The organism is Nocardiopsis chromatogenes YIM 90109, from assembly GCF_000341185.1.
Lineage (GTDB): Bacteria > Actinomycetota > Actinomycetes > Streptosporangiales > Streptosporangiaceae > Nocardiopsis_A > Nocardiopsis_A chromatogenes.
The window spans coordinates 1-51,065 of record NZ_ANBH01000099.1 but is presented as its reverse complement, the minus strand read 5'-3'; the positions used below and the strand labels follow the sequence as shown (position 1 = coordinate 51,065).

Below are 51,065 nucleotides of genomic sequence, written 5' to 3'. Positions count from 1 at the left end.
CCCCCCCAAGGGCCCCCGCCGGTCTCGGCGGGCGTCTCCGCTACGGACATCCGGGCCAGTTCGCCGTCCCATCCCTCCGACGGCCCTCCCCCGGGGCCCCCGTCGATCGCCGCGAGCGCCTCGGAGACGGCCAGTGAGATGTCCTGGACGGTCAGGCCGCACAGGGAGAGCACGTCCGCCCGGCTCCCGTGGTCGAGGAACCTGCGGGGGACGCCGAACGAGCGCACCGGGGTGGTGACCCCCGCGTCCTGGACCGCCTGCGCCGTGGTCGCCCCGACGCCGCCGGTGCGGCTGTTGTCCTCGACCGTGGCCACCAGGCGGTGCCGCCGCGCCATGTCCGCGAGCCCGGGGTTGACCGGCGCCACCCAGCGGGGGTCGACGACGGTGACGCCGATCCCCTGCTCGCGCAGTGCGTCGGCGACGCCGAGGGCGACCCCGGCCAGCACGCCGACCGAGACGATGAGCACGTCCAGGGGGCCGCTCCTGCGCAGCACGTCCACGCCGGAGAAGACCGCCTCGGCGGGCACGTCCTCGCCCACCGCCCCCTTGGGGAAGCGGACCAGGGTGGGGCCCTCCTCCCAGGCCACCGCCTCCTCCAGCAGCTCGCCCAGGCGCGTCGCGTCGCGGGGGGCGGCGATCCTCAGGTTCGGCACCACCTGGAGCACCGACATGTCCCACACCCCGTTGTGGCTGGGACCGTCGTCCCCGGTGACCCCCGACCGGTCCAGGACGAAGGTGACCGCGCGGCGGTGCAGCGCCACGTCCATCAGCACCTGGTCGAGCGCGCGGTTGACGAAGGTGGAGTAGATGGCCACCACCGGGTGCACGCCCCCCATCGCCATGCCCGCCGCCATGGTCACCGCGTGCTGCTCGGCGATGCCCACGTCGATGACCCGCTCGGGGAAGCGCTTCTGCATGCCCAGCAGCCCCACCGGCTCCAGCATGGCGGCGGTCACCGCCACCACGTCCTCGCGCCGCTCGGCGATCCGGGTGATCCGCTCGCCGAAGACCGCGGTGAAGGAGGTCCCGGAGGAGGCGGACAGCGGCCGGCCGGTCGCGGGGTCCATCGGCTTGATGGCGTGCCCCCGGTCCAGCTCGTTGTTCTCGGTGTGCGCGAACCCGCGCCCCTTCTCGGTGACGGCGTGCACCACCACCGGCATGCGCAGGTCCCGGGCGCGGCGCAGCGCCTCCTGCAGCGCGGGGACGTCGTGCCCGTCCACCGGGCCGATGTAGGCCAGCCCGACCTGCTCGAAGACGCTCTGCGCGGAGCCGCGCGAGCGCAGGTCGCCGAAGTGCCCGGCCACCCCTCCCGGGGTCGGCGCGTAGGAGCGCTCGTTGTCGTTGAGCACGATGACCAGCGGACGGTCCGCGCCGGACACGTTGTTCACGGCCTCCCAGGCCATGCCGCCGGTCATGGCGCCGTCGCCGACCACGGCGACCACCGACCGGTCGGTCCTGCCGGCGTAGGCGTCGGCGCGGGCCAGGCCGTCGGCGTAGGACACGGCGGTGGAGGCGTGCGAGTTCTCCACCAGGTCGTGCTCGGACTCGGCCGGGGAGGGGTACCCCGACAGCCCTCCGCTCTTGCGCAGCCGCGCGAACCCGCCGTGCCGACCGGTCAGCAGCTTGTGCACGTAGGACTGGTGGCCGGTGTCCCACAGCAGCCGGTCCCGGGGCGACTCGAAGACGGTGTGCAGCGCGATCGTCAGCTCGACGACCCCCAGGTTGGGACCCAGGTGTCCGCCGGTGGCGGAGACGCGTTCGATCAGGAACGCCCGGATCTCCGCCGCGAGTTCGGTGAGTTGGCCGGCGGTCATACCGCGCAGCCGCGCGGGACCGTCGACCTGGTCGAGCAGGGACATGTTCACTCCTTAGACCGCACGCGGGCGGTGCGGTGTGCAGGGGTGCCGCGGCCGCGGGGGGCGCGCCGCGGCGCCGTCAGCGGTCGCGGTAGGCGACCTCGCGGGCCATCGCGGCGAGCTCGTCCCGCCAGGCCGGGGGGACCCCGGGCCGGTCCAGTGCGTCCAGGGCCTCCTGGTAGAGGCCGTCGATGCGGGCCTCGATCTCCTCCCCGATGGCGATCTCGGCGAGGCGCCGGCGCAGCGCGGGCACGTCCCACTCCTGCGCCGACACCAGGGTGCGCACGTCCGGGTCCCGCCGCACCGCCATGGCCAGCAGCAGGGTCATCTTGTTCCGTTCCAGGTCCAGGCCGACCGGCTTGCCCGCGGCACCGCCGTCCCCGTAGGCGTCGATGAGGTCGTCGCGGAGCTGGAACGCCTCCCCCAGCGCCTCGCCGTACCGCTCGAAGACGGGGGCCAGGTCGGTACGGCCGGTGAGGGAGGCGCCCAGGAGCAGGGGCCGGTGGATGCTGTACCGGCCCGACTTGCACACCGCGATCCACCGGGACAGCCCGGGGTCGACCACCGACTCGGCCGCCACCGCCACGTCCAGGTGCTGGCCGATGATGATCTCGGTGAGCAGTTCGTTCCAGACGGCGCGGGCCTGCGGCGGCAGCCCGGCGGTGAGCCGGTCGGCGAGGATGTCGGCCAGGTCCCCGGCCAGGATGGCCACGCCCTCCCCGTACCGGCGGGGCTCGCCCCGCCACCCGCGCTCGGCGTGCTCGGCCTCGTGCATGGTGTGCACCGCCGACCGCCCCCGGCGCTCGTCGGCGGCGTCCAGGACGTCGTCGTGGATCAGCGCGCCGACGTGGATCAGCTCCAGGGCCGCCGCGCAGTCCACCGCCGCCCCGCTCCCGGGGTCCCCGCCGGCGGCGAGGAACCCGCTCAGGCAGAAGGCCGGCCGCAGCCGCTTGCCGCCCGCCTCGACCAGGTGGGCCACGGACGCCGCCGGGGAGGCGCCCCGCGGGTCGACCGCGGACCACCGCGCGCGCTCGGCGTCCAGCACACCGGTGAGCCGCTCCTCCACCCGTTCGAGCAGGCGCAGGCGCAGGCCGTGCACCTCTTCGTCCGCCGAAACCGTCATGATCGTCTCCTCCGCTCCTGGGCCCGGCGGGTCAGACCGCCGGGCGGGTCAGCTTGGCCGGGGGCGAGAACACCACGTCCTCGGTCGCGACGCGGTCGGTCACCACGTTCCGGTAGCCGTGGCCGGCCAGCACCTCCAGGAGTTCTTCGACGAGGACGTCCGGGGCGCTGGCGCCCGCGCTGACGCCCACCGTCTCCACCCCCTCCAGCCACTGCGGGGAGAACTCGCCCGCGTCCGGAACCAGGTGCGCCGGGGTCCCCATGCCGCGGGCGACCTCGACCATCCGGATCGAGTTGCTGGAGTTGCGCGACCCGACCACCAGGACCAGGTCGCTGACGGGCGCGACGCTCTTGATCGCGTCCTGCCGGTTCTGGCTCGCGTAGCAGATGTCGTCGGTGCCCGGTCCGCGCAGATCGGAGAAGCGCCGTTGGAGGACCTCGATGATGTCCCGGGTCTCGTCGACCGAGAGCGTGGTCTGGGTGAGGTAGGCGGCGGGGGTGTCCGCCGGGAGGTCGAGCGCCTCGGCGTCGGCGGCGGTCTCGACGATGACCGTGCGTTCCGGCGCGTGCCCGTAGGTGCCCTCCACCTCCTCGTGGTCGGCGTGCCCGATGAGGAACAGCACCCGGTCCTCGCGGGCGAAGCGCACCGCCTGCTGGTGGACCTTGGACACGAGCGGACAGGTCGCGTCGATCACGTCCAGCGACCGCGACTCCGACACCCGGCGCACCTCGGGGGAGACCCCGTGCGCGGAGAAGACGCAGACCGCGCCCTCGGGCACCTCGGACTCGGAGTCGACGAAGACGGCGCCGCGCTCCCGCAGCAGCCGGACCACGTAGTGGTTGTGCACGATCTCCTTGCGGACGTAGACGGGCGGCCCGTACCTCTCAAGGGCGAGTTCGATGATCGAGATCGCACGGCGCACCCCCGCGCAGAAGCTCCGAGGTTCCGCGAGTACGACCCTTCTTCCCTGGGGCATTCGGCTGCCTCCGATCCGCTCGGGTTCACTGCGCGCCGCGTCCGGTCCGGGCTCCGGCCGAGGGGCCGGCCCCGGCACCCGGCAGGCCGGCGGATGGGCGGGGGCGCGGTCGCGCTGACGGCAGGCAAGCTATGCCGCGCCCAGAGGGGCGCCCCAGCGGCCGCAAGAATCTAGATCAGGTCGCGGGCGGAGCGGGAGGCGCGGCCCGGAGGGGCGGTCCGCAGGCGCGGTCCGGCACCGCCCGGCGCCGCCCGGCACCGGGCGCCCCCTCGGGCGGGCGGGGACTTGACCAACCCGCCGCCGCGCCGTGGCCGGGGCGCCCGCCCCACTGCCAGGCTGGCGCGCCATGAGCGCTTCCCTCACTTCCATCGTCGAATCGCGGCCGCTGTTCGACCTCGACGCGCGGATCACCGTGGAGGCCCCGCCCGCAGAGGTGTACCGGGTCGTCAGCGACCTGCCCCGCAGCGCCGAGTGGAGCCCCGAGTGCCGCGGCGGTGTGTGGACCTCCGGCGCGCCCGGCGCGGTCGGCTCGGTCTTCCGCGGCGAGAACCACCGCCCCGACGACGTGGTCGGGTGGGCCCCGCTGGTGCGCGGGACCTGGCACACCGAGGCCCGGGTGGTCCGGGCCGACCCCGGGCGCGCCTTCCACTGGATGATGCTCTCCCACGCCGGCGAGGACCAGGAGAGCGTCTGGGGCTTCGACATCGAACCCGCAGGTGCGGGGGCGGCGCGCTCGGTGCTGGTGCACCGGTTCCGCATGGGCGCCGCCACCGCCGGCATCCACAAGATCGTCGCCGACCTCGACGAAGAGGCGCGCAAGCGGTTCATCGAGGAGTGGACCGGCAAACTCGCCTCAGACCTGGACGCGACCCTCGCGCGGATCAAGGCCGTGATCGAGGAGGACTGAGGCCCCGTCCCCGCAGACGCCGACGACCAGGACGGAAGACCCCATGCTCCTGCAACGCATCAACAACCCGGGCATCCGCCTGGGCACGCTGTTCGACCGGGCGGCGGCCCGGCACCCGGCGAGCCCGGTGATCCTCGACCACGACCTGGACATCGCCCCGGACCGGGGGCGCCGCCTGACCCTGACCGAGCTGGCCGACCTGGTGGACGACGTCGCCTCCCGGCTGTGGTCGCTGCGGGTGCGGCCGGGCGACCACGTCGTCGTGCACAAGTCCGACGGGTTCGACATCTCCCTGCTGGCCTGCGCGGTGGCGCGGGTCGGGGCGATCCCGGTGATGCTCTCCCCCAAGCTGGACGGGGCGACCGTCGCCGAGCTGCTGCGCCGGGTGGACCGCCCCTTCCTCCTCACCGACCAGGCCAAGCTGGAGGGGGCGCTGCCCGAGGAGGTCCTCGAATTGAGCGAGCGGGTGCTGCTGGCCTCCGGGGAGCACCCCGGGGCCACGGCGCTGGCCTCGCTGGCCGGGTGCAGGCGGGTCCGGCCGGTCACCATGCCGCCGCAGCACCCCACCATGGTCACGCACACCTCCGGCACGACCGGCGTCCCCAAGCTGGCGGTGCACACCGGGCACACCTTCCAGGCGCGCTACCGCCCCCAGGCCTCGGTGGTCGCCGCGGCCGTCGGGCGCAGCGAGCCGGTCGCCGTGCACGTGTCCTTCGTGCACTCGCGCATGTACACCGCGATGCCGATCTCGGTGCTGCAGGGCCACCCGCTGATCGTGCTGCGCGACGACGACCCCGCATCGGTGGCCGAGGTGTTCACCCGGGTGCGCCCCGGGTTCATCGAGGCCCACCCGAACACCTTCCTGCGCTGGGAGGAGCTGGCCGACGCCCCCGGCGCCCCGCTGGCCAACGTGAAGTACTTCAGCAGCACCTTCGACGCGATCCACCCCCGGACCGTGCAGCGCATGCTGTCCGCCTCCCGCCGCTCCCTGCCGCTGTTCGCCCAGGCCTACGGGCAGAGCGAGGTCGGCCCGATCGCGGCGCGCACCTACAGCCGCCGCAGCGGCGCCGACTTCGACGGGCGCTGCGTGGGCCGCCCCTTCCCCGGCATGACCGGGGTCCGGGTGGTCAGCCGCGACGGCCGCCCGGTGACCCGCGAGAACCCCGGCTTCATCGAGGTCACCAGCGACGGCCGGATCGTCACCTACCTGGGCGAGCACCACCGCTGGGAGAAGCAGGCCCGGGGCGGCTGGTGGCGGATGGGCGACCTGGGCTACCGGACCGCCTGGGGCTGCCTGCACCTGCTGGACCGGGAGGTCGACGAGATCCCCGGCATCGCCAGCACGCTGGAGCTGGAGGACAGGCTCTTCACCCGCCTGCCCGACCTGGTCGAGGTGGTGATCGTGCCGTCCCCGGACGGAACGCCGGTCCCCGTCGTCGCCACCCGCGGCGCCCGGCCGCTGGACGAGGGCGCCTGGCGGCGGGCCGTCGCCGACCTCCCCCCGCTCGGCACCCCGGTGCACCGGCGCCTGGACGAGCTTCCGCAGACCGCCACCACCAAGATCAAGCGGATCGAGCTGGCCGGGAGCCTGGCCGCGGAGGGCGCCGTCCCCGCCGAACGGGCCCGGTGACGGCACGCCCCGGCGGGGTCCGCCCGTACACGGGCCGGACCCCGCCCCATCGCGGAACGGAGACGAACGCAATGCCGGACCGATCGCAGGAGCGGGGGACCCCGGGCGCCCTGGCGGTGGGGATCGTCGGCGCCGGGCCGCGCGGGCTGTCCGTGCTGGAGCGGCTGTGCGCCAACGAGCGCGCCGCCCGCTCGGGCCGCCTCATCACCGTGCACCTCATCGACCCGTCCCCGCCCGGCGCGGGCGGGGTGTGGCGCCCCGACCAGTCGCGGGTGCTGCTGATGAACACGGTGGCCTCGCAGATCACCGTCCACACCGACGACAGCACGGCCGTCGACGGGCCGGTGGAACCCGGGCCGACCCTGTACGAGTGGGCGCGCGACCTGGCCCTGTTCGGCGGGAAGGACGGGGAGGAGGCGGACGGGGGGACGCTCCGGGAGGCGCGGGCCCTCGGCCCCGACGACTACCCGACCCGGGCCTTCTACGGGCGGTACCTGCAGGCCTGCTTCGACCGGATCAGCGCGCAGGCCCCGCCCGGGATCCGGATCCGGGTGCACTCCTCCCGCGCCGTGGCCATGGCCGACGTGCACGGCGTCCCCGGGGGGCCGCAGGGCCTGCGCCTGGAGGACGGCACCCGGCTGAACGGCCTGGACGCCGTCGTGCTGGCGCAGGGGCACCTGCCCGCCCGGCTCACCGCGCGCCAGGAGCGCACCGCCAGCCTCGCCCGCATCCACCGCCTCACCTATGTCACCCCCTCCAATCCGGCCGACGTGGACCTGGAGGAGATCGCCCCGGGCGCCCCCGTGCTCGTCCGGGGCCTGGGACTGACCTTCTTCGACTACATGGCACTGCTCACCGAGGGGCGCGGCGGGCGCTTCGAGGAGCGGGACGGCAGCCTGCTCTACCGGCCCTCCGGACGGGAACCGGTGATCCACGCCTTCTCCCGCCGGGGCGTTCCCTACCACTCCCGGGGGCGGAACGAGAAGGGCGCCCATGGGCGCTACCGCGCCCGGCTCCTCACCCCGGACACGGTCGCGCGGCTCCGCCGCGCCCACCCGGAGGGCCTGCGCTTCTCCACCGACCTGTGGCCGCTGATCGCCCGGGAGGTGGAATGCGTCTACTACGAGGCGCTGCTGGCCTCCCAGGGGCGCGCGGCGGACCGGGCGGCGTTCGCCGACCGCTACCTGCACGCCGACGCCGAGCAGACGGCCGCCGTACTGGACTCCTACGGGGTCCCCGCCGGTCTCCGGTGGAGCTGGGAGCGGATCGCCCGGCCGTGCGCGGGGCGGCGGTTCGCCGACCGGGCGGCCTTCCGCACATGGCTCCTGGACCACCTGCGGGAGGACGTCCGCGAGGCCGGGCTGGGCAATGTGACCGGCCCGCTCAAGGCGGCCCTGGACGTGCTGCGCGACCTGCGCAACGAGATCCGGCTGGCGGTGGACCACGGCGGTCTGACCGGCACGTCCTACCGGGACGAGCTGGAGGGGTGGTACACGCCGCTCAACGCCTACCTGTCCATCGGTCCGCCGCCGTCCCGGATCCGCGAGCTGATCGCGCTGATCGAGGCCGGCGCCGCCGTGCTCCACGGGCCGGGGACCCAGGTCCGGTTCGACACCGCGCGGCCGGGGTTCACGGCCTCCTCCGCCGAAGTGCCCGGGGAGCCGGTGCGGTCCCGGGCGCTGATCGAGGCCCGGCTCCCCGAACCCGACCTGCGCCGCACCCGGGACCCGCTGCTGCGCCACCTGCTCGACACCGACCAGGCGGCCCCCTATGTCATCCGCGGCGGCCCGGGCGCGCCCTACGAGGCCGGCGGCCTCACCGTCACCGAGCGCCCCTACCGGCTGGTCGACGGCCAGGGGAGGGCGCACCCGCGCCGGTACGCCTACGGGGTGCCCACGGAGTCGGTGCACTGGGTCACCGCGGCGGGGACCCGGCCCGGCGTCGACTCGGTCACCCTCGGCGACTCCGACGCGATCGCCCGCGCGGTGCTCGCCCTGGAACCGGTCGCGCACGTGCCCTACGGCCTGCGACCCGCCGGGGCCGGCGCCGACATCGGGGCGGACACCGGGGCCGCGGGGGTACCCGTATGAGCGCCCCGTCCGCTCCGTGCCCAGGGGCCGCCCACGGCTCCGCCGACACCGGCCTGCTCTCCCCGGTCCGCGCGGGCGCCCCGGTGGAGGCGGCCGTGTCCGACGAGGCGTGGCTGCAGGCGATGGTCGACGCCGAGGCGGCGCTGGCCCGCGCGCAGGCCCGGCTGGGCTCCGTCCCCGACCGGGCCGCCGCCGTGATCACCGAGGCGGCCGCGGACCACGGGCTGGACCCGCGTGCGGTGGCGCTCGCCTCCCGGGAGCACGCCAACCCCGTCGTCTCCGTGGTCAGGGCCTTCACCCGGACCGTCGCGGAGCGCTCGCCCGAGGCGGCCGAGTACGTCCACCGGGGGTCCACCAGCCAGGACGTCTTCGACACCGCCGCGATGCTGGTCTCCCGGCGTGCCCTGGCGGCCGTCCGGGGCGACCTCGCTGCGGCCGCCGACGCGCTGGAGGCGCAGGTCCGGCGCCACCTGAACACCCCGATGGCGGGGCGGACCCTCGCCCTTCAGGCGGTGCCCACCACCTTCGGCCTGAAGGCCGCCGGCTGGAGGGGCCTGCTCCTGGACGCCGACCGGCGGATCGACCGGGTGCTCGACGGCGGCCTGCCGGTCTCGCTGGGCGGCGCCGCCGGAACCCTGGGCGGCTACCTGGAGTACGCCGCGCCGACCGGGGCGGGGGTCGCCCCGGCGGACCCGGGCCGCTCCGCCGAGCGCCTGGTGGAGGCGTTCGCGGCGGAGACCGGCCTGGCCCCGCAGGCCCTGCCCTGGCACGCTCTCCGCTCCCCCGTCGCGGACCTGGCCTCGGCACTGGCGTTCACCGCGGGCGCGCTCGGAAAGGTCGCCGTCGACGTGCTCACCCTGTCCCGCACCGAGGTCGGCGAGGTCGCCGAGCCCGGCGCGCCGGGGCGGGGCGCCTCCTCGGCGATGCCGCACAAGCGCAACCCGGTCCTGGCGACGATGGTGCGCAGCGCCGCGCTCCAGGTGCCGGCGCTCGCCTCGGTCCTGCACCAGTGCCTTGCCGCCGAGGACGAGCGTTCCGCGGGCGGCTGGCACGCCGAGTGGCAGCCGCTGCGCGAATGCCTGCGGCTGACCGGCGGAGCCGCGCACACCATGGCGGAGCTGGCCCGGGGGCTGCGGCCCCGCCCGGAGCGCATGGAGCACAACCTCCGGCTCACCGCGAGCGCGTTGACCAGCGAACGCGTCGCCGCGGCCCTGGCACCGGCGCTCGGGCGGGCACGCGCCCGGGAGCTGCTGACGGAGTGCGCCGCCGAGTCGGTCCGCACCGGTCGGCCGCTGGCCGAGGCGGTGGCCGACCGGCTGGACCGGGAGCCCGGCGCCGACGGCGCGGGCCGTCCGGGCACGCCCTCCGCCGAAGAGCTCGCCGCGCTGTGCGACCCGGCCGACTACACCGGCGCCGCGGCCGCTCTGGCCGAGCGCGCCCTGGACGGCCGTGTCCGCTGACCGGGGGCCGGGCCCGCCTCACCCGGGGGCGGGCAGCCGGTCCCGCCGGGTCCGGCCGCCCTCGTCGCCACGGCCGCGGAGCGGCAGCTCCACGGCCAGGCGGAAGCGTCCGTCCGGCAGCGGTCCGGCGACGAGGCGGCCCCCGAGGGCGGCGGCCCGCTCGGAGAGGTTCACCAGCCCTCCGGAGGCGCGGTCGCCGGGGCGGCCCGGTTCGGGCCCGGCACCGTCGTTGACGAGCGTGGCGGTGACCCGGCCGCCCCCGCGGACGATGCGGATCTCGCAGTTCTCGGCGGTGCTGTGGCGCAGCACGTTGGCCGTGCCCTCGCGCAGGACCGTGGCCACCGCCGTGGCCACTGCGGGCGGCAGGTCCGTGCCGTCGGCGTCCATGCGCACCCGCACGCCCGCGGCGGCCAGGACGCTGGACACCGACCGGCACTCCTCGTCCAGGGACAGGTCGCGGTGGCCGTGCGCCACCGTGTGCAGGTCGGTGCGGGCCTGGTGGCTGATGTCCAGAATCTCGTCCAGCTCGGTGCGGGCGCGGCCGGGGTGGCGGGGGATGAGGCGGAGCACCAGTTCGGCCTTGAGGACCATGGCGGACAGGCCGTAGCCGAGCAGGTCGTGCAGGTCCTTGGCGAACCGCAGGCGCTCCTGGGCCACCGCGGCCTCGGCGAGTGCCCGGTGCGCCCGCCGCAGGTCGCCGATCATCTGCCGGAACCGGGTGAGCCCGTAGACGATCAGGCCGGTGATCACCACTTGGACGGACATGAACAGGGGGTCCGCGGGGGCCCCGGCCTCCACGGTGTTGAGCAGCCGGTGGGTGAGCGCCACGCTCGCCGCCACCGCGAGGAAGACCAGCCAGCCCGCCTTGGCCGACAGGACGAACAGGACGCTTCCGGCGAGGTAGCCGGGGACCCCCATCCAGGGGTGCTGGAAGTACAGGGCGGGCAGGTACACCAGGCACGCCTGCCCCCCGATCACCGCGTAGGCGGCCGCGCGGCCGCGGCGGCCGCGGTCGGGGCCGCCGGCGCCCAGGGTCAGCACCAGCTGCAGCGCGAGCAGCAAGACCAGGCAGCCGACCGCCAGGACGGTCCAGTCGGGGGCGTGCGGGCCGACCAGGGTCGCATGCAGGTTGGCGAGGAAGAGGCCGCCGATGACCGCGGTCGGCACGAACCAGGCGGCCGCGGCCGGCATCGGGGGCGGTGGCGGGGACGGGGGCGTGGGGAAGGGGGTGCTCGGGGGTGGGATCACCGCGTTCTCTTCTCCGTCTGGTCCTCGTCGTCGTAAGGCGGCGGCGGGGGCAGGGGCGCCGTTGCAGGGCGGCGGTGGGGGCGCCGCTCAGCCGAAGGCGGCGGTGGAGCGGGCGGGCTCGGGGACGGGGACCTCGAGCGCGAGGCGGAACCGGCCTTCGTCCAGGTACTCCGCGGTCAGCGTGCCGCCGAGGGAGGCGGCCCGCTCGGACAGGGTCCGCAGCCCTCCGGGGCGGCTCCCCGGCGGCTCGGCCTCCGGGTGCACGCCGTCGCAGGAGACCTCGGCGCGGACCGCGTCCCCCTCCCGGACCACGCTGATCGCGCACTCCTCGGCCCGGGCGTGCCGCAGCACGTTCGTGGTGGCCTCGCGCAGCGCGGTGGCCAGCAGCGTGCCGACGGGGCGCGGAAGGTCCCCGTGGTCGGCGTGGATCCGCACGCGGATGCCCGCGGCCGCCAGGACCGAGCGCACCGAGCGGAGCTCATCGCCCAGGGGCAGGTCCCGGTAGCCGTGCGCCACGGACCTGACGTCCGACAGGGCCTTGCGGCCGACCCGCAGGATCTCCTCCAGCTCGCCGCGCGCCCGCTCCGGGTCGCGCTCGACCAGGCGGCGGGCCAGCTCGGTCTTGAGGGCGATCGCCGACAGTTCGTCGCCGACCAGGCCGTTCAGGTCCCGGGCGAAGCGCAGGCGCTCCTGGACGACGGCGGTCTCGGCGATCCGGGCCTGGGCCCGCTCCATCTCCCCCACGAGCACCCGCAGGCAGGACAGCCCGTACACGACGAGCCCGGTGACCAGCGTGGACAGGGCGGTGTAGCCCACCGGCCAGAGCTCGGTGGAGAACGCCGCCTGGGCGAGGGCCGCGCCGGCGGCGACGGCGGCGAACAGGACGCCCCCCGCGATGCGGGGGAGCACGAGCAGGGCGCTGCCGGCGACGAAGCCGAGCATCCCCACCCAGCTCTGGCCGAACAGCAGCAGCGGCGGACCGGTGATGAACAGCTGCAGGGCGAGCACGGCGTGCGCGGCCCGCCGGTGCTCGGGGCTCCCGGCCCAGCCGCACTGCAGCATCTGCAGCGCGAAGAGGACGGCCATGCCGACGCCGGCCAGCAGGGTCGGGGCCGGGCCCAGCGACCGGCTGTACACGTTGACGAACGCGACCACGCACAGTCCGCCGAACACGGTGGCGGTGACGCCCCAGGCGATCGTCGACGCCATGCGGGCACCGCCGGGACCCGGTGCCGGGGGGCGGCGGCCGGCCTCCGGGGACCACTCGGGGGGCTGCGTCGTCTCGCTCGGCATCTCGGTCCCTTCGCAAGGTCCACTTGCGCCGTCGGCCCGTTCCTCATGGCGCCCCGTGGGCCTCCGCGCTCGGTGCATCCAATGCCGTCTCCGGCAAACTACCCCGAATCGGTCGCCGAGTGAAGGTGTCGCGGGCCGTCCGTCCCGGACCGGGAGGCCGCCGCGCACCGGGGGCGGTGCGTCACAGGCGCACCGCCCCGGTGGTGAGGCAGGCCAGCAGAGTGCGCGCCTGGACGTTGAGGTACCGGCCGTGCTTGACCAGAGAGGCGAGCTGCGCGGGGGTGGCCCAGCGGAACCCGGGCGGAGCCGCCAGGGGGGCCTCCTCCCCGTCGGCCTCCACCACCGTGTAGCAGATCCGGGCGTCCAGGAACCGCCCCCCTTCCTCGGAGAGGATGGCCCGGTAGCGGACCCGCTCCGGCGGGGCCGCGAGCACCGCCTCCAGGAAGCGCGGCCGGTCCCCGGCCGGCAGGTGCGCGTAGTTGCCCGGCGTGCACTGCACGGTGGGCCCCAGCTCCACCGTGTCCAGGAACCCCCCCTCGGCGCGGGCCTGGACGAGCACGTGGGGGACCCCTCCGATCCTGCGGACCAGGAAGGCGGCCACGCCCACCCCGCGCGGGGCCACCAGCGGCTGGCTCCACCCCGCCACCTCGCGCGTCCCCGCCCGCACCGCCACCGCGACGACGTCGAAGAAGCACTCGCGCTCGTGCCGCACCCGGTCGTCCTCGCGCACCCATCCGGGCAGCGGGGACAGCGGTACCGTGCGCGCGTGCACCCGGTGCCGGGAGCGCTCGCCGGTGAACCAGGACAGCAGCTCGGCATCGGAGTGCAGCGCCCGGGGGCCGTACTCCTCCACCGGCGCGCAGGACAGCACGGTGCGGGCGTCCATGTTCACCACGCCGTCCATGCGCAGCAGCTCGCCCAGGGTGCCCAGGGTGACCCAGCGGAAGTCCTCGTGCGGCGGGACCTCGACGTCCGGGCCGACCTCGACGATCATGTTCCGGTTGCTCTTGTGCAGGAACCACGACCCGTGCTCGGACTGGAGCACGTCGGCCAGCACCCGGGCGCCGGGGCGGGTGAAGTGCTCGATGTACCGCACGGAGCGGCCCCCGTGCGCCCGCGTGTAGTTGCTCCGGGTCGCCTGCACCGTCGGCGAGAGCTGGACCCGGCCGGGGTTGCCGGGCTCCATCTTCGCCTGCATGAGGAAGTGCAGCACCCCGTCGATCTCCTTGGCGAGGATGCCCAGGATCCCCACCTCGGGCTGGTTGATGACGGGCTGGTACCACTCGGCCACCGCACCGGCCTCGGAGACCACGTGCAGGCCCTCCACCGTGAAGAAGCGCCCGCTCCGGTGGACCAGGTTGCCGGTGCCCGGCTGGAACTCCCAGCCGTCCAGCTCGGCGAAGGGGATCCGCCGCACGTCGAACCGGCCCGCCTCGTCCCGTTCGCGGAGCCAGCGGACGACGTCCCCGGCCCCGAGCGCCCCGGAGGCCCCGGCCGCGCCGTCGGCGCCGTCCGTGCCCCCCGGAGCCGCGCCCGATCGGCGCAGCCGCGCGCCCGCGGAGGTGTCGTGCCGCCACCGCAGCTCCGGGCCGAGGAGGACCCCGGCGCCGCCCCCGCGCCCGGGCGCAGGCTCCGGCGACGGGCGCGGGGGCGCGGTCTTCGCGGGTCCCGGGTCCACGGTCACCGCGCCCCCTCTCCGGCCGCGGCCTCCAGCGGCGCCCCGGCCCCCTGCCGCAGCGGCCGCCACCAGCCGGGGTTCTCCGCGTACCAGTCCACCGTCCGGGCCAGCCCCTGCTCGAACGGCACGAGCGGGCGGTATCCCAGCTCCCGCCGGATCTTGGTGTCGTCGACCGCGTAGCGGCGGTCGTGCCCGGCCCGGTCGGCGACCCACTCGATGGCCGACTCGTCCGCCCCGCACAGCTTGAGCAGCCGACGGGTGATGTCGAGGTTGGTCGTGCCGGACCCGCCGCCCACGTTGTAGACCTCGCCCGGGCGCCCCGAGGCCAGCACCCGGTGCACCGCGCGGCAGTGGTCGTCGACGTGCAGCCACTCGCGGACGTTGCCCCCGTCCCCGTACAGGGGGACGCGCCCGCCCTCCAGCAGGGTGGTGATGAAGCGGGGGATCAGCTTCTCGGGGTGCTGGTGGGGCCCATAGTTGTTGGAGCAGCGCGTGATGCGGACGTCCAGACCGTGGGTCCGCGCGTAGGCGCGGGCGACCAGGTCCGATCCGGCCTTGGAGGCGGCGTAGGGGGAGTTGGGGTCCAGCGGCTCCTCCTCGCCCCACGCCCCCTCGTCGATGGACCCGTAGACCTCGTCGGTCGACACGTGCACGACGCGGCCGACCCCGGCCGTGAGCGCGGCCTCCATCAGCGTCTGGGTGCCGAGGACGTTCGTCCGGACGAAGGCGTGGGCCCCGCCGATGGAGCGGTCCACGTGGCTCTCCGCAGCGAAGTGCACCACCGCGTCGTGCCCGGGCAGCAGGTCGGCGAGCAGGTCCGCGTCGCACACGTCGCCGCGGACGACCTCCAGCCGCGGCCCCTCCTCGGGCAGGTTGGCCCGGTTCCCCGCGTAGGTGAACAGGTCCAGGACGGTGACGCGGGCGCCCTCGGCCCCGGGCAGGGCGCCGGAGAGCAGCATCCGGACGTAGTGCGAGCCGATGAAGCCGGCGGCGCCGGTGACCAGGATCCTCATGTCCTCTTCCTCCGAGTTCCTCCGAGGGGCGGTCGGGCGCGGCTCAGAGCGCGCCGAGGACCTCGCGGACGGCTCCGATCACCTCGTCCTGGACCCGCACCGGCAGCGAGGGGTACATCGGCAGCGAGAAGATCTCCCCGGCGAGCGCCTCGGTCACCGGGAGGTCGCCCTTCCGGTAGCCCAGGTATTCGAAGCCCGTCATGGTGTGGACCGGCCACGGGTAGCTGATGTTGAGCTGGATCCCCCGGGCGGCGAGCGCCTCGATGATCTCGTCGCGGCGGGGGTGGCGGACGACGTACACGTAGTAGACGTGGTCGTTGCCGGGCGCCGTGGCGGGGAGCCGGAGGCCGGTGCCGGCGAGCCCCTCCTCATAGCGCCGGGCGACCGCGCGGCGCCCCTCGATGTAGGTGTCGAGCCGGGTGAGCTTGTGCCGGAGGATCTCGGCGTGCACCTCGTCGAGGCGGCTGTTGTAGGCCGGGGTCTCCACCGTGTAGTAGACGTCGTCCATCCCGTAGAAGCGGAGCCGCCGCAGCCGCCGGTCGGCGTCGCCGCTCCGGGTGATCACGGCCCCTCCGTCCCCGTAGGCGCCCAGCACCTTGGTCGGGTAGAAGGAGAAGGCGGCCGCGTCGCCGGTGGTACCGGCCAGGGTGCCGTTCCGCCGGGCGCCGTGCGCCTGCGCGCAGTCCTCCAGGACGGCCAGGCCGTGCTCCGCGGCCAGTCGGCGCAGCGGCCCCATGTCCACGCACTGCCCGTACAGGTGCACCGGCAGCAGCGCCTTGGTGCGCGGGCCGATCACCGCGGCGACCTGGTCGGTGTCCATCAGGAAGTCCTCGTCGCGGACGTCCACGAAGACGGGGACCGCGCCGACGGCGTTGATCGCCACCACCGTGGGGGCGGCCGTGTTCGACACGGTCACCACCTCGTCCCCGGGGCCCACGCCGAGCGCGCGCAGCCCCAGGACGATGGCGTTGGTCCCGTTGTCGACGCCGACGCAGTGGTCGACCCCGTGCCAGTCGGCGAACTCCCGCTCGAACCCGAGCACGCTGTCGCCGAGGACGAGTCGGCCCGAGGAGAAGACCCGGTCGACGGCGTCGAGGATCTCCTTGCGCTCCTCTCCGTACTCCTCCACGTAGTCCCAGACCCTGATGGTCATTCACGTCTCCATTCGTGTGTTGCGTGCCCTGCGTTGCGTGCCCTGGTCCGCGTTCCCGGCCGGGGGGTTCCGGGGCGGGGCGGCCTCACCGCGCGGCCCCGAGGGCGGCCGGCTCGGCCGTCTCCCTCGGGCCGTCGCGGAACGGCGGCTCCAGCTCCGCCTGCGCGGCGAAGCCGGCGGAGGCGTCCTGCTCGTAGGCGGCCGCCAGCTCCATGAGGTACCGGCCGTAGCCGGACCCGGCCTGGCTCTCGCCGAGCCGGTGGCAGGCCTCGGCCCCGATGAAGCCCATGCGCAGCGCGACCTCCTCGACGCAGGCGATCCGGACGCCCTGGCGCCGCTCCAGGATCCGCACGAACTCGCTCGCCTCCAGCAGCGAGTCGTGGGTGCCGGTGTCGAGCCAGGCGAAGCCCCGCCCCAGGTCGACCAGGTGGGCCCGGCCCTGCTCCAGGTAGACCCGGTTGACGTCGGTGATCTCCAGTTCCCCGCGCTCGGAGGGGCGCAGGTCGGCGGCGATGTCCACCACCTGCTCGTCGTAGAAGTACAGGCCGGTGACCGCGCGGTTGGAGCGCGGGTGCGCGGGCTTCTCCTCCAGGGACAGCAGTCGGCCCCCGGCGTCGGCCTCCCCCACGCCGTAGCGCTCGGGGTCGGAGACCGGGTACCCGAACAGCGTGCACCCGTCGACGGCCCGCGCGTGGTGGTAGAGCAGCGAGGACAGCCCGGGGCCGTGGAAGATGTTGTCCCCCAGGACCAGCGCCGAGGGGTTCGGGCCGATGTGCCGGGCGCCGATGCGGAAGGCGTCGGCGAGGCCGCGCGGCTCGTCCTGCTCGGCGTAGTCGATGCTCAGCCCCAGGGACGCCCCGTCGCCCAGCAGGCGGCGGAACGCGGGCAGGTCCCGGGGGGTGGAGATCACCAGGATCTCCTGGATCCCGCTGAGCATCAGGACCGACAGCGGATAGTAGATCATCGGCTTGTCGTAGACCGGCAGCAGCTGCTTGGAGACCCCCTTGGTGATCGGGTGGAGTCTCGTGCCGCTGCCCCCCGCGAGGATCAGGCCCTTCATGTGGGTGGCCTCCGGTGGTCGGCGGTCGCGCGTTCGCGGTCCGAGGCACCCCGTGAGGGGCCCCGGACACCGCGCGCCCCGGAGCGGGCGTTCCGCCCCTGGCCCCTCATCGTCGGCACCCGGTGCGGGCTCATCCAGGGCGCGGCGGCGGGTGTGTCAGCTCGGGCCGGACCCCTGGACCCGTGCCGGGGGGACGGCGCCCCCCGGCACGGGAGCCGCTTGGGCCCGCCACATGGCCCGCAGCGACTCTTCCAGGGGGGTCCGCGGCCGCCAGTCGAGGAGCGTTGCGGCGAGCCGGACGTCGGCCAGCGACCAGTCCCCGCCCAGCCCGGCGACCGGGGCGGGCTCCTCGGCCACCGCGCCGCGCGGCAGCCCGGCCGCCGCGGCCATCAGGGCGACCGCCTCGGCGATGGGCACCGCCGTCCCGCTGCCGATGTTGACCGCGCGGCCCGACGCCTCCGGGACCTCGGCGGCGCGCAGGACCGCCTCGGCGACGTCCCGGACGTCGACGAAGTCGCGCCGTGCGTCCGCGACGCGGAGCACCGGGCGGCCCCCCGCGGCGGCCTCGCGGAACAGCCGCAGCAGCAGGCCCGGGAAGGAGGCGGGCGAGGGGTGGGGGCCGCACACGTTGGCCAGCCTGAGCACCACCGCGTCGGCCCGCCCCGACCGGGTCGCGGACAGCACCTCCTGCGACCCGGCCAGCCGGCTGCGGGCGTAGGCGTTGCCCGGCCGCGGCGGGGCCGTCTCGTCCACCGCCGTACCGGGGGCGGCCGGGCCGTACTCGTGCAGGGTGCCCAGGTGGACGATGCGCGGCGGGCGGGGCTGGTCGGCGGCGGCCTCCAGGAGGGTGCGGACCGCGCCGACGTTGGCCGCCCGCAGCTCCTCCTCCGACCGGTCCCAGCCGTCGCGGGCGTTGGCCGCGTCGACGGCGTTGACGACGACGCGCGCGTCCGCCTCGCGCAGCAGGGCGCCGAGCTCGCCCGGACCGGCGGCCGCCAGGTCCATGGCGCGGAACCGGTGGCCCCGCATGTGCCCGGCGGGGCCCCGGGCGACCGCGAGGACGGGGGCGCCGCGCGCGGCGCAGGCCGCGACGACGTGCCGCCCCACCCATCCGGTCGCGCCGAGCACCGCGACGGTCCCGCCGTGCGCGGCGGGCGTCATCCGGTCCCCGCCGCGGACCGCAGCTCCTCGTCGAGCCCGCGGCACCGGTCGTAGTCGGGCAGCAGTCCGGCGGCCGCGGCCTCGGCCAGGGTCGGCGCCGCGCGGTCCCGCTCGGACAGCACCGGTGCGACCCCGCCGGGGAGCGGCAGCCGGAGTTCGGGGTCGGTCGGCGCGATCGCCCGCTCGTTCTCGGCGACGTACTCCCGGGAGAGGGTGTAGCTCATGGCGGTGTCGTCCTTGAGCGCCGCGAACAGGTGCCCGACGCCGACCGGCAGGTAGGCGGCGCGGGCGTCGTAGGGGTCCAGCACCACGCTCTCCCAGCGGCCGAAGGTGGGCGAGCCCAGCCGCAGGTCGACGATGAAGTCCAGCGCCCGCCCCCGCGGGCAGTGCACGAACTTGGCCATGCCCGGGGGCGTGGCGGTGTAGTGCAGCCCCCGCACGACGCCGCGCCGGGAGAGGCTGTAGCTGGTCTGGGCGACCGGGAACAGGCGGTGCCCCGTCGCCTCGACGAACGCCGACTCCTGGAAGGGGGAGACGAAGGAGCCGCGGGTGTCGGTGTACACGTGCGGGGTGAAGACGAACGCGCCCTCGATGGCGAGTCTGCGCACCTGCATTCCGCGGTTCACCCCCCGCCCTTCGCGACCCCGACGAACAGGCCCGGCCCGTCCCCGGGCAGGTACTCGACCGCGCAGCCCGCCTCCTCGAACGCCCGCTCGTAGGTGTCGCGCGCGATGACGGCCAGCACGTGCTCGTCCGTGAAGTGCCGGATCCCCGTCTCCCGGTCGGCCACGATGTAGTGCACCTCCATCCGGTGCGCGCCGTCCTCCAGCACGGCCCGGGAGACCCGCGAGATGGTCTTCCGGCCGACGGTGAAGGTGTCCGCGACCACGTGCCGGTCCAGCGCCGTCTCCGGGAAGTACCAGGGCTCAAGCACGATCACCCCGCCGGGCACCAGGTGCCGGGCGAAGGAGGCCAGCGAGGCGCGCACGCCCTCGGCGCCGCCCGTGTAGCCGATCGAGCTGAACATGCAGGTGACCGCGTCGAACCGGCGGCCCAGCCGGAAGTCGCGCATGTCGCCGGTGTGCAGCGCGGTCCCCGGGAGCCGTTCGAGGGCCACCCGGAGCATGTCCTCGGCCAGGTCGACCCCTTCGACCGTGTCGAAGCGGTCCGCCAGGTGGCGCAGGTGCGCCCCGGTCCCGCAGGCCACGTCGAGCAGTGTCGCCGCCCCGGGACGGCGTTCCCGGACGATCGCGGTGACGCGTTCGGCGTCGGCCGCGTAGTCCTTGCCCCGGCCGCTGTAGACGTCCTCGTAGAGTTCGGCCCAGCGGTAGATCCCGGCCAGGCCGCCATCGCGCTCAGCCACGTGCGCCCTCCCCCGTTCCGCGGAGGCGGGGGTGCTCCGGTCCCGGAGGCCGCCTCATACGATCCTCACCTCCGGGACGTACAGCACCCACTTGCCGCCGGCCTCGCGGAACGCCTGCTCCTTGGCCATGATCTCGTCGGCGTGGTTCCAGGCGAAGAGCAGCGCGTAGTCCGGGTACGGCGCGGAGAACCCCTCCGGGGGGACCACGGGGATGTGCGCGCCCGGGGTGAGGCGGCCCTGCTTGGCGGGTGTGCTGTCGTGCACCCGGGCGACCAGGTCCGGGCCGATCCCGCAGTAGTTGGTGACGGTCGCGCTCTTGGCGGTGGCGCCGTACGCCGCGACGGTGCGCCCCTCCTCCTTCAGACGGCGCAGGAGGGCGGACAGGTCGTCGCGGATGGCGGCCACCGCGTCGGCGAACCCGCGCAGGGTCCCGGGGGCGTGCAGCCGGTCCGCCCGCTCCCGCTCGATCAGCTCGGCCACGGCGGGCGAGGGCGTGCGGGCCCCGTGGCGCGCCAGCGTGTAGCGGACCTCGCCGCCGTGCACCGGCAGGCGCTCCACGTCCACCAGCTCCAGTCCGCCGCGCCGGGCCATCTGCTGCACGGAGGTCGCGGTGAAGAAGTAGAAGTGCTCGTCGTAGATCTGGTCGAAGGAGGTCTTGGCGACGATGTCGCCGAGGTAGGGGTCCTCGAAGACGAACACGCCGTCGGGCCCCAGCAGGACGTCGACCCCTTCCAGGATGGACCCCATGTAGGGGATGTGGCACAGCGTGTTGGCGGCGAAGACGACGTCGGCGGGCCCGTACTCTTCGCGCACCGCCTTGGCGGTGGCGGCCTCGAAGAACTCCTCCCGCACGGTGACACCGGCCTCCCGTGCGGCGGCCGCGACACTGCCGGAGGGCTCGAATCCGAGGTGGCGCACCCCGGCGTCGCGGACGGTCCCCAGCATGACCCCGTCGTTGGAGCCGATCTCCACGATGAAGGGGGACTCGGACACCGCCTCGTTCTCCAGGAAGTGGCGCGCGGTGGCGCGGAAGTGCTCGCGCATCACCGCCGACCCCTTGGAGAAGTACGGGTAGTCGGCGTTGAACATCCGCTCCCTGGGGACCTCCTCCATGAGCTGCACCATGGAGCAGGAGCCGCACAGACCCACGGCGAGCCGGTAGAAGAACTCGTCGGCGGCGTCGCCGCCGGGGTCGAGGAACGCGTCGGAGAGCGGCTGCCGCCCGAGGTCGAGGAAGCCGTCGACGTCCCCTCCGCAGATGCGGCACTGGACGGGGCCGAGCTCCGTTCCGGTGGGTCCGGTCATAGGTCTGCTCCTTGGCGTGAGTGGGCCCGGAGGCGCTCGTCAGGTCATGGAGGTGCGGACGGGAGAGGGGCCGTGCCCGGCGCGGCCGGGCCCCGGCGGAGGGCACCGGCCCCGACCCTTCCCCGGTGGGCCGCGCCCGGCCAGGGAGCGCGTCCGAACGTGTCAAGTCGCCGCGGCGGCCCGCCGGGGCGTGTGCCGGTCATTTCGGAACATTTTTCGCTGATCATGACAAAGCCTGATTTGAGCGGTAGGGAACGGGCCGCGCAGGGCCGACGATCCCCGGACCGCCCCGGCCGCGCCGCGGGCGCCCCGCCCGAAAGGACGCTCCATGACCACCGCACGCCCGGCCGAGCGGCCGCCCTCCCCTGCGGAGGCGCCCGCCCGCCACCACCTCAGCGAAGTCCAGGGCTTACGCGGCCTCGCGGTCTCCCTGGTCGTGGTGGCGCACATCAACTCCACCTACCTGACCGGCGGCTACATCGGCGTCGACGTCTTCTTCGTGATCTCCGGCTTCATCATCACCACCCTGCTGCTGCGCGAGTGGCGCGAGCACGGGCGCATCTGTCTGACCGCCTTCTACGCCCGCAGGATCCGGCGGATCCTGCCCGCGGCGACCCTGGTCCTGCTGACCGCCGGCCTGGCCTCGCTCGCGCTACTGCCCCCCGCGCAGGTCGCCGAGACCGGGCGCCAGGTGCTGGCCTCCGCCGTCTTCGCGGAGAACCTGCTGCTGGCCTCCTACCACGCCCCGGGCGTCCCCGACTTCCCCGCCGAGACCATGAACGCGGTCGCCCACTACTGGTCGCTGGCCACCGAGGAGCAGTTCTACCTGGTGTGGCCGCTGCTGGTGATCGGCTGGACCGCCCTGCCCCGCCGCCTGCGCGGCCTGCGCACGCTGTTCGCCGCCGGAACCGTGGTCCTGCTGGGCTCCCTGGCCGCCTCGGCGCTGCTCACCTCCCCCGACGGGATGGGCATGGCCTTCTACCTGTCGCACACCCGGCTCTGGGAGCTGGCGGTCGGCTGCCTGCTCGCGGTCGCCCTGGTGCACCGCTCCCTGCCCGTCCGGTTCCGCGCGCCGCTGGGCTGGGCCGGACTCGCCGCCGTCCTCGCCTCCGCCTTCCTCTTCGACGAGCAGACCGCCTTTCCCGGGTGGATCGCCGCGGTGCCGGTGCTGGGGGCCGCGGCGGTGATCGCCGCCGCCGACTCGCCCGGCCGGTGGACCGCCTACCGGCTGCTCAGCACCGCACCGGCGCGGTTCGTCGGCGACATCTCCTATGCCCTCTACCTGTGGCACTGGCCGCTGATCGTGTTCTGGCCCGCCCTCACCGGCGGCCGCCTGAGCTGGGGCTGGCCCGACGGCCTGGTCATCGGCGTGCTGTCGCTACTGCTGGCCTGGGGGACCAAGGTCCTGGTCGAGGACCCGGTACGGCACCGGGCCCTGCTGCGCTCCCCGCGGGCCGCGGTGGCCTTCGCCGCCGCGTGCACGCTCCTGCTCGCGGCACTGGCCTGGGCGATGCTCTCGGCCGCCGGGGGGTGACCGCCCGCCGCCCGCGCCGGGTCCGCCCGGGCGGACCCGGCGCGGGGGCAGGGGGTGCGGTGGTGCAGGGGGGGACCCATGAGAATCACACATGTCCACCCATGGCCAGATCACTCGCCATCGATCGGTACTTCTGTAGAGAATGTACGCACTTGGTACGAACCGCCGCACATGTGAGGAGACCGATGATGGACTCGGCACCGACGGAACAGGTTCGCGACACCGACGAGGACACCGACGCCCTCGACCTGAACATCCACGTCTTCGAGAACTGGTCCGCCTCCCCCGAGGCCGCCATGAACCCCACCACCATCACCTGGGCCGTCGCGCAGGGGCGCGGCGGACCTGCGGTCTGAGTGCCGCAGCGGCCCGAGACGGGCGGCCTCCGGGGCCCCTTGGCCTTCAAGGCGGGTCTGCACGCGCGGACCGTCCCCGGTCAGGCCGTCTACGTCTTCTCCGAACACCGGGTCACCGCACTGCGCGGGCGCCACGTTGAGGCCCTGGCCCCACTGCTGGACGGAACCCGCGACCTGGCGGCCCTGCAGCGCGCCGCCCCCGCCGGGCTGGCCCCGGACCGTGTCGCCGAGCTGGTCGCCCGCCTGGACCGGGCCGGCCTCATCGGCCCCGCCCCCCAGGCGCCGCCGGAGCGGGCCGCCTTCTGGGAGGCCGGAGGCGCCGACCCGGCCGCCGCCGAGCGCTCGGTCTCCGGGACGGCGGTACAGCCCGTGGCGCTCGGCACCGCGCGCACCGAGGAGACCGCTTCGGCGCTGGCCGACACCGGGCTGGGGGTGCGCGCACCGGTCCGGCACGCCCCGGGGGCCCCGCTCGGGCTCGCCCCCGACGCCGACCTGACCGTCGTGCTGTGCACCGACTACCTCGCCCCCGGGCTGGAGGAGGTCGACGCCGCGCACCGCCGAAACGGCCGCCCCTGGCTGCTCGCCCGCCCCACCGGCGCCGTCATGTGGATCGGGCCGCTGTTCACCCCGCTGGAGGGCGGCGGCTGCTGGCACTGCCTGGCGCACCGGCTGCGCTTCCACCGCCAGGGCGAACTCCACGCGTTGGAGGCCGTGGGCGGAGCCGCGGAGGTGGACCGCCCCGGCGCCGCCGTCCCCGCGCTCACCGCCGCGGGCGCCGGCCTGGTCGCCACGGAGGCGGCCAAATGGGCCGCCGGGCACCGCGGCCCCTGGCAGCGGTCCGTGTGGACCATGGACACCGTCACCCTGGAGGCGCGGCTGCACCCGCTGCACGCCCGCCCCCAGTGCCCCGCCTGCGGCGACCCCTCCCTCGTCCGCGCACAGGCCCACCGCGCGGTGCGGCCGCGCCCGCGCCCCCGGGACGCGCAGGAGGGCACCGGCCACCGGTCCCTGTCGTCCCGCGACGTGCTCGACACCTACGCGCACCTGATCAGCCCGGTCACCGGCCTGGTCAAGGAGCTCACCCCCGTCGAGGGGCCGCCCGGGTTCCACACCTACCGCAGCGGCCCCAACGCGGCGGCGCCCGGGACGGGCCCGGACGGGCTGCGCGCCGTGCTGCGGGTGGAGAACGGCGGCAAGGGCACCACGGACGAGCAGGCCCGGGCGAGCGCGCTGTGCGAGGCGCTGGAGCGGCGCAGCGGGACCTACCACGGGGACGAGGAGCGGATCCGGGGGAGCTACACGGAGCTCGCCGACACCGCGGTGCACCCGGCCGACTGCCTGCTCTACGACCCCCGGCAGTACGCCGAACGCGAGCGGTGGAACGCCGAGCACGGCGCCTTCCAGTTCGTGTGCGCCCCCTTCGACGAGGACGCCGCGACGGACTGGACGCCGCTGTGGTCGCTCACCGAGGAGCGCCGACGGCTGCTCCCCACGGCGATGCTGTACTTCGCCGCCCCACCGGAGCCGGGCGAGCCCGCGGTGGTGGCCGACTCGAACGGCTGCGCGGCCGGAGCCCTCCTGGAGGACGCCGTGCTCCAGGGCGCGCTGGAGGTCGTGGAGCGGGACGCCGTGGCGCTGTGGTGGTACAACCGGACGCCCTGCCCCGGGGTGGACCTGGACGCCTTCGCCGACCCCTGGGTGGAGCGGATGCGCAGGGTGTACCCCGGCCTCGGACGGGAGTTCTGGGTCCTGGACGTCACCTCCGACCTGGGGGTGCCCGCGATGGCCGCGGTGACCCGGCGCACGGACGGCGGGCCGGAGGAGGTCATGTTCGGCTTCGGGGCGCACCTGGACGCAGGGGTGGCCCTGCGCCGGGCGGTCGCGGAGATGAACCAGCTCCTCGCCGCCACCGCGCGGAGCGCGGACTGGGGCGACCCGGACGCCGACCGCTGGCTGCGCGGCCCGGGGACGGCGGCCGGGGCCTACCTGCTCCCCGACCCGGACCGGAAGCCGTCCGTCCCCGGCGGCCATCCGCCGGCCGCCGGGGCCGACGCGGCCGCCGACGTCCTGGAGCTGCGGGACCGGTTCGCCGCGCGCGGCCTGGACATGCTGGTGCTCGACCAGACGCGGCCGGACATCGGGCTCCCGGTGGCCAAGGTCGTCGTCCCGGGGATGCGCGGCATGTGGGCGCGCCTGGCCCCCGGGCGGCTCTTCGACGTCCCGGTCGAGCTGGGGCGCCTGTCCGCCCCGACGGACTACGCCGACCTCAACCCCTACCCGCTGTTCCTGTGACCGGCGCGGCCGGGGCCCGGCCGCCCGCAGCCCTCAGAACCACCCGGACTCGCGGGCGATCCGGATCGCGTCCACCCGGTTGCGGGCGTTGAGCTTGGACACCGCCGAGGTCAGGTAGTTGCGGACGGTCCCGGGGGTGAGGAAGAGCCCGTCGGCGATCTCGACCACGTCGCGCCCGTCCGCGGTCAGCCGCAGGACTTCCAGCTCGCGCGAGGTCAGCGGGCAGTCGGCGCTGTCGAAGGCGGCGATCGCCAGCTCCGCGTCGATCACCCGGCGCCCGGCGTGCACCCCCCGCACGGCCTCGGCCAGCTTGCCCGGCGGCGCGTCCTTCGGCAGGAACCCCCCGACCTTGGCGGCCAGCGCCCTGCGCAGCGCCCCCGGCGTTCCCAGGCTGGTCAGGATCAGCGTGCGGACCTGGGGCGCCTCGGTACGCAGCTGCGCCGCGGCGGTGAGCCCGTCCATCCCGGGCAGGTCGATGTCGATGATCACCACGTCCGGCCGGTGCGCCAGGACCGTGGGCAGGATCCGGTCGCCCGCGTCGATGTCGGCGACGACCTCGATGTCCTCCTCGAATTGCAGCAGGGAGACCAGGGCCCCGCGCACCATGTGCATATCCTCGGCGAGGACCACGCGGATCACGGTGATCTCCCCATCTCCTCGCGCCCCGCCAGAACCGCCATTTATCCGAAATGTACCTTTAAGTCGCTTATCCGAAAACCTGCGCCATGCTACCGCAGTCGGCCCCGCCCCTACTATTCCATTTTGTCCGCAAACAGCCAGAGGTCCCGAACAAAGCACCGTTCCCCGGCGCCCCGGCCGGTCAGCGGCCCCGCGCCCCCGGGCCCACCAGCCCCTCCGGCCCCGTCTGGGCCCCGGCCCGCGCCTCGGCCGCGAACCCCGCCTCCCCCAGGGCCGCGCGCACCGCCCCGGCCACCCGGTCGACGTCCCGGCGCTCGGCCGCGGGCAGCGGGGCGCCGATCCCCTCCCGCACCGCCGCGGCCGCGCCGAGCAGCCGCGCCGCCTCGGTGTGCTCCCCGGCCAGCGCCTTAGCCCCGGCCAGCCCCTCCAGGGCCAGCGCCACCGCCCGCGGTTCCCCGGACGCCCCCGCGGCGGCGTACCCCTCGGTCTGCAGGCGCAGCGCCTCCTCCGGGTCGCCGCGCAGCTCGGCCACGAACCCCAGCTCGGCCAGGATCAGCGCCAGGGTGCTGTCGCCCCCTCGCCCGCCGATCCAGTCCCGCAGCCGGAGCAGGTGCGCCTCGGCCGCGTCCAGGTCGCCCTCGCGGCGGGCGACGAGCCCGAGTCCGAGCTCGGCGTACCGCCGGCCGAAGTGGTCGGAGTGCTCCTCGGCCGTGCGCACCCCCCGCTCGTGGAACTCCCGGGCCGCCCGATAATCCCCGTTGAGCAGGGCGATCCTGCCGATCCCGGAGTACTTCCAGGAGGCGTCGTGCCAGAGGCCGAGCCCCTCGGCGATCCGCAGGCCCTCCCGGTGCAGCCGCTCCGCCCGCCCGTAGTCGCCGGTGATCTCGGCGAGCGTGGCCAGGGCGTCCCCGGCCTGGACCAGCCCCCACTGGTCGCCCAGCTCCCGGAAGTACTCCAGGCTCTGCTCCCCGTCCCGGGCGGCACCGGCCAGGTCCCCGGCGAACAGCCCGTACCAGGTGCGCTGCGCCAGGGCGGCCGCAGTGCCCCACCGGTCGCCGTGCGCCCGGAAGTCGATCAGCGCCTCCTCGATCAGCTCCGCGCCCAGTCCGTTCTTGTTCACCGCGAACAGCGCCGTGGCCAGGAACCAGCGGGCGCGGGCGCGCTCCAGGGGACCGGCCCCGCGGCCGGAGGAGAGCGCCCGACGGGCCTGCCCGACCGGGTCGGGCCCGGTACGCGTCAGCACCCCGATCCCGGCCGCCCACACCTGAAGGTCCGCACGCGTCCCGCCGCGGCCCGCCCCGTCGAGCGCCAGCGCCGCCGCCAGCGACCGCTGCGCCTCCCGCAGCCGCCCGCGCAGGCACCAGTACCACGTGAGGGCCGCCACCAGGCGCTCGGCCCGGGCGGCGTCGCCGCCCCGGACCGCGGTGTCCAGCGCCGTGCGCAGGTTCGCGGACTCGGCGTCCAGCCGCCGCAGCCAGGTGCGCTGCTGCGGCCCGTACAGGTAGGGCGCCGCCCGCTCGGCGAACGCGGTGTAGTGGTCGGCGTGCCGGCCGGCCAGCGCGGCCGCCTCCCCGGCCTCCTCCAGCCGCTCGGCGCAGTAGGCCGCGACCGACTCCAGCAGCCAGTAGCGTGGGCCCTCGGCGCCGTCGACCATGATCACCAGGGACCGCGCGACCAGCCGCCCCAGCGTGTCGACCACGTCCTCGGCGGCCACCCCGTCCCCGGAGCACACCGCCTCGGCCGCGGCCAGGCCGCACCCGTCGGCGTGCGCCGCCAGGCGGCGCAGCACCAGGCGCTCGTCGGCGCCGAGCGTCTCCCAGCTCCAGTCGATGGTGGCGCGCAGCGTCCGCTGCCGCTCCGGCGTCCCCCGGCGCCCCCCGGTGAGCAGGCGGAACCGGTCGTCCAGCCGCTCCGCCAGCGCGTGCACGCCCAGCGCGCGCACCCGGNAGGCCGTCCAGCCGGCGGCAGACCGCCGCGATCCGCTCGGCGTTCCCCTCGTCCAGGGCGAACCCGGGGGCCGACGCGGCGGCGCGCCGCACGAAGAGCTCCACGGCCCCGCTGGCGCGCACCTCCTCCGTCCCCGCCCCCGGCTCCGGCACGTCGAGCGGCGGCACCAGGTACAGCCGCTCGCCCGGGACCTCCAGCGGCTCCCGGCCGGTCGCCAGCACCCGCAGCCCCGGCGCCCGCCCGAGCAGCAGCCCGGCGAGCTCGGCCGCCCCGCCGACCACCCGCTCGCAGCCGTCCAGCACCAGCAGCACCTCGGCCCCGCGCACCGCCTCGGACAGCCGGTCCACCGCGTCCTCCCGGTCCCGCACGGCCGGGACCGGGTCGCGCAGCTCCATCACCTCGCAGACCGCCTCGGCGACCGCGGACGCGGTGGGCTCCCCGGACACGTCGGTCCGGCGGAGCCCCCCGTCGGCCTCGACCGTCCAGACCCCATCGGGGAAGTCGCCCTGGAGCACCGAGGCGACCTCGGTGGCCAGCCGGGTCTTGCCGACACCGCCCGGCCCGGTCAGCGTCACCAGGCGCTCGCCGCGCAGCAGCGCCGCCACCTCGGCCACCGCGCCGGGGCGGCCGACCAGTTCGGTGACGGGCGCCGGCAGGTTCGTCCCGCCCCGTACCGGCCCGGCGGAGGGCTCCGGCGCGTCCAGCGACGGGTCCTGCCGCAGGATCGCGTCGCGCAGGCGGGTCGTCTCGGCCGCGGGGTCCACCCCCAGCTCCGCGCGGAGCCGGTGCTCCAGGTCCGCATGGCTCTGCAGGGCCTCACTCTGGCGCCCCGAGCGGTAGAGGGCCAGCATGTGGGCCGCGCGCATGCGCTCGCGCAGCGGGTGGGCGTCGACCAGGTCGGCCAGCTCGCCCGCGACCATGTGGTGCTCGCCCAGGGCCAGCCGGGCCTCGGCCTGCTCCTCCAAGGCGGCGACCCGCATCTCCTCCAGGCGGGCGACGGCCGGACGGGCGAAGTCCTCGTCGGCGAAGTCGGCCAGCGCCGGGCCGCGCCACAGCGCCAGCGCGTCGGCCAGCAGCGCCGCCCGGGCCCCGGTACCGCGGGCCGAACGGGCGCGCGCCAGCAGTTCGGCGAAGCGGTCCGCGTCCACCACCTCCGGGCCGCCCTTGAGGAGGTAGCCGGAGGGCCCCAAGGCCACCAGCCCGCGCCCGCCCGGTTCGGCGTCCTCCAACGCGCGGCGGAGCTGGGAGACCTTCGCCCTGAGCGCGGCGACCGGCCTGCCCGGGGGAGAGCCGCCCCACAGGCCGTCGACCAGGCGGTCGGCGGAGACCGGCCTGCCCTCGCCGACGAGCAGGGCCGCGAGCAGGGAGCGCACCTTCAGCTCGGGCACCCGGACCGGGTGCCCGGCCGACGTCCACACCTCCAGCGGCCCGAGTATTCCGAATCGCATCAGCCGATCGGAGGACGCGCCCGGAAAAGGGCCGTTCCCCCGCCCCCTTTCACAGCGGTCGTGCGGGTGGTCCGCGCGGTCCGGAGGACTTCCGAAACGCAACCAATCTAACCGTTCGCCCCTCCCCGCGGTCACTCCCGACCGGGGGCGCCTCCCCTTCCCGCAGCCCCGGGGGGGAAAGGTGACAAAGTCGCCGTTCGGGAAAACGGGCCGTGCCGGTGCGGTACCTAGCATCGCCTCGTCGTGCCCCGGGGCCCTCCGGAGGCCAAACGCGATCGGCGAACGGACCCGTCCATGACCGACGACTCAGCCCCGGGCGGCCCCGCCTGGTTCGACGACTCCAAGCTCGGCGTCATCATCCACTGGGGCGCCGCATCGATCCCCGCCTACGCACCGGTGCGCCGTGCGCATGTGCCCGACCCGGTGGCCGACGGCGACGTCTTCGAGCGCGCCTCGAACCCGGGCTGGTGGCGTACCGACGGCGACGCGATGATGTACCAGAACGCGCTCGCCCTGCCCGGCAGCGCGGTGGCGCGCCACCACGCCCTGCACTACGGGGACCTGCCCTACTCGGCCTTCGTGGAGCGCTTCCGGGACGAGACGCTGCCCGCGTGGGACCCCCGCCCGTGGGCCGAGCTCTTCGAGCGGGCCGGGGCGGGGTACGTGGTGTTCTGCGCCAAGGGCGAGGACGGCTTCCTGCTCTGGCCGAGCGAGCACCCCAACCCCCGCGTGGACGGCTGGCAGTCCGAGCGCGACGCCGTCGGCGACCTCGCGGCCGAGGTGCGCGCACGCGGGATGGAGTTCGGCGTCTACTACAGCGCCTGGGACTTCGCCACCTCCCACCCGCCGGTGCGCGACCTGGAGTCGGCCTTGGCCGCCGTCCCCCGGGACGAGGAGTACCGGGAGCGGTTCGTCTCCCACTGGAAGGAGCTCGTCCGCCGGTACCGCCCCGTCACCCTGTGGAACGACTACGGCGTCTCCCCTCCCGGCACCGACCTCCCGGCGCTCTTCGACTGGTACCGGTCCCAGGTCCCCGAGGGGCTGGTGAACGACCGGTTCGACCTGCCCGCGCAGACCTCGGGCGAACTGCCCTGCGGGTACGCCACGCCGGAGGGCACCACGGTCGGCCCCGAGGGGCGCCGGTGGCAGGCGGTGTGGCCGCTGAGCACCGGCTACTGCTTCAACCGCGAGGAGACCGACGCCGACCACATCTCCCCCGAGGCCCTCGTCCACGCGCTCGTCGACATCGTGGCCCGGGGCGGGACCATGCTGGTCAACGTGGGCCCCACCGGGGCCGGGGCCGTCCCCTGGTCGCAGTCGCAGCGCCTGCTCGCCCTGGGGGCCTGGCTCGGCGAGCACGGCGAGGCGATCCGCGGCACCCGGCCGTGGAGCACCGTGCACGGAATGACCGACGAGGGCGTGCAGACCCGCTACACCCGCAAGGGCGACGACCTGTACGCGATCGTGCTCGGCACCCCGCGGACCCGCACCCTCGGGCTGGACCTGAGGCTGCACGGCGGGGCCCGAGTGGAGCAGGTCGGCCGCCCCGGCCCCCTGCCCTGGAGCGACTCCCCGCACGGCGTCGCCGTCGAGCTGCCCGAGGCCCCGGCCCCGCAGCCGGCCATGGCGGTGCGCATCGGCCCGGCCGGCGCGGTCGAGCCGACCGGCCCGCCCCCGGCGGACGGCGCCGGATGACCCCCGGCCCCGGCCCCGCCCCGACCAGAACACCAGGGAACACGGTGCCGCCCGACCGGCGGCGCCGTTCACGCGTCGAGAGGTTCGGACGAGCATGAGAGCACTGTTCCTGCCGGGCAACAGCCCGGCCACGATCTACACGCACGCCGCCCTGGCCACCTCGGTCCGCAACGCCGGGCACGAGGTCTTCATGGGCGGCATCGAATGGGTGCTGCCGGACATCACCGCGGTGGGCCTGCCCGCGGTGCGGATCTCGCCGCTGGCGCTGGAGGACGTCATGGCCTTCATGGCCGGGATGCCCACCGACCCGGACGGGGCGGCGCGGGCGGCCGGCCGGGTGTACGCCGAGATCGCCGTCGACGGGCTGAAGCCGCTGCTGGAGATGGCCGAGCACTGGCGGCCCGACGTCGTGGTGGGCAACCCGATGTTCTACGGCGCCCCGCTGCTGGCCCACCACCTGGGCGTACCGACGGTCCTGCAGGAGTGGGACCGCGGCGACGCCTCGATCTACCACCCCGGCGCCCTGGAGGTGCTCCGGCCGGTCCTGGACGACCTGGGCCTGGACCGGCTCCCCGAACCGGACCTGCGGATCGATGTCGGCCCGCCGAGCCTGCGCCCCGGCGGCGCGCCCGGGGCGCGTCCGATGCGCTTCGTCCCGGCCAACCCCCAGCGCGCGGTCGAGCCGTGGATGTACGGCAGGGGGGACCGCCCCCGGGTGGCCATCACCGGGGGGAGCCGCGTCTTCCAGGGGGACCGGCTGCACGCGCTGGCCGAGGGCGTCGCCGCGCTGGGCGTCGAGGTCGTCGTCGCCGCGCCGGAGCCGGTGGCCGAGGAGCTGCGCACCCGGATGCCGGAGGTGCGCGCCGGGTGGATCCCGCTCGACGTGCTGGCCCCCACCTGCGACGTGATCGTCCACCACGGCGGCGGCGCCACGGACATGACCGCGATCGCCTCGGGGGTGCCCCAGCTGATCGCCATCCAGGACGTCTCCTCCGTGGAGATGCGCCGCCTGGCCGAGGCCGGCGCGGGGATCATGCTGGAGGAGGACCGGCAGCGGCCGGAGGACATCGTCGAGGGCTGCCGCGACCTGCTCTCCTCCCCCGGGTACCGCGGCCGGGCCCAGGAGCTGGCGGCGGAGAACGCCGCCCAGCCGCACCCCGGCGCGCTGGTCGGCGCCATCGAGGAGCTGGTCGGCGGCTGACCCGGGCACGCCGTCGCCGGGCGCGGCCCGCGCCCGGCGAGGGCGCACTCGGCGCTGCGCGGGCCCGCCGGCCCGCGCAGCGCCGTTCTCAGCTCCGGGCCCCGGTCGGGTCGGAGGGCGCGCGGCCCTCTCCGGTACCGCCGTCCGTGCCCTCATCGGCCCCCTCCGCCGCGGCGTCCGCGGCGCCGGTCCCGTCGGCCTCCTGCTCCGCCTGCTCCTCCTGCCCGAGCGGCGGCACGTGCCGCAGCACGACCGCGACCACGACCGCGATGGCCAGCATCACGGCGGCGCTGGCCCCGGTGACCGCGTTCATGCCGGACACGAACGCGTCCCGGCCTGCGGCGACCAGCTCCCCGCCCAGGTCGGCGGGCAGGCCCTCGGCCGCGGAGAGCGCCCCGGTGAAGCTGCTGCGCGTGGTCTCCGCGGCGTCCTGGGGCACGCCCTCGGGGATGAGCCCGTCGATGCGCGCACCGTAGACGGCCGCGTTCAGCGACCCGAACACCGCGATGCCCATGGCCGCGCCGAACTCGCCGCCGGTCTCCGACATCGCCGAGGCCGAGCCGGTCTTCTCCGGCGGCGCGGAGCCCACCACCATGTCGGTTCCCAGCGCCAGCATCGGCTGCGCGCCCAGGACCGCCACGACCGAGCCCGTGATGAAGACCGCCAGCCCGGTGGAGGCGTCCATCAGCGTCAGCGACACGAACCCCGCCGCGCACAGGACCAGGCCGAAGGCGATCAGGCGGGCGGGCGGGACGCTCCTGGCCAGCATCGGGGCGCCCATCGCCCCCACCACGCTGGCGATGCCCAGCGGGACGAACCAGACCCCGGCGGCCAGCGGGTCCAGCCCCTGCACGAGCTGGAGGAACTGGGTGAAGTGGAAGGTGAAGGAGTAGAGCACCACCATGCCCAGCAGCAGCGCCACCAGGGCGCCGGTGAACGTGCGGCTCCGGAAGAGCGCCATGTCCAGCAGCGGGCTCTCCAGTACGAACTGCCGGCGCACGAACGCCCACCCGATCAGCAGGGACACCGCGACGGCCGCCAGGACCGGGAGCGAGAAGCCCCCCTTGGCGATCTCCTTGAGCCCGTACACGAACGGCAGGATGGTGCCGAGCGAGAGCGCCACGCTGAACAGGTCCAGCCGGCCGGCGGAGGAGTCGCGGTACTCCGGGAGCAGCAGCGGCCCGCCCACGACCAGCAGCACCATCACCGGCACCGCCAGCAGGAAGACCGAGCCCCACCAGAAGAACTCCAGCAGCGCCCCGCCCACGGCCGGGCCGATCACCCCGCCCAGGGTGAAGGAGGTCAGCCACACGCCGATCGCCATGGCCCGCTGCTTGGGGTTCTTGAACATCACGGTCAGCAGCGCCATGGTCGGCGGCATCAGGGTCGCACCGGCCAGCCCGAGCAGGGCCCGCGCCGCGATCAGCATCTCCGCGCTGATGGAGTAGGCGGCGATCACCGAGGTGACGCCGAACGCCGTCGCGCCGATGAGCAGCAGCCTGCGCCGCCCGATCCGGTCGCCCAGCGTTCCCATGGTGATCAGGAAGCCGGCGACCACGAAGCCGTAGATGTCCATGATCCACAGCAGCTGCGTGCTGCTCGCGTTCAGGTCGCCCCCCAGGTGGGGGATGGCCATGTAGAGCACGGTCAGGTCCAGGCTGAGCAGCATCGTGGGCAGGGCGAGCATCGTCAGCCCCGCCCATTCCTTCGGTCCGGCCCGCACCTCCTCCCGAGGCGCCGCCGCGGACGGTTCTGGGGTTGCCATGGCTTCTCCGTTTCTCGTCACGTTGTCAGCGCGTGGCCGCGGGCCGGCCGCGGCCGCCGGGCTCTTCGAGGCCGGACCCGCCGCCCTGCGGGTAGGGCGCGCGGGCGCGGCCGTCCCGGAGGGTGCGCGCCCACCACGCGAGCTGGTCCAGCAGCCTGCGCGCGCTGCCCTCGCAGCCCGCGGGGTCGGTGGGGCGGCCGCGCGGGTCGAACCGGTCCGGGTAGTTGTGGAAGCTGACGGTCTCCCGGACGTTCACCGCGTAGAGCTCGGTGAAGACCGGCTGCAGCGCCTGCACCGCGCGCAGCCCGCCGGCCGAGCCCCCGTAGGAGACGTAGCCGACCGGCTTGGTCCGCCATTCGTCCCCGTACCAGTCGATGGCGTTCTTCAGGGCGGCCGGGTAGCCGCGGTTGTACTCCGGGGTGACGATCACGAACGCGTCGGCCGCCCGCAGCCACCCGCCCAGGCTCCGCACCGCCCCGGGCACCTCGTCGCCGTCGGCCGTCAGCACGTCGGGCAGCCAGGCCTGCGCCAGGTCGATGGTGTCGACCTCGAAGGCCCCGTGGTTCCGGGCCTGTCCGGCGAACCAGTCCGCCACCACCGGGCCGAACCGCCCCTTGCGGTTGCTGCCGATGATGACCGCCACGCGCAGCGGGCTCTCGGCCATCGCGCCCCCTCTCCCTGCGGGCATCCGTGCAGGGGCCGTCCCCCGCCTGTCGCGGCCAGTGTGCGCGGCCGCCGTTCGGAAACCGTTCGGGTCCGGTTACGGCCCCTCCGAACCGGGCCGAACCCGGCCGCGGACCTGACGAACTCCGCGCGGGCGCGCTGGCCGCCGGTGCGGGACGGTGCCAGGGTGCGGGCGTCGACGATCCGCCGATCGACCGAGCCGCCGCGGCCCGGGGCCGCCCNCCGGGGCCCGCCCGCCGCGACCGGCGCGGCGGGCGGCGCGGCCGGGCGCGGCTCCACCGATCGCACGCACGGTGATTAGGCGAGGTGCACAGTGACGAGCACGATGACCCCCAGCGCGCTGGCCGACGACTCCTGCTGGACCCGGGCCGACGAGATGTTCGCGATGCTGGCGGAGTACCGCCGCAAGGAGCCCGTCGTCTGGGTGGAGGGCGACTTCCTCCCGTTCTGGCTGGTGACCCGGCACGCCGACATCACCGCCATCGAGAGCCGTCCGGCCCTGTTCACCAACCGGCCGGGGCCGATCCTGGAGTACGCCGAGCCCCCCGCGGAGACCGCGGAGGGCGACCTGTGCCCCCTGCCGCACCGGGACGGCGAGGACCACCGCGCCCACCGGGCCATCGCGCAGGGGTGGTTCAAGTACAAGAACATGCGCGACCTGGAGCCGCGGGCGGCCGAACTGGCCCGGCAGTCCGTCGACGAGCTGCTGGCGCAGGGGCCCGAGTGCGACTTCGTCGACGCCGTGGCCGCCCGGTTCCCGCTCCGGATGATCCTGTCCATCCTGGGACTGCCGGACGAGGACTACCCGCAGATGTACCGGGCCACCCAGACCATGGCCTGGGACAAGGAGCCCGAGGAGGCGTGGGACAACTGGCAGGACTGCCTGGCCCTGTTCGGCCGGGTGACCGCGGACCGCCGGGCGCGGCCCAACGGCGACATGTCCTCGGCGATCGCCAACGGGCGGGTCGGCGGGCGGCTGCTGGAGGAGCCCGACCTGACGACCTACTACATGCTCATCGCCGACGCCGGGTACGAGACGACGGCGTTCGCCATCGCCACCGGCATGTACGAGCTGCTGCGCAACCCCGACCAGCTGGAGCTGCTGCGGCGGGAGCCCGAGCGCATCCCCAACGCGGTGGAGGAGATCCTGCGCTGGAGCTCGCCGGTGCGGCACTTCCTGCGCACCGCCCAGGAGGACACCGAGGTGTCCGGGGTGAGGATCCGCAAGGGCGAGCGGGTGATGCTCTCCTACCCCTCGGCCAACCGGGACGAGGAGGTCTTCGCCGACTCCGAACGGTTCGACGTCACCCGCGAGGACGCCGGGCGGCACCTCTCCTTCGGCGGGCACGGCCCGCACCACTGCATCGGGGCGCCGCTCAGCCGCATGGAGATGCGGCTGTTCTTCACCGAGCTGCTGAAGCGCACCGAGGCCATCGAGGCGGCCGGGGAGCCGGAGTTCAAGGGGTCGGCCTTCCTCGGCGGCGTGAAGTCGCTGCCCGTCCGCGTCACGGCCGCCGCGGAGCCCGCGCGGACCTGACATACCCCCGCCTCTCCGGTGGGGCGGCGCCGCGCCGATGCCGACAGTGGGCCCCGGACGCGCCGCCGCAGCGCCGCCGCAGCACCTTCGGCGCGGCCCCGGGGCCGCGCCGGCCGTCCCGCCGGACGCCCCTGAGATCACGACCGGGAAGGAACCCCATGACCGTGGCGAACGACCAGAACACGGACGCCCTGATTTCGGACGACGCCGTCGAGCTGTACCGGAGCCGGGGTTTCATCAACGTCCCCGGGCTCCTGACGCCCGAGGAGGTCAGCGAGCAGCTGGCCGACGCCGAGCGGCAGCTCGCCCGGGAGAAGACCGAGCTGTGGGAGGAGGACGAGGGGCTGGCGATGGACTGGGTCCCCGACGCCGGCCTGCGCAGCGAGGTCACCCGCAGGCTCACCTTCCACCCGAAGGTCACCGCGGTCGCCGAGCGGCTGGCCGGGGCCCCGCTCCGGCTGTTCAAGAGCGAGCTGTTCCGCAAGCCGGCCGGGGGGAGGTCCGCTCCCACCCCGATGCACCACGACGAGCCCTCGCACCCGATCGAGGGGCGGCCGATCACCCTGACCGCCTGGGTGGCGCTGGTGGACGTGCCGGTGGAGCGGGGCTGCATGTCGTTCATCCCCGGCTCCCACAAGCTGGTCACGCCCAAGGAGGACGACGACGGGATGTCCCCGCTGGAGCGGTGGCCGCACTTCGCCTGGGAGGAGCGGACGACGGTGCCGATGCGCGCGGGCGACGTGCACTTCCACCACGCCCGGGTCATCCACTCGGCGGGCGCCAACGACACCGACACCACCCGCGTCTCCCTGGCCTCGATCTACATGGACGCCGAAGCCGTCTACCGGCCCAACTTCGTCTACAGCTACCTCTTCCCCGACGACGACCTGGGCGGTCTGAAGCCGGGCGAGCAGGTCCTCGGCGAGCGGTTCCCGCTCGCCCGGTCCGGCGCCTGACGGCGCGCCGCCGGGCGCGCGGTCCGGCCGCCCCGGCGGGGCGGTCCGGCCGTGCGCCCGGCGGCCATGACGGATTCACACCCGCACGGGTGAGCCCGCCACTATGGCGGAGCGCTACCGGACGAACACAATGGGGCCGTCGTGGGCCCCGCCGAGCGGTCCGGGGACCGGGCACCGGCCGCGCGGCTCGGCCGTCCCGGACGCCCGTGCCCTGAGAGTGCCCGAGAGATCGAGGGAAATGAGCATGACGGAGACCGACCGCCTCCGTGTCGCCGTGATCATCGGCAGCACCCGCAAGGACCGGTTCGGACCGACGCCGGCGCGCTGGATCACCTCCGTGGCCGACCAGCGCGGCGACATCGAGACCGACCTGATCGACCTGGCCGAGGCCGACCTTCCGCACGTCCTTCCGGGAGACGACCACGATGCGGAGATGCCCGAGGCCGTCACCGCCCTGGCTCCCCGGCTCGCCGCGGCCGACGCCTACATCGTGGTCACGCCGGTGTACAACCGCGGCTACCCGGCGTCCCTGAAGAACGCCGTCGACTGGTTCTTCTACGAGTGGGGGGCCAAGCCGGTCGGCTTCGTCTCCTACGGCGGGATCAGCGGCGGGCTCAACGCGGTGGAGCAGCTGCGCACCGTCTTCAACGAGCTGCACGCGACGACCATCCGCAACACCATCAGCTTCGCCGACTTCCCGGACAAGTTCGACGACCAGGGGCGCCCCACCGACACCGAGGGGGCCGAGACGGCCGCCAAGGACTTCCTGGACCAGCTCTCCTGGTGGGCGTACGGGCTGCGGGAGGCCCGCGCCAAGCGCCCCTACGTCTCCTGAGGCGCCGGGTCCCGGCCGTGGGCGGGCCGCGCTTCCCCTGGGGGAGCGCGGCCCGGTCCGTGCTCGGGCACCCCTGGCGGGACCGCGGAACCGCCGCCCTCGCCGCCCGCCCCGCGCCGCTCCCCGGAGGGAGGGCCCCGCTCCCTGCCCCCGGAACCGCGTCCCTGAGGTGACACAGACCGGCCGGACTCCCTCGTCACACGCCCCGGCCCGCCCGCAGACTGGTCCCGCTCGCGCCGCCGGGACGCGGGTCCGCACCCCGGCGCCGCCCGGCAAGACCCGCGTGGGCGGGTGAGGAACCGCGACGACCGCCCCAGGCGATCCCGCCGCCTCTCGGCGGTCTCGGCCGGGCCGGGCCCCGCTGCGCCCTCGCCCCCGCTCCACCGCCCTGTTCGGCCCCATTGACAGAGGTGAAGGAACATGTCGCGCAGAACCGCGGTCATCGGCGGCGGGATGGCAGGCACCGCAGCCGCGAAGAGGCTCATCGCGGCCGGACACGAGGTGGTCCTCTTCGAGGCCGCCGACGGGCTCGGCGGGCGCGCCCGGTCCTGGCACCGCCCCGAGATCGAGCCGGACGTGGGCATCAACCTCATGTACGTGAGCTTCTATCCGCGGATGAGCGCGCTCATCCGCGAATACGGGCTCGAAGAGGACCTGGTGAAGATCTCCAGCAACGTGCACATCTCCAAGCAGGGGCACGTGGTCGGGCTCTCCTCCGACTCCCCGCTCAACCTGCTCAGGTACCCGCACGCCTCGTTCCGCGACCGGGTGGCGTTCCTGCTCGCCACCCTGCGCGAGGTCCGGCGGCGCGAGGAGCTCGACCTGTTCGACCCGCTCAAGACCGAGCACCTGGACGACGGCGCCACCGCGGCCGGATACGGGGCGCGGATCACCTCCGCCGCCGGGTTCGACTACCTCCTGCGCCCGCAGATCGAGGGGTTCTGGAACTTCGCCAGCGAGGCCGTCTCGGTCGTGCACGCCCGGGCGCTGCTGGCCTGGCTGGGCGGCTCCGACTTCTATGTGCTGCGCAACGGGATGGAGGTCCTCCCCGAGCGCAACGCCGAGGGGGCCAAGGTGCGCCTGGGCCACGAGGTGACCGGACTGCGGGAGGCCGGCGGCGGGATCGCCGTCGGGTTCCGCGGCGGGGGCGGCGACGAGGGGACCGAGGAGTTCGACTCCGCCGTGGTGGCGACCCCGGCCCCGATCGCGGCGCGGATCACCGGGGAGCTGCCCGAGGCCGTGGTTCCGGCCCCGGCCCGGAGCTTCCTGGAATCCCAGGAGTACGAGCCCGCCCTGTCCATGTCCTACCTGGTCGACCCGGGAGCGCTGCCCAAGGGGGCGCACATCGTCGNCCCCGCCGCTGCGGAACATGATCACCTACGAGCGCACGCTGATCGGCGAGGACGGCGGCCGCTCGGAGAAGCTCCTGGTGTTCTGCTATCCCGGCCGGGCGAACACCCGCCGCCTGCTGGGGCAGGGCGCCGAGCGCCAGTTCGCCGAGGTCACCCCCCTGCTGAAGTCGCTGTGGCCGGACTTTCCCGAGGACCCGCGGCCGTTCCAGGCCGCCGAGCGCCCCTACGGCTTCCCGATCCCGGCCCCGGGCCGCTACCGCGCCTCCGCCCGGGTGATCCGCGAGCAGCGCGGGCCGGTGGTCTTCTGCGGCGACTACTTCAACTCCCCGACCACGGAGGCCGCGCTGCTGTCCGGGTACCGCGCGGCCGACGCGCTGACCGGGGAGCGGACGGCCTGAGCACGGGCCGCGGCGGGCGGGGCCCTGCCGGGGGCGTCACTCGGCGTCGTTGGCGAGCAGGGCGATCTGCACGCGGTTGTTCAGGTCGAGCTTGGTGAGGATGCGGGACACGTGCGTCTTCACCGTGGGCAGGCTCATGAACAGCCCCTCGGCGATCTGCGCGTTGGACGCGCCGCGGCCGATGGCCGCCGCCACCTCCCGTTCGCGGCCGCTCAGCAGCGCCAGCCGCTCGCGCGCCCGGTTCCGGCGGCGCAGCGCCTCGTCCCCGCCCCCGGCCACGTGCGCGATCAGGCGCCGGGCCACCGACGGGGACAGCACGGGCTCGCCCGCCCGCAGGCGCCGCAGCGCGCCGACGATCTCCTCCGGGCGGGTGTCCTTGAGCAGGAACCCCGCCGCGCCCGCGCGCAGGGCACGCAGCACGTGCTCGTCGGTGTCGAAGGTGGTCAGGATGATCACCTCCGGGGGGTCGGGGGCGGCGCGCAGCGCCTCGGTGGCCTCCAGGCCGTCGGTTCCGGGCATCCGGATGTCCATCAGGACCACGTCCGGGCGCAGCCGCCGGGCCAGCGCGCAGGCCGCGTCGCCGTCCCCGGCCTCCCCGGCCACCTCGACATCGGAGGCGCCGCCGAGCATCAGGGCCAGCCCGGAGCGGACCAGGGGGTCGTCGTCGACCAACAGGACCCGCGTGCGCCCGCCGCCGTCGGGGCCGGGCCCCGCGGGGGCGCCGTCGGGGGCCGGACCGTCCTGAGGGGCGCTCGTCATGCCGCCCAGGGTAGCCACGCCCGCACCGCGAATCCGCCGTCGGCACGGGGCCCATGCTCCAGTGTCCCCCCGGCCAGGGCCACCCGTTCGGACAGGCCGACCAGGCCCGCGCCCGCGCCCGCCCCGGGAGCGGCGGCGGGGGCGGGGACAGCGGCGGGGCCGCCGCCGGGCCGAGGCGGACCGGACACCACCTCGGCCTCCAGCCCGTCGCCCGGCCCACCGGCCACGCGGACCCGGACGCGCGCACCCGGTGCGTGCTTGCGCGCGTTGGTCAGGCACTCCTGGACGACGCGGTAGGCGCTGCGCCCCACCGCGCCCGGGGCCGCGCCGGGTTCGGCGACGTCCTCGTCCAACTCGACGTCCATCCCCGCGGCGCGCGACTCCTCGACCAGGGCGGCGACACCGTCCAAGCCGGGCTGCGGGCGCTCCCCCGCCCCCGCGCGCCCGGCGGCGCCGGAACCCTCCAGGGCGCCGCCGCTACCGTCGCCGTCGGACCGCAGCATGCCGATCACCTCGCGCAGGTCCTCCAGCGCCTTGTGCGCGCTGTCCCGGATCACCCCGGCGGCACCGGCGACCTCCTCGGGCGAGGCGTCGCGGCGGTACTCCAGCGCACCGGCGTGCACGCTCAGCAGGGACAGCCGGTGCCCCAGGACGTCGTGCATCTCCCGGGTGATGCGCTCGCGCTCGGCCAGCCGCGCCCGGTCGGCGAGCAGCACCGCCTCCCGCTCGGCCAGCCTGGCCCGGTCGGCCTGGGCCCGCGCCTCCCCCTCGGCGCGGACCGCGCGCTCGCGCAGCGAATCCACCAGGCTGCGGCGGGCGCGCGCGAACATCCCCCAGCCCAGCACCGCGAACGCCAGCACGCCGCCGACCGCCGTGGCGAAGAGCAGGTTGAAGGCGAAGGGGAGACCGGGCTCGGGGCGCACCGCGCCGAAGACCGCGGCGGCGGCCACCGACGCCGCACCGACCGCCGCCGCGGTGCGCGTGGGACGGCGCAGGGCCACCCCGTACAGGGCGACCAGCATCGCCCCTCCGGACAGTTCGGAGAAGGTGCTCAGGGCGACCATGAACAGGGCGGTGCCCACGGGCCACCGGCGCCGCGCCCACACCGCGAGCGCGGCCGACAGCCAGGCGAGCGTGTCGGCGGCCAGCAGCGGCTCCGGCACGTCCCGCGGCGCGCCGTCCACCGCGTGCACCACCGCCATGGCCGGCGCCCACGCCAGGACGAAGCCGAAGACGAGCACGTCCGTCGCCCACCGCCGCACCGACCGCGCCACCGCGCACCACCCCTCCGGCCGATCCCGACGCCGACCCTACCGTCGGACATTCCCCCCGCACTAGCACGGAACACACAATACGTCCGCGCCGCCCGTGATCGCCGATAACCGATCTAAATCCCAAAGGAATTCACTCAGACATAGCGGATGAGGATGCTCTCCGCTCGGGGATGCGCGCCGAATACATAACGGGTCCGCAAGGACGAAAACCCGCGCTCCCCTCTTCTTTACGGAAAAGGTTGGAGCCTGACCGTAACCGGGCACGTCCGGACTCCTCGCAGGATGATCCCGCCCCACCCTACTCGCCCCCCGGTCGCCCACCGGGACCGAATCGCACCGTGCGTGCCCCGGGGAGGGGATTTCCCCCGCTACCGCGAATACGGCCCGGCATGTCCCGAGAAAGCCGCGGGTAGGACGTCGGTCGACCGAGCGGGCCCCCTTGCGTCGGCGGATCTCCGTGCGGCCTCCCCTCCCCCGTGGAGGCGTCCGCGCGGGCATCGCGACGAACGCCCCCTGTGAAGACCTCAAACGACTGCAGAAATGGCGGTGCTCCGTGACCGAGCAGCTCGAATCCGGTACCGACCCCCAGGACGGCGGCGCTCCCCAACCCCAGCTCAGCCTCGGGACGGCCGCGGCCCGCAACCTGGCGACGACCACCAAGTCCCAGCCGCAGATGCAGGAGATCTCCTCCCGCTGGCTGCTGCGCCTGCTCCCCTGGGTCCGCACGGCGGGCGGCACCTACCGGGTGAACCGTCGGCTCAGCGCCGTGATCGGCGACGGCCGGGTCACCTTCACCACCCGCGGCGCCGAGATCTCGGTGATCCCCCAGGAACTGCGCGAGCTGCCGCTGCTGCGCGGCTTCGACGACGACGCCCTGTTGGCCGAGCTGGCCGGCCGCTTTGAACAGGCCGAGTACGAGCCCGGCCAGCCCATCGTGACCGCCGGCGAGGCCGCCGACCGGGTCCACCTGGTGGCACACGGCAAGGCCAACGAGATCGGCACCGGCGAATTCGGCGACCCGGTGGTGCTGGAGACCCTGGTCGACGGGGACCACTTCGGCGACCTGTCGCTGGTCGGCGAGGGCGACCGGTGGGAGATCACCGTCAAGGCGGTCACCCCTACCACCGTGCTCTCCCTGCCCCGGGCGGCCTTCCAGGAGGTCGCCGACCGCTCCGAGGACCTGCGCGCGCACGTCGAGGCGTTCCTGTCCGGCCTGGGCACCCCCGCGAACGAGCACGGCGAGGCCGCGATCGACATGTCCTCGGGCCACGTCGGCGAGCCCGACCTGCCCGGCACCTTCGTCGACTACGAGCTGGCGCCGCGCGAGTACGAGCTGAGCGTGGCCCAGACGGTGCTGCGGGTGCACACCCGCGTCGCCGACCTCTACAACGAGCCGATGAGCCAGGTCGGCGAGCAGCTCCGGCTGACCATCGAGGCCCTGCGCGAGCGCCAGGAGGCCGAGATGCTCACCAACCGCGACTTCGGGCTGCTGCACAACGCGGCGCTGGACCAGCGCATCCCCACCCGCACCGGGCCGCCCACCCCCGACGACATGGACGACCTGCTCAGCCTGGTGTGGAAGGAGCCGGCGTTCTTCCTGGCCCACCCCAAGGCGATCGCCGCCTTCGGCCGGGAGTGCTCCGAGCGCGGCCTGTACCCGCAGACCGTCGACCACGGCGGCCACCAGATCCCCGCCTGGCGCGGGGTGCCGATCTTCCCCTGCAACAAGATCCCGATCAGCTCCACCCGCACCTCCTCGATCATGCTCATGCGCACCGGCGAGCAGTCCCAGGGCGTGATCGGGCTGAACCAGACCGGGCTGCCGGACGAGTACGAGCCCGGCCTGTCGGTGCGGTTCATGGGCATCGACGAGAAGGCGATCATCTCCTACCTGGTGAGCACCTACTACTCGGCGGCGGTCCTGGTGCCCGACGCCCTGGGGATCCTGGAGCACGTCGAGCTCGGCCGGGAGGCCGGGTAGCACCGTGCACCCCTACCGCATCCCGCCGTTCTACGCGCTGTACCCCGCGCGGCTGAACCCCCACGTGGAGGCCGCGCGGGAGCACTCCAGAGCCTGGACCGAGGAGATGGGGATCTTCGACGACACCGGACCGGACGGCGCGCCCGTGTGGACCCGGGAGAAGTACGAGGCCCACGACTTCCCGCTCCTGGCCGCCTACACCCACCCCGACTGCGACGAGCGGCTGATGAAGCTGGCCGCCGACTGGTACGTGTGGGTGTTCTACTTCGACGACCACTTCCTGGAGATGTTCAAGCGCACCCGGGACAAGGAGGCCGCCAAGGCCTACCTGATGGGCCTGCGGGCGTACATGCCGCTCGACCCCGAGGACGGGGTGCCCGAGGCGGGCGCCCCCGTCGAGCGGTCCCTGGCCGACCTGTGGCTGCGCACCGCCCCGGGGATGTCGCGCGCCTGGCGCGAGCGGTTCCTCGGGTTCACCCGCCACCTCACCGACGAGTCGCTGCGGGAACTGGTCTCCATCGCCAAGGACGAGGTCGCCAACCCCATCGACTACCTGCAGATGCGGCGCCGGGCCGGGGGCGCCGAGTGGACCGCCGGGCTGGTGGAGGCGCTGCTGCACGCCGAGCTGCCGGCCCGGGTGGCCCGCACCCGGCCCCTGCGGGTGGTCACCGACGCCTTCGCCGACGCCGCCGGGATGCACAACGACGTGTACTCCTACGTCCGCGAGGTCGAGGAGGAGGGCGAACTCGACAACGGCGTCCTGGTGATGGACACCTTCCTGGAGTGCGGGCCGCAGCGGGCCGCCGAGGTGATGCGGGACATCGTCGGGTCGCGGATGCGCCTGATCGAGAACACCGCCGCCACCGAGCTGCCCCCGCTCTTCGCCGAGCACGCCCTCGACGACGCGGAGAAGGACCGCGTGCTGCGCTACGTCAAGGGGCTCCAGGAGTGGTTCTCCGGGACCGACGCCTGGCACCTGGAGTCGGGGCGCTACCCCGGCGCCGCGTCGGTGGCCGCCACCGAGGGCCTTCCCGTGCCCAAGGGGACGGGCACCGCGGCGGTACGGGCGGCGGCCACCGTCGCCCTGGGCTCCAGGGCGCTCGCGGCCTCGCACGGCCCGGTGCAGCGCACCCCGGCCGAGCCGGTCGAGCCGCCCGGCTTCGCGATGCCCTACCCGGCGCGCACCAGTCCCCACCTGGACCGGGTGCGGGCGCACGCCAAGGGGTGGGCCGGGGCGATGGGCATGCTGTCCCCACCGGTCTGGGACGAGGCGGCCTTCGACTCGGCCGACTACGGGCTCTTCGCCGCCCTCACCCACCCCGAGGCCGGCGCCGGGGAGCTGGAGCTGGTCGCCGACTGGCACGTGTGGGGGTTCTACCTCGACGACCTGTTCGTCCAGGAGTTCAAGCTCACCCGGGACCGCGCCGGGGCGCGCGCCTACCTGGACGGCCTCACGGCCTTCCTCCCGGAGGACCCGGAGGCGGGCCCCGCCCCGGCCGACCCGGCCCAGCGCGGCCTGGCCGACCTGTGGCGGCGCACCGCGCCCCTGCTGCCGCCGACGGCCCGGCGGTCCTTCCCTCAGGCGGTCGCCGACTTCACCGGGTCGTGGCTGTGGGAGCTGGCCAACGACGCCCAGCACCGGGTGCCCGACCCCATCGACTACATCGAGATGCGCAGGCGCACCGGCGGAACCCTGTTCTCGCTGGAGCTGGCCCGGCTGGCCGACGGGGACGGCCCCGGCGGGCCGCTGCCCGAGGACTTCCTGGCCGACGACGCGGTCCGGTCGCTGAACGAGTCCTGGGCGGACGTGGGGCCGCTGCGCAACGACATCCTGTCCTACCGCAAGGAGATGGAGGAGGAGGCCGACGTCAACAACGGCGTCCTGGTGGCACAGCGGTTCTTCGGGACCTCCGCCCAGGACGGCGCGCGGATCCTCTCGGCCGCGGCCGACGCCCGGCTGGAGGAGTTCGAGCGGGCCGCCCGCGAGGACGTCCCCGCGCTCTGCGCCGAGATGGAGCTGGGACGCGAGGCGACCGCGCGGGTGGAGCGGTACATGAACGCACTGCGCCTGTGGCTCGCCGGGGACCACGCGTGGTCCGCCGCGACGGGACGCTACCGGCCCCCGGAGGCCCAGGGGGCCCGGGGCGGCACGCCCCCGGCGCTGCGCCGCCTCCTCGGCGGCCCCCGCGGCCCGGGGACCGCCGCCGCCCGCGTCCCCCGCCCCGCCGACACCGGCCGAACGCGACTCGACGAACGGTGCGCACCTTGACCTCACCCACAGCGGAAGCAGGGGGTTCCCCCCTCACGGGCCGGGCTTCCCGTCTCACGGCCCATCGCCGCCCCGAACACACGGCGGGGGAGGCACCCACCGGTCCTCCACGGGCTCCGCGGGCCGCACCTGCCGCCGGTCCGGCGGCAGGCCCGGCCGGAGCCCGGTCATCGCCCCGGCCGGACACGCCGATCGTTCGGCCCGCGGCGGCCGTCGGCGGGCCGAACGGTCTGACCCGGCGGCGGAACGCCGCTCCCCGCCCTGCTCCACAGGCGTCCGATTCCCCACACGCACGAACGCGAAGGCCTTCGCAGAGGTGAACCGATGACCCAGACGCACGACGGTCCCGGAGCGGCGGCGGACGGTGTCCCCCCGCCCCCGCAGAGCCTGGCCACCGGGGCCGCACGGAAACTGGCCACGACCACCAAGACACCCCCGGCCACCCAGGAGACCACCCCCCGCTGGCTCTCCCGGATGCTGCCCTGGACCGACGTGCCCGGCGGCGCCTACCGGGTGAACCGCCGCCTCACCCACACCATCGGCGACGGCCGCGTCCCGATCGTCCGCGTCGGCTCCGAGCACCGGCCCCTCCCCGCGGGGCTGCGGGAACTGGCCCTGCTGCGCGGGGCCGACGAGGGGAGCGCGGCGGGGATGGAGGCGCTGACCGCGGTCGCCGACGCCTTCACCCCGGTGCGCTACCGGCCCGGCGAGACCATCGCCGAGGCCGGGTCCCCCGCCGACCGCGTGCTGCTGATCGCACACGGGAAGGTGCGGCGCACCCGCACCGGCGAGTTCGGCGACCCGGCGCACCTGGGGCTGCTGTCGTCGGGCGAGGTCGCCGGGGGCTCGGCGCTGTCCGGTCCGGCGGCGCAGGCCGAACCGTGGGCGGAGACCCTGACCGCCGCCACCGGGTGCACGGTGCTGGCGCTGGCGGCGGACGACTTCGCCGCGCTGCGCGACCGCGTCCCGGCGCTCGACGCCCTGGTGCGCCAGGCGCGCAGCGGCCCCCCGCCGCGGACCAACAAACTCGGGGAGGCGGCCGTCGCCATGGCGGCCGGGCACAGCGGGGAGCCGTCCGTCCCGGGGACGTTCGTGGACTACGACCCCTCGCCCCGCGAGTACGAGCTGGGCATCGCCCAGACGGTGCTGCGGGTGCACACCAGGGTGGCCGAGCTGTACAGCCAGCCCATGGACCAGCAGGGCGAACAGCTGCGCCTGACGGTGGACGCGCTGATGGAGCGGCGCGAGTTCGACCTGCTCAACGACCGGGGTTTCGGGCTGCTGCACAACGCCGACCCGCGACAGCGGGTGTCCACCCGCTCCGGGCCGCCCGGACCGGACGACCTGGACGAGCTGCTAAGCAGGCGCCGCAAGTCGCAGTTCTTCCTGGCGCACCCCAAGGCGATCGCCGCGTTCGGGCGCGAGTGCACCCGGCGCGGGGTGATGCCCGGGAGCGCGCGGGTGGAGGGGCAGGCGGTGATGACGTGGCGCGGGGTGCCGCTGCTGCCCAGCGACAAGATCCCGGTCAGCCGCGCCGGGACCACATCGGTCCTGGTGATGCGGACCGGCGAGTCGGACGAGGGGGTGATCGGCCTGCACCGCACCGGGCTGCCCGACGAGCACGTGCCCGGCGTGTCGGTGCGCGCCATGGACATCGGTGACCAGGCGATCCGGCGGTTCCTGGTGACCGCCTACCACTCGGTCGCGGTGCTGGTCCCCGACGCCCTGGGCGTGCTGGAGAACGTCGAACTGGGCCGGTGAGCCCGTGCCGGGGCCGTGCCCGGACTCCGGCGGCCCCGGCACGGCCCCCGGCCCGGTGCCCGCCCCGGCGATCGGAGACGGGGGCCGGGACAGGGATGCCGACGCGGCCCTGCCCCGCCGCGCCCGGCGTCCGCCGACCGCCCGGCCCCGTGAACCGGCGAACCGCGACCCGACCACGTCCACCGCGCCGACCCGTTTGGGAGGTCCCATGTCCCCCGCAGAATCCGCAACCGAGGCCGCCACCGCCGCTTCCCCCGACCCCGCCGGTCCCGCTCCGGGAACGGCCCCCGGCCGGGGGGCCGCACCGCGCCGCGCCGCCGATGTGCTGTCCGACTCCCGCGACCTGGTGGTCCCCGCCCTGCGGGAGGCCGTGGAGGGGCTGCCCCCGACGATGGGCCGCATCGCCGGGTACCACTTCGGCTGGTGCGACGGCGACGGGGTGCCGGTGGCCGAGGGCGGCGGCAAGGCGCTGCGCCCGGCGCTGGTGCTGCTGGCCGCCGAGGCCGTCGGCGGCGACGCCCGGCGGGCGCTGCCGGCCGCGGTCGCCGTGGAGCTGGTGCACAACTTCTCCCTGCTGCACGACGACGTGATGGACGGGGACACCACCCGCCGCCACCGGCCCACCGCCTGGACGGTGTTCGGCGCGGGCCCGGCGGTGCTGGCCGGGGACGCGCTGCTCACCCTGGCGTTCGAGGAGGTGTCCCGGGGCGGCTCACAGGTGGGGGCGCACCGCGCCGCCGAGGCCGGGCGGGTGCTCGCCGCCGCCGTGCAGGACCTGATCGGCGGCCAGTCGGCCGACCTCTCCTTCGAGCAGCGCGGGGACGTGGGCCTGGAGGAGTGCCTGTCCATGGCCCACGGCAAGACCGGGGCCCTGATGGCCTGCTGCACCGCGCTGGGCGCCCTGTGGGCGGGGGCGGGCCCGGCACGGGTGGGGGCGATGCACGACTTCGGCGCGGACCTGGGGCTGTGCTTCCAGATCGCCGACGACCTGCTGGGGATCTGGGGCGACCCGGAGGTGACCGGCAAGCCGGTCCACTCCGACCTGCGCAGCCGGAAGAAGACGCTGCCGGTGGTGGCGGCGGTGGCGTCGGGGACCGCGGCCGGGGACGAGCTGCACGCCCTGATGGGCGGGCACGAGCGGCTCTCCGACTCCGAGGCCGAGCACGCGGCGGGCCTCGTGGAGGAGGCGGGCGGCCGGGCGTGGGCGGCCGGGCGGGCGGACGTCCTTCTGGAGAACGCGATGGAGGCCCTGCGCACGGCGGTCCCCCACGGCCGCCACCGGGAGGAGCTGGCGTCCCTGGCCCGGCTGGCCGCCCACCGCGACGGCTAGGGCGCGTGCCGTGGACCAGATCCGTGGAAGGCACCGGCGGCGTTCGGCGGATGACGGCGCAGCGCGGGCCGTGCCCGGGCGCCGCCCGCGTGGCGGGGCCTGATCCCCGGAGCGCGCCCCGGCGGGGCGCCGCCCCGTAGGGGCCCGGCCCCTATTCCCGACGACACGGCGCGACCGGAACGCGACCGCTCCGGGCCCGGCGCGGCCCGGGCCCCTTCCGCCGAGGCGGGAGGCCGCCTCCGCGCTCTCCGCCGACCCCCGACACGACGACCCCCGAGGAGGAAGCCATGACCGTTTCCGGAGGTGCGACGGGCCTTCCGTCGCCCACGGCCGGACCGCCCCCGGGCGGCACCGGATCCACGGCGGCGCTGGTCGCCGACGTCCTCGTCCCCGACGACGGGCCGCCCGTCCCCTGCCCCGCCGCCGACCTGCTCGGCGGCACCCTCACCCGCGCCGGGATCCCGGTCCGGCGCGGACCGGTCACCCTGCCCGGCCCCGAAGGCACGGGGGCGGGGGCCGTCCTCGCCGCCGTGTTGGACGCCTCCGGGGCCGAGGGGGCCGCCAGAGAAGTCCCGGCCCCCGGCACCGGCCCCGGAGCGGGGCACGGCGCCGGGGGCGCGGACCGGGACGGCGACGGCACCGCCGCCTGGGTCGGCCTCGGGGTCGAGGTCGAGGCGGCGCACGGCGGCGCGGGCACGCGGACCGAGGAGGCCGCCCGTGCGGCGTTCTCCGCCTGGCGGGAGGTGGCCGGGCTCCCACGCCACGTGCTCCTGGCCGCGCCGCGCTCGTTCTGCGCGGGGGTGGAGCGGGCCATCGAGATCGTCGAGCGCGCGCTGGAGCAGCGCGGCTCCCCCGTCTACGTGCGCAAGCAGATCGTGCACAACACCCGCGTCGTGGCCGACCTGCAGGAGCGCGGTGCGGTCTTCGTCGACGAGCTGGACGCCGTCCCGGAGGGGGAGACGGTGGTCTTCTCGGCCCACGGGGTGTCCCCCGCCGTCCGCGAGGAGGCCGAGCGGCGCGGCCTCGACGTCATCGACGCCACCTGCCCCCTGGTCACCAAGGTGCACACCGAGGCGCGCCGGTTCGCCTCCCGCGGGGACACGGTGGTGCTCATCGGGCACGGGGGCCACGAGGAGGTCGAGGGCACCCTGGGCGAGGCGCCCTCCCGCACCGTCCTGGTGCAGACCCCTCAGGAGGCGGCCCGGCTGGAGGTGCCCGACCCCGGACGGGTCTCCTACCTCACCCAGACCACGCTCGCCGTGGACGAGACGGCCCAGATCGTGGACGTGCTCCGCGACCGCTTCCCCGACCTGCGCGGGCCCGCCTCCGACGACATCTGCTACGCCACCACCAACCGGCAGGACGCCCTGGCCGCCATCGCCTCGGAGTCCGACACGGTGCTGGTCGTCGGCTCGGACAACTCCTCCAACTCGGTGCGCCTGGTGGAGCTGGCCGAGCGGAACGGGACCCCGGCGCACCTGATCGACGGCCCCGGCGACATCCGCCCCGAGTGGCTGGCCGGTGCCCGCACGGTCGGGCTGACGGCCGGGGCCTCCGCGCCGCCCGCCCTGGTGGACGCGGTGGTCGCGGCGCTGCGCGGGCTGGGCCCGCTGTCGGTCACCGAGTACGAGACGGCGCGCGAGACCGTGCACTTCACCCTGCCCACCCCGGTGAGGCGCCGATGACGCGGGCGAACGGGACCACCCCGGAAACGGCCTCCGAGGCGGCCTCCGAGG

The 51,065-nt window shown here is 75.3% G+C and carries 37 protein-coding genes and 1 pseudogene; 18 read left to right on the top strand and 20 right to left on the bottom strand.

Going from position 1 to position 51,065, the window contains the following annotated elements; genetic code table 11:
* The 3 genes from D476_RS32765 to ispH (D476_RS0109960) all read right to left on the bottom strand — a co-directional run.
* Positions 1-1,859 (bottom strand): 1-deoxy-D-xylulose-5-phosphate synthase (locus tag D476_RS32765; RefSeq protein WP_017623807.1); only part of this gene is annotated, 1,859 nt, incomplete at its 3' end.
* Positions 1,860-1,935: 76 nt separating this feature from the next.
* Positions 1,936-2,979: a polyprenyl synthetase family protein gene (locus D476_RS0109965; RefSeq protein WP_017623806.1), complete on the bottom strand. Its 1,044-nt coding sequence runs from the start codon at positions 2,977-2,979 to the stop codon at positions 1,936-1,938.
* A gap of 31 nt (positions 2,980-3,010) precedes the next feature.
* Entirely contained in the window at positions 3,011-3,955 is a 945-nt protein-coding gene (gene ispH / locus D476_RS0109960) for a 4-hydroxy-3-methylbut-2-enyl diphosphate reductase (RefSeq protein WP_026123384.1), read from the bottom strand.
* A gap of 346 nt (positions 3,956-4,301) precedes the next feature.
* On the opposite strand from ispH (D476_RS0109960), the gene D476_RS0109955 reads away from it, so the two are divergent.
* The 4 genes from D476_RS0109955 to D476_RS0109940 all read left to right on the top strand — a co-directional run bounded on the left by D476_RS0109955 (position 4,302) and on the right by D476_RS0109940 (position 10,042).
* Positions 4,302-4,862, top strand: a complete 561-nt coding sequence (locus D476_RS0109955) for an SRPBCC family protein (protein ID WP_017623804.1) — start codon at positions 4,302-4,304, stop codon at positions 4,860-4,862.
* Positions 4,863-4,905: 43 nt separating this feature from the next.
* Complete coding sequence (locus D476_RS0109950) at positions 4,906-6,492, top strand: class I adenylate-forming enzyme family protein (RefSeq protein WP_017623803.1); 1,587 nt, start codon at positions 4,906-4,908, stop codon at positions 6,490-6,492.
* 71 nt (positions 6,493-6,563) lie between these two features.
* Positions 6,564-8,582: an FAD/NAD(P)-binding protein gene (locus D476_RS0109945; protein ID WP_017623802.1), complete on the top strand. Its 2,019-nt coding sequence runs from the start codon at positions 6,564-6,566 to the stop codon at positions 8,580-8,582.
* The gene (locus D476_RS0109940; protein ID WP_017623801.1) at positions 8,579-10,042 is read left to right on the top strand and encodes a lyase family protein; all 1,464 of its coding nucleotides are present in this window, start codon (positions 8,579-8,581) and stop codon (positions 10,040-10,042) included. The genes D476_RS0109945 and D476_RS0109940 overlap by 4 nt, the downstream gene beginning before the upstream one ends.
* An 18-nt stretch (positions 10,043-10,060) precedes the next feature.
* Here D476_RS0109940 and D476_RS32760 read toward each other — a convergent pair whose 3' ends face one another.
* From D476_RS32760 to D476_RS0109890, 10 genes are all read right to left on the bottom strand, one after another.
* On the bottom strand, positions 10,061-11,290 hold the full coding sequence (locus D476_RS32760; protein ID WP_239648657.1) for a sensor histidine kinase: 1,230 nt from the start codon (positions 11,288-11,290) through the stop codon (positions 10,061-10,063).
* An 87-nt stretch (positions 11,291-11,377) separates the two neighbouring features.
* On the bottom strand, positions 11,378-12,499 hold the full coding sequence (locus D476_RS32755; protein ID WP_160167437.1) for a sensor histidine kinase: 1,122 nt from the start codon (positions 12,497-12,499) through the stop codon (positions 11,378-11,380).
* 265 nt (positions 12,500-12,764) lie between these two features.
* On the bottom strand, positions 12,765-14,267 hold the full coding sequence (locus tag D476_RS0109925) for an NDP-hexose 2,3-dehydratase family protein (RefSeq protein ID WP_239648656.1): 1,503 nt from the start codon (positions 14,265-14,267) through the stop codon (positions 12,765-12,767).
* Positions 14,264-15,274, bottom strand: coding sequence for a dTDP-glucose 4,6-dehydratase (gene rfbB / locus D476_RS0109920; RefSeq protein ID WP_017623797.1), 1,011 nt, complete (start codon positions 15,272-15,274; stop codon positions 14,264-14,266). The genes D476_RS0109925 and rfbB overlap by 4 nt, the downstream gene beginning before the upstream one ends.
* A 43-nt stretch (positions 15,275-15,317) precedes the next feature.
* The gene (locus tag D476_RS0109915; protein WP_017623796.1) at positions 15,318-16,427 is read right to left on the bottom strand and encodes a DegT/DnrJ/EryC1/StrS family aminotransferase; all 1,110 of its coding nucleotides are present in this window, start codon (positions 16,425-16,427) and stop codon (positions 15,318-15,320) included.
* An 85-nt stretch (positions 16,428-16,512) separates the two neighbouring features.
* Positions 16,513-17,487, bottom strand: coding sequence for a glucose-1-phosphate thymidylyltransferase RfbA (gene rfbA, locus D476_RS0109910; RefSeq protein WP_017623795.1), 975 nt, complete (start codon positions 17,485-17,487; stop codon positions 16,513-16,515).
* A 156-nt stretch (positions 17,488-17,643) separates the two neighbouring features.
* On the bottom strand, positions 17,644-18,648 hold the full coding sequence (locus D476_RS32750; protein ID WP_017623794.1) for an NAD-dependent epimerase/dehydratase family protein: 1,005 nt from the start codon (positions 18,646-18,648) through the stop codon (positions 17,644-17,646).
* Entirely contained in the window at positions 18,645-19,262 is a 618-nt protein-coding gene (locus D476_RS0109900; protein WP_017623793.1) for a dTDP-4-dehydrorhamnose 3,5-epimerase family protein, read from the bottom strand. The genes D476_RS32750 and D476_RS0109900 overlap by 4 nt, the downstream gene beginning before the upstream one ends.
* An 8-nt stretch (positions 19,263-19,270) precedes the next feature.
* On the bottom strand, positions 19,271-20,011 hold the full coding sequence (locus D476_RS0109895; protein ID WP_017623792.1) for a class I SAM-dependent DNA methyltransferase: 741 nt from the start codon (positions 20,009-20,011) through the stop codon (positions 19,271-19,273).
* A gap of 54 nt (positions 20,012-20,065) precedes the next feature.
* Complete coding sequence (locus D476_RS0109890; RefSeq protein ID WP_017623791.1) at positions 20,066-21,316, bottom strand: class I SAM-dependent methyltransferase; 1,251 nt, start codon at positions 21,314-21,316, stop codon at positions 20,066-20,068.
* Between the two features lie 328 nt (positions 21,317-21,644).
* Here D476_RS0109890 and D476_RS32745 point away from each other — a divergent pair, with 328 nt between their 5' ends.
* The 3 genes from D476_RS32745 to D476_RS0109875 all read left to right on the top strand — a co-directional run bounded on the left by D476_RS32745 (position 21,645) and on the right by D476_RS0109875 (position 25,498).
* Entirely contained in the window at positions 21,645-22,850 is a 1,206-nt protein-coding gene (locus D476_RS32745) for an acyltransferase family protein (protein ID WP_017623790.1), read from the top strand.
* A gap of 185 nt (positions 22,851-23,035) precedes the next feature.
* The gene (locus D476_RS37895) at positions 23,036-23,206 is read left to right on the top strand and encodes a hypothetical protein (protein WP_017623789.1); all 171 of its coding nucleotides are present in this window, start codon (positions 23,036-23,038) and stop codon (positions 23,204-23,206) included.
* Positions 23,207-23,245: 39 nt separating this feature from the next.
* Positions 23,246-25,498, top strand: coding sequence for a TOMM precursor leader peptide-binding protein (locus D476_RS0109875; protein WP_239648655.1), 2,253 nt, complete (start codon positions 23,246-23,248; stop codon positions 25,496-25,498).
* A 33-nt stretch (positions 25,499-25,531) separates the two neighbouring features.
* Here D476_RS0109875 and D476_RS0109870 read toward each other — a convergent pair whose 3' ends face one another.
* From D476_RS0109870 to D476_RS39660, 3 genes and pseudogenes are all read right to left on the bottom strand, one after another.
* Positions 25,532-26,137, bottom strand: a complete 606-nt coding sequence (locus D476_RS0109870) for a response regulator transcription factor (protein WP_017623787.1) — start codon at positions 26,135-26,137, stop codon at positions 25,532-25,534.
* A gap of 181 nt (positions 26,138-26,318) precedes the next feature.
* On the bottom strand, positions 26,319-28,079 hold the full coding sequence (locus tag D476_RS39665) for an ATP-binding protein (protein ID WP_275041545.1): 1,761 nt from the start codon (positions 28,077-28,079) through the stop codon (positions 26,319-26,321).
* A gap of 355 nt (positions 28,080-28,434) precedes the next feature.
* Positions 28,435-29,532, bottom strand: a pseudogene (locus D476_RS39660) (AfsR/SARP family transcriptional regulator); the annotation flags it as partial.
* A 243-nt stretch (positions 29,533-29,775) separates the two neighbouring features.
* Between D476_RS39660 and D476_RS32735 the strand changes: the two are divergent.
* The gene (locus D476_RS32735) at positions 29,776-31,227 is read left to right on the top strand and encodes an alpha-L-fucosidase (RefSeq protein ID WP_338036237.1); all 1,452 of its coding nucleotides are present in this window, start codon (positions 29,776-29,778) and stop codon (positions 31,225-31,227) included.
* Between the two features lie 94 nt (positions 31,228-31,321).
* The gene (locus D476_RS0109855) at positions 31,322-32,428 is read left to right on the top strand and encodes a nucleotide disphospho-sugar-binding domain-containing protein (RefSeq protein ID WP_017623783.1); all 1,107 of its coding nucleotides are present in this window, start codon (positions 31,322-31,324) and stop codon (positions 32,426-32,428) included.
* A gap of 88 nt (positions 32,429-32,516) precedes the next feature.
* Here the strand turns inward: D476_RS0109855 and D476_RS32730 are convergent, their stop codons facing one another.
* Together D476_RS32730 and D476_RS0109845 are read right to left on the bottom strand one after the other, a co-directional pair.
* A complete protein-coding gene (locus tag D476_RS32730; RefSeq protein WP_017623782.1) occupies positions 32,517-34,115 on the bottom strand; it encodes an MFS transporter in 1,599 nt (532 codons plus the stop codon).
* Positions 34,116-34,218: 103 nt separating this feature from the next.
* A complete protein-coding gene (locus tag D476_RS0109845) occupies positions 34,219-34,857 on the bottom strand; it encodes an NADPH-dependent FMN reductase (protein WP_017623781.1) in 639 nt (212 codons plus the stop codon).
* Between the two features lie 333 nt (positions 34,858-35,190).
* Between D476_RS0109845 and D476_RS0109840 the strand changes: the two genes are divergently transcribed.
* From D476_RS0109840 to D476_RS36185, 4 genes are all read left to right on the top strand, one after another.
* Positions 35,191-36,414, top strand: a complete 1,224-nt coding sequence (locus D476_RS0109840; protein ID WP_152529297.1) for a cytochrome P450 — start codon at positions 35,191-35,193, stop codon at positions 36,412-36,414.
* 158 nt (positions 36,415-36,572) lie between these two features.
* Positions 36,573-37,370 carry a phytanoyl-CoA dioxygenase family protein gene (locus D476_RS0109835; RefSeq protein ID WP_017623779.1) on the top strand — a complete coding sequence of 266 codons (798 nt, stop codon included), beginning with the start codon at positions 36,573-36,575 and terminating at the stop codon, positions 37,368-37,370.
* A gap of 244 nt (positions 37,371-37,614) precedes the next feature.
* Positions 37,615-38,205, top strand: coding sequence for an NADPH-dependent FMN reductase (locus D476_RS0109830; protein ID WP_017623778.1), 591 nt, complete (start codon positions 37,615-37,617; stop codon positions 38,203-38,205).
* 420 nt (positions 38,206-38,625) lie between these two features.
* Positions 38,626-40,053: an FAD-dependent oxidoreductase gene (locus D476_RS36185; protein ID WP_083939468.1), complete on the top strand. Its 1,428-nt coding sequence runs from the start codon at positions 38,626-38,628 to the stop codon at positions 40,051-40,053.
* Here the strand turns inward: D476_RS36185 and D476_RS0109810 are convergent.
* Both D476_RS0109810 and D476_RS0109805 read right to left on the bottom strand, forming a co-directional pair.
* Entirely contained in the window at positions 39,992-40,714 is a 723-nt protein-coding gene (locus D476_RS0109810) for a response regulator (protein ID WP_017623774.1), read from the bottom strand. The genes D476_RS36185 and D476_RS0109810 overlap by 62 nt on opposite strands.
* Positions 40,711-41,988 carry a sensor histidine kinase gene (locus D476_RS0109805; protein ID WP_017623773.1) on the bottom strand — a complete coding sequence of 426 codons (1,278 nt, stop codon included), beginning with the start codon at positions 41,986-41,988 and terminating at the stop codon, positions 40,711-40,713. Before D476_RS0109805 ends, D476_RS0109810 begins: the two co-directional genes overlap by 4 nt.
* A 553-nt stretch (positions 41,989-42,541) precedes the next feature.
* Between D476_RS0109805 and D476_RS0109800 the strand changes: the two genes are divergently transcribed.
* The 5 genes from D476_RS0109800 to ispH (D476_RS0109780) all read left to right on the top strand — a co-directional run bounded on the left by D476_RS0109800 (position 42,542) and on the right by ispH (D476_RS0109780) (position 51,014).
* Entirely contained in the window at positions 42,542-43,969 is a 1,428-nt protein-coding gene (locus D476_RS0109800; RefSeq protein ID WP_017623772.1) for a family 2B encapsulin nanocompartment shell protein, read from the top strand.
* A gap of 4 nt (positions 43,970-43,973) precedes the next feature.
* Positions 43,974-46,238 carry a terpene synthase family protein gene (locus D476_RS0109795; protein WP_017623771.1) on the top strand — a complete coding sequence of 755 codons (2,265 nt, stop codon included), beginning with the start codon at positions 43,974-43,976 and terminating at the stop codon, positions 46,236-46,238.
* Positions 46,239-46,562: 324 nt separating this feature from the next.
* Complete coding sequence (locus D476_RS0109790; protein WP_017623770.1) at positions 46,563-47,999, top strand: family 2B encapsulin nanocompartment shell protein; 1,437 nt, start codon at positions 46,563-46,565, stop codon at positions 47,997-47,999.
* A 208-nt stretch (positions 48,000-48,207) separates the two neighbouring features.
* Complete coding sequence (locus tag D476_RS0109785) at positions 48,208-49,329, top strand: family 2 encapsulin nanocompartment cargo protein polyprenyl transferase (protein ID WP_017623769.1); 1,122 nt, start codon at positions 48,208-48,210, stop codon at positions 49,327-49,329.
* Positions 49,330-50,093: 764 nt separating this feature from the next.
* Positions 50,094-51,014, top strand: coding sequence for a 4-hydroxy-3-methylbut-2-enyl diphosphate reductase (gene ispH / locus D476_RS0109780; protein WP_204366970.1), 921 nt, complete (start codon positions 50,094-50,096; stop codon positions 51,012-51,014).
* Positions 51,015-51,065 lie beyond the last annotated feature (51 nt).

Bases quoted from the DNA above. Each gene is read 5' to 3' on its own strand.
- D476_RS0109965 (WP_017623806.1), bottom strand. From the start codon at position 2,979: ATGACGGTTTCGGCGGACGAAGAGGTGCACGGCCTGCGCCTGCGCCTG.
- ispH (WP_026123384.1), bottom strand. From the start codon at position 3,955: ATGCCCCAGGGAAGAAGGGTCGTACTCGCGGAACCTCGGAGCTTCTGC.
- D476_RS0109955 (WP_017623804.1), top strand. From the start codon at position 4,302: ATGAGCGCTTCCCTCACTTCCATCGTCGAATCGCGGCCGCTGTTCGAC.
- D476_RS0109950 (WP_017623803.1), top strand. From the start codon at position 4,906: ATGCTCCTGCAACGCATCAACAACCCGGGCATCCGCCTGGGCACGCTG.
- D476_RS0109945 (WP_017623802.1), top strand. From the start codon at position 6,564: ATGCCGGACCGATCGCAGGAGCGGGGGACCCCGGGCGCCCTGGCGGTG.
- D476_RS0109940 (WP_017623801.1), top strand. From the start codon at position 8,579: ATGAGCGCCCCGTCCGCTCCGTGCCCAGGGGCCGCCCACGGCTCCGCC.
- D476_RS32755 (WP_160167437.1), bottom strand. From the start codon at position 12,499: ATGGCGTCGACGATCGCCTGGGGCGTCACCGCCACCGTGTTCGGCGGA.
- rfbB (WP_017623797.1), bottom strand. From the start codon at position 15,274: ATGAGGATCCTGGTCACCGGCGCCGCCGGCTTCATCGGCTCGCACTAC.
- D476_RS0109915 (WP_017623796.1), bottom strand. From the start codon at position 16,427: ATGACCATCAGGGTCTGGGACTACGTGGAGGAGTACGGAGAGGAGCGC.
- rfbA (WP_017623795.1), bottom strand. From the start codon at position 17,487: ATGAAGGGCCTGATCCTCGCGGGGGGCAGCGGCACGAGACTCCACCCG.
- D476_RS32750 (WP_017623794.1), bottom strand. From the start codon at position 18,648: ATGACGCCCGCCGCGCACGGCGGGACCGTCGCGGTGCTCGGCGCGACC.
- D476_RS0109900 (WP_017623793.1), bottom strand. From the start codon at position 19,262: ATGCAGGTGCGCAGACTCGCCATCGAGGGCGCGTTCGTCTTCACCCCG.
- D476_RS0109890 (WP_017623791.1), bottom strand. From the start codon at position 21,316: ATGACCGGACCCACCGGAACGGAGCTCGGCCCCGTCCAGTGCCGCATC.
- D476_RS32745 (WP_017623790.1), top strand. From the start codon at position 21,645: ATGACCACCGCACGCCCGGCCGAGCGGCCGCCCTCCCCTGCGGAGGCG.
- D476_RS37895 (WP_017623789.1), top strand. From the start codon at position 23,036: ATGATGGACTCGGCACCGACGGAACAGGTTCGCGACACCGACGAGGAC.
- D476_RS0109855 (WP_017623783.1), top strand. From the start codon at position 31,322: ATGAGAGCACTGTTCCTGCCGGGCAACAGCCCGGCCACGATCTACACG.
- D476_RS32730 (WP_017623782.1), bottom strand. From the start codon at position 34,115: ATGCTCGCCCTGCCCACGATGCTGCTCAGCCTGGACCTGACCGTGCTC.
- D476_RS0109845 (WP_017623781.1), bottom strand. From the start codon at position 34,857: ATGGCCGAGAGCCCGCTGCGCGTGGCGGTCATCATCGGCAGCAACCGC.
- D476_RS0109835 (WP_017623779.1), top strand. From the start codon at position 36,573: ATGACCGTGGCGAACGACCAGAACACGGACGCCCTGATTTCGGACGAC.
- D476_RS0109830 (WP_017623778.1), top strand. From the start codon at position 37,615: ATGACGGAGACCGACCGCCTCCGTGTCGCCGTGATCATCGGCAGCACC.
- D476_RS0109810 (WP_017623774.1), bottom strand. From the start codon at position 40,714: ATGACGAGCGCCCCTCAGGACGGTCCGGCCCCCGACGGCGCCCCCGCG.
- D476_RS0109790 (WP_017623770.1), top strand. From the start codon at position 46,563: ATGACCCAGACGCACGACGGTCCCGGAGCGGCGGCGGACGGTGTCCCC.
- D476_RS0109785 (WP_017623769.1), top strand. From the start codon at position 48,208: ATGTCCCCCGCAGAATCCGCAACCGAGGCCGCCACCGCCGCTTCCCCC.